General features: G+C 66.2%; 54 protein-coding genes (1 of these 54 cut by a window edge). 27 read left to right on the forward strand and 27 right to left on the reverse strand.

What is annotated here, in order from left to right; genetic code table 11:
- The first annotated feature begins 103 nt into the window (after positions 1-103).
- The gene (locus tag R2676_RS21970) at positions 104-991 is read left to right on the forward strand and encodes an OBAP family protein (protein WP_316857537.1); all 888 of its coding nucleotides are present in this window, start codon (positions 104-106) and stop codon (positions 989-991) included.
- 64 nt (positions 992-1,055) lie between these two features.
- Here the strand turns inward: R2676_RS21970 and R2676_RS21975 are convergent, their stop codons facing one another.
- The gene (locus tag R2676_RS21975; protein WP_206272586.1) at positions 1,056-2,036 is read right to left on the reverse strand and encodes an alpha/beta hydrolase; all 981 of its coding nucleotides are present in this window, start codon (positions 2,034-2,036) and stop codon (positions 1,056-1,058) included.
- Positions 2,037-2,462: 426 nt separating this feature from the next.
- Here R2676_RS21975 and R2676_RS21980 point away from each other — a divergent pair, with 426 nt between their 5' ends.
- The 7 genes from R2676_RS21980 (at position 2,463) to R2676_RS22010 (ending at position 7,885) form a co-directional block, all read left to right on the forward strand.
- A complete protein-coding gene (locus R2676_RS21980; RefSeq protein ID WP_206272585.1) occupies positions 2,463-2,972 on the forward strand; it encodes a hypothetical protein in 510 nt (169 codons plus the stop codon).
- Positions 2,973-3,049: 77 nt separating this feature from the next.
- Positions 3,050-3,577, forward strand: coding sequence for a hypothetical protein (locus R2676_RS21985; RefSeq protein ID WP_316857539.1), 528 nt, complete (start codon positions 3,050-3,052; stop codon positions 3,575-3,577).
- 26 nt (positions 3,578-3,603) lie between these two features.
- The gene (locus R2676_RS21990) at positions 3,604-4,383 is read left to right on the forward strand and encodes a cell surface protein (protein ID WP_206272583.1); all 780 of its coding nucleotides are present in this window, start codon (positions 3,604-3,606) and stop codon (positions 4,381-4,383) included.
- Positions 4,384-4,450: 67 nt separating this feature from the next.
- Complete coding sequence (locus R2676_RS21995) at positions 4,451-5,167, forward strand: C39 family peptidase (RefSeq protein WP_206272582.1); 717 nt, start codon at positions 4,451-4,453, stop codon at positions 5,165-5,167.
- Positions 5,167-5,973 (forward strand): hypothetical protein, encoded by an 807-nt coding sequence (locus tag R2676_RS22000; protein WP_206272581.1) that lies wholly within the window; start codon positions 5,167-5,169, stop codon positions 5,971-5,973. Before R2676_RS21995 ends, R2676_RS22000 begins: the two co-directional genes overlap by 1 nt.
- A 138-nt stretch (positions 5,974-6,111) precedes the next feature.
- A complete protein-coding gene (locus tag R2676_RS22005; RefSeq protein WP_206272580.1) occupies positions 6,112-7,434 on the forward strand; it encodes a transporter in 1,323 nt (440 codons plus the stop codon).
- Between the two features lie 82 nt (positions 7,435-7,516).
- Positions 7,517-7,885 (forward strand): hypothetical protein, encoded by a 369-nt coding sequence (locus R2676_RS22010; RefSeq protein ID WP_316857540.1) that lies wholly within the window; start codon positions 7,517-7,519, stop codon positions 7,883-7,885.
- 154 nt (positions 7,886-8,039) lie between these two features.
- On the opposite strand, the gene R2676_RS22015 is transcribed toward R2676_RS22010, so the two are convergent.
- From R2676_RS22015 to R2676_RS22035, 5 genes are all read right to left on the reverse strand, one after another.
- Entirely contained in the window at positions 8,040-8,537 is a 498-nt protein-coding gene (locus tag R2676_RS22015) for a YciE/YciF ferroxidase family protein (protein ID WP_027680486.1), read from the reverse strand.
- Between the two features lie 35 nt (positions 8,538-8,572).
- Complete coding sequence (locus tag R2676_RS22020) at positions 8,573-9,085, reverse strand: ferritin-like domain-containing protein (protein WP_316857542.1); 513 nt, start codon at positions 9,083-9,085, stop codon at positions 8,573-8,575.
- 109 nt (positions 9,086-9,194) lie between these two features.
- Entirely contained in the window at positions 9,195-9,440 is a 246-nt protein-coding gene (locus R2676_RS22025) for a hypothetical protein (protein ID WP_206272578.1), read from the reverse strand.
- 106 nt (positions 9,441-9,546) lie between these two features.
- A complete protein-coding gene (locus tag R2676_RS22030) occupies positions 9,547-9,966 on the reverse strand; it encodes an Hsp20/alpha crystallin family protein (RefSeq protein ID WP_027680483.1) in 420 nt (139 codons plus the stop codon).
- Positions 9,967-9,999: 33 nt separating this feature from the next.
- On the reverse strand, positions 10,000-10,443 hold the full coding sequence (locus R2676_RS22035) for an Hsp20/alpha crystallin family protein (protein ID WP_206272577.1): 444 nt from the start codon (positions 10,441-10,443) through the stop codon (positions 10,000-10,002).
- A gap of 189 nt (positions 10,444-10,632) precedes the next feature.
- Here R2676_RS22035 and R2676_RS22040 point away from each other — a divergent pair, with 189 nt between their 5' ends.
- The 4 genes from R2676_RS22040 (at position 10,633) to R2676_RS22055 (ending at position 13,861) form a co-directional block, all read left to right on the forward strand.
- Positions 10,633-11,274, forward strand: coding sequence for a diguanylate cyclase (locus R2676_RS22040; RefSeq protein WP_206272576.1), 642 nt, complete (start codon positions 10,633-10,635; stop codon positions 11,272-11,274).
- Between the two features lie 173 nt (positions 11,275-11,447).
- Positions 11,448-11,765 (forward strand): co-chaperone GroES, encoded by a 318-nt coding sequence (locus tag R2676_RS22045; RefSeq protein ID WP_004628765.1) that lies wholly within the window; start codon positions 11,448-11,450, stop codon positions 11,763-11,765.
- A 111-nt stretch (positions 11,766-11,876) separates the two neighbouring features.
- Positions 11,877-13,499 (forward strand): chaperonin GroEL, encoded by a 1,623-nt coding sequence (gene groL / locus R2676_RS22050; protein ID WP_206272575.1) that lies wholly within the window; start codon positions 11,877-11,879, stop codon positions 13,497-13,499.
- 110 nt (positions 13,500-13,609) lie between these two features.
- Positions 13,610-13,861, forward strand: coding sequence for a hypothetical protein (locus R2676_RS22055; RefSeq protein ID WP_206272574.1), 252 nt, complete (start codon positions 13,610-13,612; stop codon positions 13,859-13,861).
- A gap of 551 nt (positions 13,862-14,412) precedes the next feature.
- On the opposite strand, the gene R2676_RS22060 is transcribed toward R2676_RS22055, so the two are convergent.
- Positions 14,413-15,780, reverse strand: coding sequence for a sensor domain-containing diguanylate cyclase (locus R2676_RS22060; protein ID WP_206272573.1), 1,368 nt, complete (start codon positions 15,778-15,780; stop codon positions 14,413-14,415).
- Between the two features lie 250 nt (positions 15,781-16,030).
- Between R2676_RS22060 and R2676_RS22065 the strand changes: the two genes are divergently transcribed.
- Complete coding sequence (locus R2676_RS22065) at positions 16,031-16,630, forward strand: undecaprenyl-diphosphatase (protein WP_206272572.1); 600 nt, start codon at positions 16,031-16,033, stop codon at positions 16,628-16,630.
- A gap of 7 nt (positions 16,631-16,637) precedes the next feature.
- Here R2676_RS22065 and R2676_RS22070 read toward each other — a convergent pair whose 3' ends face one another.
- Positions 16,638-18,104 carry an MFS transporter gene (locus R2676_RS22070; protein ID WP_206272571.1) on the reverse strand — a complete coding sequence of 489 codons (1,467 nt, stop codon included), beginning with the start codon at positions 18,102-18,104 and terminating at the stop codon, positions 16,638-16,640.
- Positions 18,105-18,207: 103 nt separating this feature from the next.
- Here R2676_RS22070 and R2676_RS22075 point away from each other — a divergent pair, with 103 nt between their 5' ends.
- The 4 genes from R2676_RS22075 to R2676_RS22090 all read left to right on the forward strand — a co-directional run bounded on the left by R2676_RS22075 (position 18,208) and on the right by R2676_RS22090 (position 21,281).
- Complete coding sequence (locus R2676_RS22075; protein ID WP_027680474.1) at positions 18,208-18,816, forward strand: TetR/AcrR family transcriptional regulator; 609 nt, start codon at positions 18,208-18,210, stop codon at positions 18,814-18,816.
- Between the two features lie 131 nt (positions 18,817-18,947).
- Complete coding sequence (locus R2676_RS22080; protein ID WP_206272570.1) at positions 18,948-19,535, forward strand: hypothetical protein; 588 nt, start codon at positions 18,948-18,950, stop codon at positions 19,533-19,535.
- 17 nt (positions 19,536-19,552) lie between these two features.
- Positions 19,553-20,479 (forward strand): S1C family serine protease, encoded by a 927-nt coding sequence (locus R2676_RS22085; RefSeq protein WP_206272569.1) that lies wholly within the window; start codon positions 19,553-19,555, stop codon positions 20,477-20,479.
- 103 nt (positions 20,480-20,582) lie between these two features.
- A complete protein-coding gene (locus R2676_RS22090) occupies positions 20,583-21,281 on the forward strand; it encodes a response regulator (protein ID WP_206272568.1) in 699 nt (232 codons plus the stop codon).
- A 91-nt stretch (positions 21,282-21,372) separates the two neighbouring features.
- On the opposite strand, the gene R2676_RS22095 is transcribed toward R2676_RS22090, so the two are convergent.
- On the reverse strand, positions 21,373-21,861 hold the full coding sequence (locus R2676_RS22095) for a MarR family winged helix-turn-helix transcriptional regulator (RefSeq protein WP_206272567.1): 489 nt from the start codon (positions 21,859-21,861) through the stop codon (positions 21,373-21,375).
- Positions 21,862-22,142: 281 nt separating this feature from the next.
- Between R2676_RS22095 and R2676_RS22100 the strand changes: the two genes are divergently transcribed.
- From R2676_RS22100 to R2676_RS22115, 4 genes are all read left to right on the forward strand, one after another.
- Complete coding sequence (locus R2676_RS22100; RefSeq protein WP_206272566.1) at positions 22,143-22,931, forward strand: SDR family NAD(P)-dependent oxidoreductase; 789 nt, start codon at positions 22,143-22,145, stop codon at positions 22,929-22,931.
- A 197-nt stretch (positions 22,932-23,128) separates the two neighbouring features.
- Complete coding sequence (locus R2676_RS22105; RefSeq protein WP_206272565.1) at positions 23,129-23,356, forward strand: hypothetical protein; 228 nt, start codon at positions 23,129-23,131, stop codon at positions 23,354-23,356.
- Positions 23,357-23,482: 126 nt separating this feature from the next.
- Positions 23,483-26,239 (forward strand): polysaccharide deacetylase family protein, encoded by a 2,757-nt coding sequence (locus R2676_RS22110; protein WP_206272564.1) that lies wholly within the window; start codon positions 23,483-23,485, stop codon positions 26,237-26,239.
- A gap of 120 nt (positions 26,240-26,359) precedes the next feature.
- The gene (locus R2676_RS22115) at positions 26,360-28,348 is read left to right on the forward strand and encodes a methyl-accepting chemotaxis protein (RefSeq protein ID WP_316857549.1); all 1,989 of its coding nucleotides are present in this window, start codon (positions 26,360-26,362) and stop codon (positions 28,346-28,348) included.
- Between the two features lie 81 nt (positions 28,349-28,429).
- On the opposite strand, the gene R2676_RS22120 is transcribed toward R2676_RS22115, so the two are convergent.
- From R2676_RS22120 to R2676_RS22130, 3 genes are all read right to left on the reverse strand, one after another.
- Positions 28,430-29,242, reverse strand: coding sequence for a ferritin-like domain-containing protein (locus R2676_RS22120; RefSeq protein ID WP_027680465.1), 813 nt, complete (start codon positions 29,240-29,242; stop codon positions 28,430-28,432).
- Between the two features lie 183 nt (positions 29,243-29,425).
- Entirely contained in the window at positions 29,426-30,667 is a 1,242-nt protein-coding gene (locus R2676_RS22125; protein WP_410482505.1) for an MFS transporter, read from the reverse strand.
- Positions 30,668-30,770: 103 nt separating this feature from the next.
- A complete protein-coding gene (locus R2676_RS22130; protein WP_147218958.1) occupies positions 30,771-31,502 on the reverse strand; it encodes a Crp/Fnr family transcriptional regulator in 732 nt (243 codons plus the stop codon).
- A 128-nt stretch (positions 31,503-31,630) separates the two neighbouring features.
- Here R2676_RS22130 and R2676_RS22135 point away from each other — a divergent pair, with 128 nt between their 5' ends.
- Complete coding sequence (locus R2676_RS22135) at positions 31,631-32,260, forward strand: HD domain-containing protein (protein ID WP_206272561.1); 630 nt, start codon at positions 31,631-31,633, stop codon at positions 32,258-32,260.
- A 9-nt stretch (positions 32,261-32,269) separates the two neighbouring features.
- On the opposite strand, the gene R2676_RS22140 is transcribed toward R2676_RS22135, so the two are convergent.
- Both R2676_RS22140 and adhP read right to left on the reverse strand, forming a co-directional pair.
- Positions 32,270-33,265, reverse strand: coding sequence for a 2-hydroxyacid dehydrogenase (locus R2676_RS22140; RefSeq protein ID WP_206272560.1), 996 nt, complete (start codon positions 33,263-33,265; stop codon positions 32,270-32,272).
- Positions 33,266-33,324: 59 nt separating this feature from the next.
- Positions 33,325-34,347, reverse strand: coding sequence for an alcohol dehydrogenase AdhP (gene adhP, locus R2676_RS22145; RefSeq protein ID WP_206272559.1), 1,023 nt, complete (start codon positions 34,345-34,347; stop codon positions 33,325-33,327).
- Between the two features lie 147 nt (positions 34,348-34,494).
- On the opposite strand from adhP, the gene sbcB reads away from it, so the two are divergent.
- A complete protein-coding gene (gene sbcB / locus R2676_RS22150; RefSeq protein ID WP_206272558.1) occupies positions 34,495-35,934 on the forward strand; it encodes an exodeoxyribonuclease I in 1,440 nt (479 codons plus the stop codon).
- A 75-nt stretch (positions 35,935-36,009) separates the two neighbouring features.
- Here sbcB and R2676_RS22155 read toward each other — a convergent pair whose 3' ends face one another.
- Positions 36,010-39,570 (reverse strand): indolepyruvate ferredoxin oxidoreductase family protein, encoded by a 3,561-nt coding sequence (locus R2676_RS22155; protein WP_206272557.1) that lies wholly within the window; start codon positions 39,568-39,570, stop codon positions 36,010-36,012.
- A 148-nt stretch (positions 39,571-39,718) separates the two neighbouring features.
- Between R2676_RS22155 and R2676_RS22160 the strand changes: the two genes are divergently transcribed.
- The 3 genes from R2676_RS22160 to R2676_RS22170 all read left to right on the forward strand — a co-directional run bounded on the left by R2676_RS22160 (position 39,719) and on the right by R2676_RS22170 (position 41,749).
- Entirely contained in the window at positions 39,719-40,072 is a 354-nt protein-coding gene (locus R2676_RS22160; protein ID WP_316857550.1) for a hypothetical protein, read from the forward strand.
- Positions 40,073-40,226: 154 nt separating this feature from the next.
- Positions 40,227-41,090 carry a hypothetical protein gene (locus tag R2676_RS22165; RefSeq protein WP_206272555.1) on the forward strand — a complete coding sequence of 288 codons (864 nt, stop codon included), beginning with the start codon at positions 40,227-40,229 and terminating at the stop codon, positions 41,088-41,090.
- Positions 41,091-41,128: 38 nt separating this feature from the next.
- Positions 41,129-41,749 carry an N-acetyltransferase gene (locus tag R2676_RS22170; protein WP_206272657.1) on the forward strand — a complete coding sequence of 207 codons (621 nt, stop codon included), beginning with the start codon at positions 41,129-41,131 and terminating at the stop codon, positions 41,747-41,749.
- Between the two features lie 3 nt (positions 41,750-41,752).
- Here the strand turns inward: R2676_RS22170 and pdxR are convergent, their stop codons facing one another.
- Complete coding sequence (gene pdxR, locus R2676_RS22175) at positions 41,753-43,222, reverse strand: MocR-like pyridoxine biosynthesis transcription factor PdxR (protein WP_206272554.1); 1,470 nt, start codon at positions 43,220-43,222, stop codon at positions 41,753-41,755.
- Between the two features lie 107 nt (positions 43,223-43,329).
- On the opposite strand from pdxR, the gene R2676_RS22180 reads away from it, so the two are divergent.
- Complete coding sequence (locus tag R2676_RS22180) at positions 43,330-44,004, forward strand: pyridoxamine 5'-phosphate oxidase family protein (RefSeq protein WP_206272553.1); 675 nt, start codon at positions 43,330-43,332, stop codon at positions 44,002-44,004.
- A gap of 568 nt (positions 44,005-44,572) precedes the next feature.
- Here R2676_RS22180 and gspF read toward each other — a convergent pair.
- From gspF to gspG, 11 genes are all read right to left on the reverse strand, one after another.
- The gene (gene gspF, locus R2676_RS22185; protein WP_027680390.1) at positions 44,573-45,784 is read right to left on the reverse strand and encodes a type II secretion system inner membrane protein GspF; all 1,212 of its coding nucleotides are present in this window, start codon (positions 45,782-45,784) and stop codon (positions 44,573-44,575) included.
- Positions 45,785-45,806: 22 nt separating this feature from the next.
- Complete coding sequence (gene gspE / locus R2676_RS22190; RefSeq protein ID WP_206272552.1) at positions 45,807-47,363, reverse strand: type II secretion system ATPase GspE; 1,557 nt, start codon at positions 47,361-47,363, stop codon at positions 45,807-45,809.
- Positions 47,364-47,379: 16 nt separating this feature from the next.
- Positions 47,380-49,794 (reverse strand): type II secretion system secretin GspD, encoded by a 2,415-nt coding sequence (gene gspD / locus R2676_RS22195; RefSeq protein ID WP_206272551.1) that lies wholly within the window; start codon positions 49,792-49,794, stop codon positions 47,380-47,382.
- A gap of 37 nt (positions 49,795-49,831) precedes the next feature.
- Positions 49,832-50,674 (reverse strand): type II secretion system protein N, encoded by an 843-nt coding sequence (locus R2676_RS22200; protein WP_206272550.1) that lies wholly within the window; start codon positions 50,672-50,674, stop codon positions 49,832-49,834.
- Between the two features lie 17 nt (positions 50,675-50,691).
- On the reverse strand, positions 50,692-51,261 hold the full coding sequence (gene gspM / locus R2676_RS22205) for a type II secretion system protein GspM (protein WP_015855827.1): 570 nt from the start codon (positions 51,259-51,261) through the stop codon (positions 50,692-50,694).
- Positions 51,262-51,271: 10 nt separating this feature from the next.
- Positions 51,272-52,708, reverse strand: a complete 1,437-nt coding sequence (gene gspL, locus R2676_RS22210; protein ID WP_206272549.1) for a type II secretion system protein GspL — start codon at positions 52,706-52,708, stop codon at positions 51,272-51,274.
- Between the two features lie 161 nt (positions 52,709-52,869).
- Positions 52,870-53,952 (reverse strand): type II secretion system minor pseudopilin GspK, encoded by a 1,083-nt coding sequence (gspK, locus tag R2676_RS22215; protein WP_206272548.1) that lies wholly within the window; start codon positions 53,950-53,952, stop codon positions 52,870-52,872.
- A 1-nt stretch (position 53,953) separates the two neighbouring features.
- Positions 53,954-54,697, reverse strand: coding sequence for a PulJ/GspJ family protein (locus tag R2676_RS22220; protein ID WP_206272547.1), 744 nt, complete (start codon positions 54,695-54,697; stop codon positions 53,954-53,956).
- A complete protein-coding gene (gene gspI / locus R2676_RS22225; protein ID WP_206272546.1) occupies positions 54,678-55,088 on the reverse strand; it encodes a type II secretion system minor pseudopilin GspI in 411 nt (136 codons plus the stop codon). Before gspI ends, R2676_RS22220 begins: the two co-directional genes overlap by 20 nt.
- Entirely contained in the window at positions 55,085-55,579 is a 495-nt protein-coding gene (locus tag R2676_RS22230; protein ID WP_206272545.1) for a GspH/FimT family pseudopilin, read from the reverse strand. The genes gspI and R2676_RS22230 overlap by 4 nt, the downstream gene beginning before the upstream one ends.
- Positions 55,580-55,611: 32 nt before the next feature.
- On the reverse strand, positions 55,612-55,700 hold the 3' end of the coding sequence (gene gspG, locus R2676_RS22235; protein ID WP_009239680.1) for a type II secretion system major pseudopilin GspG. 382 nt of this gene lie beyond the right edge of the window; the window shows 89 of its 471 coding nt (coding positions 383-471); the start codon falls outside the window, past its right edge; the stop codon is at positions 55,612-55,614.

The raw sequence follows: 55,700 nt of genomic DNA on the forward strand, positions 1-55,700 counted from the left end.
ACCCTCGCCAGCCTGGCCACCGTATGCGTCATCTGGAGAGGGTCGTCGTCTCCACAGCATCGGACATGCCCGGCAACGGGCGGCGTCGGCTGCGACCGCGAATGTGCGCGGCGCGCGTCTGGGCGCAAGTCTTGCGGTTCGGAGGCATCCAACATGCGGCCCGGGTGAAGCCATGCGATACGTTGTTCTTGTTTGTGCGGTCGCCGCGTTCGGCGTGGGTGGTTGTCATCGCGAGAGCGATACCCGATCCAACGTTCGTGCGCCCGGGCAGGCGGAGTCTTCGAAAACAAAAGTACTGGAAGCGGGTGCGATCGCGCTGCAGGACCGGCCGCCCATCGAAGCCCTCAACGCGTATCTGGATGGCTTCCATTTCTACAACGGCCGGCAGAACGTCCAGATGGAAGCGCATCACTACTGCGCGATCGTCAATGAGGACGTGACGCAGTGCGTCATCTACGACGGCAACGTCAAGAGCGCCAAGCTGATGGGCGTGGAGTACATCGTCAGCGCAAAGCTGTTTGCCACGCTGCCTCCGGCTGAGAAGGCGCTGTGGCACAGCCATGTGTGGGAAGTGAAATCCGGGCAGCTCGTCGCGCCCGGCATTCCCGAACCTGCAGAGAAAGAACTGATGAAGAAGCTGGTCGGCACGTATGGCAAGACATGGCACACGTGGCATACCGACCTCGACAAACAGCTACCGCTCGGGGTGCCGCAGCTGATGATGGGCTTTACGGGCGAAGGGCAAGCCAACGCCGCGATGGTTGCCGACCGGGACAAGCGCATGGGCATCGACAGCGCCGCGAAGATGAAGGACCGTGCGGATATTCCCGCGCCGTCGGTCAACCCCGCAGCAAATGGCTGGCAGCACGGCAACGCGTTCCAGATTGCTGATCCCACGGGCAGTCAGCACGCCCATGAATCCGCTACCGCTGGCGCCGGGTCAAAGGCTTCGGATGTGAATGCCCGGGCGAATCAGACGGAAGTTCGATAGCGGCCCTGCGTTCTGACGCCGAGCGGCCCAGTCGGCCTATCGAACCCGGTCGAGCAGTCCGCGCTTAAAGCGATTTGAGCCAAGCCACGGACTGCGTGAGCGCAACCATTCCCGCCTCGGTGTCCAACCGAAATTGATACTCATGCCCGAGCGGCGGCCGGTAGTCGTTTGGGTAGAAGAGGGGCGTCACGTTGACGCCCTGCGCCTGTAGCGCGCCAGCCAGCGCGACCGACTGGGGGCCAAGCGGGTCAGCATTCCCGGCACTGATAAACGTGCGCGGAAAGCGGCCGTCGACGTAGGGGGTGATCGACATGGTGTGGAACCCCGGCGCCGTGCGCCAATCCCGCTTGCCGCTATACGCCCATGTGGTCGCTTTGACGAACCAGGCACCCAAGCCCCCGCTTTGGCCCATCTGCGTGATGTCGTACACGCCGCAATAGAGCAAGACGCCTGCGATCTGGTTTGCCAACGGTTGTGGCGATATTCCCAGCACTTGCGCGTAACGCTCGTTCGTCACCATGGCAGCCGTCTGCGCCGCAATTTGCGCACCCGCGCTGTCGCCCGCCAAGACCATCTTGTCTGCGTTGATCTTCAGTTGCGACGCCTGCGCCGACAGGAACGCGAGGGCCCTGTTTGCCTGCCGGATGGGGGTGGGATAGGTCGCTTCGGGCGCAATGGTGTAGTCCACATTGACGACCGTAAATCCTTTGCCAGCAAGGATCTTCAGGTAGTTGGCGAGATCGCCCCGCCGGCCGGAAACAAATCCTCCGCCATGAAACCACACGATCACGGGGCCGCCCGCAGGCGCTGCCTTGCCGCGGTAGATGTCCAGTCGTGCGTCTGGGTCGCTCGGGTCGTAAGCGAGATCGGTTTGCACGGCGACATCATTGGGGACCAGCGGCTCCAACGCTTTCGATGCCTGTGCGGCGCCGCGATCGAAGATCACGCGGATGGCCAACACGCTAGGCCATGGAGACGTAACAGCAGCCACCAAGGCGACGGCGGACAGAAGCAGGACCAGCAGCACAAGGCGTCTCTTGGCCATAACGTGAGTCCTCCCGTGTGGGCCCTATGACCGTTTCGTGGCGGGTTTCGATGGCGATGCACGCGCGATTCTAGCGCCCGTTCCCCGCACGAATGCCGAGGCCCATGGCGCACCCATCCTCGCGGCGGTCCATCCCGCCGCACCGCTTTCGAAAGCCGCCGCTGGAGCGGCAGGTTCCGGGTGACGACGACGACCGTGGAAGCTTCAGCGTTGAAACACGCCAATTTGCCTGCCGGGGCCGATGATTCCTTGTCCGGGCAGGCTTGCCCCGCTCCATTCAGTGACCTGCCTGTTTCAGCCTTGACACAAAACCGCGCGCCGAAGCGGCCCATTGTCACGCGCGATGGGTGATTCGCCAGACAAATCAAGCAGTTACTGACCTTGGCATGGATGTCGCTCTCGGCCCCCCCCGGGGAGGAGCGAGCCATGCCGACAATCACCTCGCAGCGCCGTACTTGGCGCAGGGCGACCTTTTGCGCAATGGAGCCGACCGCACTGGCTGCGTGTCTGGCGATGGCGCTTGCTGCGGCGCCGGCGCAGGCCGATGAGGGCGACATCATCGTGCAGCGCGATGTCACCCCGCGCGTCGCCTATCGGGGCGTTCCTACCGACGCGCTGCCCATCCGTACGGCAGTCAGCCCGTTTCCTACAAAGGCGTTCAATCAATCCGTCGGGTCGGTCATGTCCGTGCTGTCTGACGGAGAACTCGGCGCATCGCGCGCTTCGTCCGGCAACGCAACGACAGGGCTGCAGCGCGCTCTGACTTCACCCTCGGGGAGCGGCTTGCAACCCGCTGTTGGCGGGCTTTCCGTCGGCAATGCTGTGAGCGGCGCGGCCGTTGGCGGCGTGGGCGGCCAAGTGGTGCAGGCCACGGCGGGCATTGCCTCCCAGATCAGCGGTGCGCTGGCGCCACTCTCGCGTGGTGGGCAGCCGTGAAATCGCTGACGTGGCACTTCGTTGTGGCGGTGCTGGGCGCTGCGGCGACGGGCGCGGCGTGCGCCCAAAGTGCGCCGGTGTCAGCCGTCATTGACGGCGATGCCGCCGCAAACACAGCCGGGCGCGTCGCTGTCAATCAAGCCTCGGGCGCGGGCAACGTACAGGCAAACGTGGCGGCCGTGTCGACGGGTGAGGCCAGCGTCGTGTCATCACAGTTTGTCGGGCGGGTTCGATCTGGCGTATCGGCATCGAGCCGACTGGGCGGCGCGTCTTTCAATGGTGCGGCGGGTCTGGTGTCGATCAATCAGGCCAGCGGTGCCGGCAACGCACAGGTGAACGCGGCGGTGATCGCCCCCAACGCGTCTGTCGTGCAACAGCAATCCCATCACATTGAGCCACTTGCCGACAGTGCCCTGTCTGGCGTGGCCGCACAGTCTCGTCGTCAGGATGCCGCGCCCGCGGCGGAGGCCAGGCAAGACGCGTCGATTGCATCGACTGCGTTGCGCAATACCTCCGGCGTCGTGCAGGTGAACCAGACGGCAGGAACGGGGAATGTCGTATCCAACGTTTTCGTGCTCCGTCCCCCGGCGGGCACTCTTTTTTAACAGCAACAGAAGGAAGGGAGATCACCATGAAAGCCAAACTGACTGCCATTGCTGTACTCGCCCTGCTGGCCGCAGGTGCAGCCCACGCCCAGGGCCGAGACGAAGGGCCGCGCTCCTCCGGGGCCGTCATCAGCAACGTGACCCAGATCAGCAACGACATCCACGTGCAGGGCTACGGCCTGGCGCTCGGGTTCGTGCCGTTCAGCTCGGAATCGTCGGCGGTTGTCGATTCCACGCAATCCAGCAACAACAACTCGGTCGATCTGCGGCGTGGCAGCAATACGGCGACGGTGGATGCAGACGCGCTCAAGGGTGCGCAGGGCGCGGTCGGGGTGAACGTTACGTCCGGCGCCGGCAATGTGCAGTCCAACGACGTTGCGCTGGCGGCAGTCGATGCCGGCAAGGTCTTCGCTTCGGCCCAGGTGTTCAACAACCAGGCGGACCCGGGCGAGTCGCTGTCCATCGGCAATGCTGTCAACAAGGCATCGCTGGGCGGTAGCGCTCTGAACGGCGCGAAGGGCACCATCGGCGTCAACATCGCTGCGGGCGCGGGCGAGCTGCAAGAAAACGGTATGGCTGCATCGACCAACAGCTCGGGCCGTATCGCCAAAGCCACCGACTACAACAAGCAGTCGGCTGACAACAACTCGCTGCGCCTGAATGGTTGCGATCCGACCAATGTTGCATCGCTGAACGGCAGCGCGCTGATGAACGCCATGGGCAATATCGGCGTCAACATCGCCGCTGGCGCGGGCAACCTGCAGCACAACGGTCTGGCAATCGCCACGGCCAAGGCCGCCAACTAAGGCAGGCGTCCGCACACTCGGCCGCTGCTCGGGCGGCCGGGTGTGTCTGTTCCCCTGGGGGGGAGTTATGCGACTGAACCGGCAATCGATGGGCAGGGTGGTGTTGTGTCTCTTCTGCGCTGGCGGCTTGTGGGCACCGCAGGCAAGCGCCCAGGAAGGGGCGATCGCCTTGCGCGCCGACAGCGAGATGCCGCTGAACAAGCCGGTCAAGAGCCTGGCGGAATTGCGCTATCGCAGTGTGATGCGGCAGCAGCAGGATTTCAGTTGCGGGGCGGCGGCCGTTGGCACGTTGCTGCGATACGGCTATGGCATGGACATCGATGAGCGCCGCGTCATTGCCGACATGATGAAGGTGAGCGACCCGAAGCAGGTCGCCGAGCAAGGGTTCTCCATGCTCGATATGCGCAACTATGTGCAGACGCTCGGCTTTCGGGGCCGCGGTTACCGCGTCGACATGGCGGCTTTGCGTGATCTGGCGATCCCGGTGATCGTCTTGTTGAGCTTGAACGGGTACCAACACTTCGTGGTCGTCAAGCGCGCGGCCCAAGGGCGGGTGTTTATCGCCGACCCCGCACTGGGCAATCGCATCATGCAGGAGTGGGAATTTGCGCCTGCCTGGAACGGCCTCGTCTTTGCAATCGTCGGCGACGTGTCGGTCCAGGCCGATTCCGGATTGCTGCAGACCAATGCTCCGACCCTGCGCGCGCGTGAGAACGCCGCGTTCTCGGGAGGCGCGCTGCCGATCCAGATGGAATTTGGACCTGCCCGGTGGGACCTGTTCTGATGAAAACCAAGACACTTGCATGGATGCTGCCGCTGGCATGTGCCGGCTGGTGCGCGGGGGCCGGCGCCGGGCCGCTGCCTGAGCCTTCCGCGCCGTCCGAAGCGCACGACAGTGCCGTGTTGTTTCATTCCGGCACCGCAGTTGAACTGGCCGACGATGGCGAGCTGGCCCGGCAGCGGGGCAAATACCTGGGCGCCAGCATCGTCAGCGGATTCATGATCGAAATGGCTTCGCAATGGCGCAACGAAGCGGGGCAGGCATCGGCCGAAGCACGGATGCTTGCCACCAACCTGCGCACCGGCGCCGCCAGTGTTGCGGTGAGCACACAGGCATCGGTGCAGATGGGCATGGGTGCCCTGGCGGGCGCCACCCCCGGGGCGACAGCCTCCGGCGGGGCCGGTGTACAGGTCAACGGTGTCGGCCAGGTGACACAGGTGGCTGGTAACAACAATCTGGCCAGTAACACCACATCGATCTCGATGCAGGCCGCTCCATTGCCTACACTGCCTTCGGGCAGCGCGTTGGCCACGGCGGCGCAGAACGGATTTACCGCTCAGGCCCAGGCGGGCGCGGGCGGCGTGCAGGTTGCCATCACCAGCCCGATGGGCGTCGTCTCGCAGTCGGTGACGCCCAATCTGGCCGGGGCGGCGGGGAGCGTGATGCAGGTGGCGCAAATGGCGGGCAACGCGCAGTTGATTGCCAACCAGTTGTCGATCCAACTGCAGATGCAGACGATGTCGCGTCAGCAGCTGGCCCAGATCGGCGTGGCGCAGGCATTGCAGGCGGTGGCGGGTTTACGCCGCTAGACGTGGCGATGCAGAATTTCCTATAACGACGCAATAAAAGAACACACAGGCAGGCAGTGAGAGGCGGCGCACGGCAATTCAGCCGCTGTGCCGAAATGGAGGCTCTTCAGCCTCCGCCTTGCTTTCCGGGGGGGAAACATGGGACACCGACGCACGGCAGTGGCGTGGGCAGTGGCATGTTGGTCGTTGCTTCCTGCAGCGGCCGAAGCGCAATCGGCACAGCCTGCCGAAAACTCGTTCGAAGGGCGGCTGGCGCGCCTGCAGCGCATCATCGAGCGGCAGCAGAAGATCATTGATGCATTGGAAGAGCGCGTCGGCGATCTCGAGCTGGTACGCGTCCGTGGGCGAGGCGTGGGTGGCGGCAACGCACAAGCGCAGGCGCCCGCAGCGGCCTCAGCCACGGCAACACAGTCGCCGTCGTCGGCGCTGGTCGCTCAGTCCGGCAGCACGGCGCCGGCGTCGGAAAGCACCACCGCCGCCCGCCCCGACCCCAACGACAAGCCTCGCATCCAGAGCAAGGACCTTGTCTTTCAATCCGAGCACGCGCCGCTGTTTGAGCGACGTTTCACGCTCGATACCGGCATCAGCTACAGCTACTACGACCGCCGCAACCTCGCGCTGTCGGGCTTTCTGGCGCTGGATGCGATCTTCCTCGGGCAGATCAACCTGGTCCAGACCAAGGCCAATGTCACGACCTTCGACGTCACGGGCCGCTATGGCTTCAGCGGTCGGTTGAGTGCGGATTTCACTGTGCCGGCGGTGTATCGCTCCAGCACGTTCTTCAGCGGCGGCGCAGGCGGGGCATCAAGCACCGTGAGCGAGGCAGACAAGACTTCCGCGGGCCTGGGCGATGTGAGTGCCGGCATCTACTATCAACTCGTCAAAGAGTCTGCGGACTGGCCCGACATTGTCGGCAGTTTCCGCGTGCGCGCGCCCACCGGGCGTTCCCCATTCGGCATCAAGCTGATCCATGCCGACAGCAATAACAACAACCTGATCATCGATCAGCAGCTACCGACCGGCAACGGTGTATGGAGCGGCACGCTGGGCATGTCGTTCCTCAAGACGTATGACCCCGTGGTGTTGTTTGCCAATGCCAGCTACACGTATTACGTGCCGCGCTCGTTTGCTGACATCTCCTCGACCGAAGGCGTGGTGCAGCCGGGCAAGGTCAAGCTGGGCGACACCATCACGTTGGGCGGCGGCCTGGCACTGGCGCTGAACGACCGCACGGCGCTGACGATGGCATACAGCACGGCGTTTTCCGGCAACACGCGCATCACCCCAGACGGAGGCGCCGAACAATCGGTGGTCGGCAGCAAAACCAACGTAGGCACGATGACATTCGGGATCAGCCATGTGCTGACCAAGAACTTGTCGATCAGCGCCACGCTGGCCATGGGTCTGACACCGGACGCGCCCAACTACGTCTTTACCCTGCGCTTCCCGTACACGTGGTAGTGGGTGCCGACGCGCTGCGCGCTGGAGGTCCGCCCGGCTCGGAGCCGCATTGCGATAGATCTCCTCGCATTGCAGGTCCAGAATGAAGGCGATGCACAGCCAAGCGCAATTCCTACACGTCGTCTCAATGCCACGCCATCACCACCACGTCTACGTTGTCGAACTGTCGCGGCAAGTACTGAGCGAAGGGCGCTTCAAAAAAGCGAATCCCGATTACCTCGGTGACAAGCCGTGCGTTTATGTCGGCATGACAGGGCAGTCGCCCGACGTGCGTTTTGACAAACATAAGGCCGGGTTGAAGTCGAACCGGTTTGTGCGCGAGTACGGCTTGCGTCTGATGCCTGAGCTGTACGAATGCTTCAACCCGATGCCTTACGAGGCGGCACGCGAGATGGAAGTGGAACTGGCGATCGGGTTGCGCGAGGAAGGGTATGCGGTGTGGCAGGCGTAGGGCAGGGACCGGCTCCGCTACCCAATCCATGTGCTTTGCTTCAGGCACCGCGGGTGGCGGTTGGTCCAGGCGGAAGGCGAACGTTCTGGAGAATGCGGTGCGCGGAGGTGCGCGGACAAAACAGGGGCGACCGATTGGCCGCCCGCCGTTGCTTTTACGAAGCCGCGCTCGCCTCGCGATTGGCAGAGCTTTCCGCCAAACGCGTCAGCTTCGCATCGGTGGCCTTCTCCTCGTCCAGCGTGCTGACGATCAGCGGCACCGCCTCATGAAAGCCGACCTCCTTGGCAAGCGCGGCCAACGTGCCGTATGAGGCGATCTCGTAGTGCTCGACCTTCTGCGCCGCACCGATCAGCCCGGCATCCAGAACCGGCCCCTTCGGTATCTCTTCGATCAGCTCGTTGGCCTCTTCGATCAAGCCTTCCATGGCAGCGCACTTCATGCGCTTGAGCTTGATGGCGCAGGTCTCGACGATCTGGTCGATCCGCTCGATCTGGCCTTGCGTTTCTTCCAGGTGGCTCTTGAACGCCTCTGAAAGTTCTTCGTTCTCGGCGGTGCGGGCGAGCTTGCCCAGCGCCTTGGCCAGCTGCTTCTCTGCGCTGTAGATGTCCGACAGCGAGTGGATGAACAGGTCTTCAATGGTCTTGCGAGTCATCGGTATCTCCGGATTGGTGGCAGGCGAAAAGAGGATCAGCGCTTGGCTTCCACGCCGGGCGTTTCGGCGCGCGTCAGGAACGTCACCGTGACGCCTCCAAGGTGTTCGGCAAGCCAGGCCGCCATGGCCTGCTCCTGCGGCAGGATGGCGTCGCATACGCGGACGGTTTCGACGTCGCCGCAATGCTCGGCGGCCGCGCGCAGGCTGGTGTAGGCGGCAATCTCCATGTGCTCGAAGACGTAGCCCGCCATGGAGCCTTTGACGACTTCGTCCGACACCGCCATGCCGCTCAGCCCCTGCCCGAATGCCGCGATGCGGGCCGTGAGGTCCTTGATGACAGAGGTACTTCCGCCGAGGCGGCGGATACAGGAATCGACAAGGCGCTGCTGCTCCTGCGTCTCTTCAATATGCTGGTCGATTCGCGCCTTGAGCTGTGGATAGTGTTCGAGGCGGCCGGATTGTGCGCGCAGCATCTGCTCGGCTTGCTGTTCCATCGCGTGGGCGTCGCGCAGCCAGTCGAGCAGGTGCTCCTGGGCAGAGGTAGTCATGTTCGCTCCTGAGTAGGTGGAGCGAACGGCAACGCAACGAACGCGCCTGCGGGCGGAATGTGTTGCCTTTGGTGGGGAGATTCGGGAGGTGCGCCCGCAAAAGCGCGGGCTAGTCGGCCTCGTGGCAAGCCGGTCCCGGTGTCGCGCGTTCATGGCGGTCAACGCGGTTCAACGCTCGCAGCACGGAGCGTCCGGTATCGGTGAGCCGCGCACGGTGGCGGTGTCCCTCGGCAGAGCGTTCGAGCATGACCAACTGCCGCTCGAGCAACGCATCCAACTCGGCGCGGTTCATGTCGACCTGCTCGGGCGACTGACTCACCAACATCAGCGTGGCAAATTCGTGTGCACTCAGCATCTTTGTCTCCTAGTAACAAACAACCGTAACCAGGGGGCACGGTGCCAAATGCAGGCGCGCAAGGAGCGCGCCCGCTTGCAAGGCAAAACAGCGGCCGGTGATGCGCTCAGCCCGCGTGGACTTCGATACGCCGCGGCTTGGCCTCGTCGCGGCGCGGGATGGTCAGTTTGAGAACCCCGTCGCGCAACTGCGCATCGATGCGCGAAGCGTCAAAGTCGGGGCTCAGCACAAACGTGCGCGAGAAATGCGGGTGCCGAACTTCGCCATGCTGCAGACGCAGACCCGACGGCGTGGGCACCATCAGTTCTGCATCGACCGTGAGCGTGCCGTCCTGCACGCGCACATCGAGCTTCTCGCGCGGCACGCCCGGCAGGTCGGCAAACAGGGTGATGCCCTGGCGGTTTTCAAAGATGTCGACAGGCGGTGCCAGATGCGTCTGGCGTGCGGCGGGTTGCTCCGCCGGCTGCTTTGCGACCGTGGCATGGCCCGGCTGCGCTTGGGTCGCCAATTGTGTGGTGTCGTTCATGATGTGCTCCTTCATGCTTGTGCAAGCGGTGGCTCAGCCTTGCACGGTGATCTGACGCGGCTTCGATGCCTCCGACTTGCCGACGCTGATCGTCAGGCAGCCGTTGACGTACCGTGCATTGACCTTGTCCGGGTCCACGTCCTGTGGCAGCTCGATCACGCGCCGGAACGCGCCGGTGAAACGCTCGTCGGCATACACGCGCGTGTCGTCGGTCATCTCGAAATCCGGGCGCTTGCGTTCGCCGCTGATCGTCAGCAGCCCCTTGTCGATCGACACGTCGATCTGCGCGGGGTCGAGCCCGGGCGCGAAGGCGACGATCTCGACCGAGTCGTCGGTGCTGCCAATGTTGACGGGAGGAAAGGTGCCGATGCGCGTTGCGCGCAGGCTGGCGGGCACGCCCGCAAAGAGACTGGCCATCTGCCGGTGCAGGCGGTCGAACTCGCCCAGCAGATCGGTGCCAAAAAACAGATCGCTCATGGCTGGCTCCTGGTGGGGCCCGCTCGGAGACTGAACCGAACTACGCGCTCCAGTTCATCCGTCCGTGGCGGGCCACTGACAAACAAATCGAAACACGCAGCGCGAGAACCGCGACTGCTTGACGACACCTAAAATAGGGAGGCAAGCGGAAATTTCAAGAGGCCATTCGATACGTCATTCGGAGGTTTCATGGACCTTTTCAACGCAGTGCACGAACAGATGGATGCGGTGCGCCTGCCGTTGGTCGCGGTCACCGTCACGGCGGCCCGCCGACCGAATACGCCGCTCGTGGCGATCCTGCATTGGCACGGATTCCGCCGCGCCAGTCCGCTCGTGTTACCGGGAATCGACATTCCGCCGCGCTCCGTGCCGGGCTCGGCCATTCAATTGACGCACGCCTGGCATTGCGTCGAAGCCGTTGACGAGGCGCTGCTCGATGCCGCCTGGCAGCTCGGCGCATGGGACCTGGAGCGCGTGGAGCGGCGCGGTTGCAACGTGGTGGGTGCATCCGCGGGTGAGGCGCTCGCATGCCGTCAGGCATTCGGCGATTACGAAGGCGCTTCGGCGGACGAGGCACTCATCGACGGCGCGCCCGATCGCGCCGAGCTGATGCAGCTTGCCGCCAATGCAGGCTATCTGCGCTGGCTGTTCCGGCCGGTCAAGGGCGGCGTGTGGCGGCAGCTGGATGAGCCCGACGACACGCTCGGCCCCGATGGCGGGCGGCAGCCGCCGTGCCCTGTGCTGCCGATACCGCCGACAGCGCGCCAGCGGCCGGCGCGCAGCCGTACGGTCTACCGCCTGGGAGCCGTCCGGCGCATCCTTTTGCCCTGAAACATTTTGTTACACACTCGCTGTTTTTCCGCCTCTTGAACTCGCGGCGGGGCGCTTCTATTTTGCATTCCGCCAAGTCTTTGGCACGGCTTGCCTGCCCTGCCGGGCGCCCTGCTTGAACGGCGCGCAAGTCGGATTCCCTTTTTTGGTGATCTATCGCTCAGGAGATGGAAATGAAGATTCGTCCCCTCTACGACCGGGTTATCGTCAAGCGAATCGAACAGCAACGGACGACGGCCTCGGGCATTGTGATTCCTGATTCCGCCGCAGAAAAACCCGAGCAGGGTGAAGTCATCGCGGTCGGCACGGGCCGCCTGCTTCAGGACGGCACGCAGCGCGAACTCCAATTGAAAGTCGGTGACCAGGTGCTGTTCGGCAAGTACGCCGGACAGACCGTCAAGGTCGATGGCGAGGAACTGCTCGTCATGCGCGAAGAAGACGTCATGGGCGTCATCGAAACCCACGCCGAGGCGGTTGCCAAGGCCGCCTGAAGCCTCGAGCCGCTCGCGGACACCACCGGATACCGCCGGATATCGCCGGACACCGAAAGAGGCCGGTTGTTCGCGACGTGTTGAGTCAACGACTTATCCGGAGCAACAAACATGAGTGCAAAAGACGTCAAGTTCCACGACAGCGCGCGCGTCCGTATCGTCAAGGGCGTGAATGTTCTTGCCGATGCCGTGAAGGTGACGCTCGGGCCCAAGGGCCGCAACGTGGTCATCGAGCGCAGCTTTGGCGCCCCGACCATCACCAAGGACGGCGTGTCTGTCGCCAAGGAAATCGAGCTGAAGGACCGCTTCGAAAACATGGGCGCGCAGATGGTCAAGCAGGTCGCGTCCAAGACTGCGGACATTGCCGGTGACGGCACCACCACGGCCACCGTGCTGGCCCAGGCCATCGTGCAGGAAGGCATGAAGCATGTGGCCGCCGGCATGAACCCGATGGACCTCAAGCGCGGTATCGACAAGGCCGTGGCCGCCGTGCTGGATGAGCTTCGCAATCTGTCGAAGCCGATTTCGACCAACCGCGAGATCGCCCAGGTGGGCGCCATTTCGGCCAACTCGGACGAGGCCATCGGCAAGATCATCGCCGAGGCCATGGAGAAGGTCGGCAAGGAAGGCGTCATTACCGTCGAGGATGGCAAGTCGCTCGACAACGAGCTGGACGTGGTTGAAGGGATGCAGTTCGACCGCGGCTACGTCAGCCCGTATTTCATCAACGACCCGGAAAAGCAGGCGGCCTATCTGGACGACGCGCTGATCCTGCTGCACGACAAGAAGATCTCGAATATCCGCGACCTCCTGCCGATCCTGGAAGCCGCATCGAAGGCCGGCAAGCCGCTGCTGATCGTGGCGGAGGATGTGGAGAGCGAAGCGCTGGCCACCCTCGTCGTCAATGCGATGCGCGGCATCCTGAAGGTCGCCGCCGTCAAGGCGCCCGGGTTTGGTGACCGCCGCAAGGCCATGCTCGAAGACATTGCCGTGCTCACCGGCGCAACCGTTATCTCTGAAGAAACCGGCAAGCAGCTCCAGAAGGCCACGTTGGAGGACCTCGGCCGGGCCAAGCGTGTGGAGGTTCGCAAGGACGACACCATCATCATCGACGGTGCCGGCGACCAGGCCAGCATCGACGCGCGCGTCAAGTCGATCCGCGTGCAGATCGACGAAGCCACGAGCGACTACGACCGCGAGAAGCTGCAGGAGCGCGTGGCGAAGCTTGCCGGCGGCGTTGCCGTCATCAAGGTCGGCGCGGCGACCGAAGTCGAGATGAAAGAGAAGAAGGACCGTGTCGACGATGCGCTGCACGCCACCCGTGCAGCCGTCGAAGAGGGCATCGTGCCGGGCGGCGGCGTGGCCTTGCTGCGCGCGCGTTCTGCGGTGCTGAACCTCAAGGGCGCGAACAGCGATCAGGATGCCGGCATCCGGATCGTGCAGCACGCGCTGGAGGCCCCGCTGCGCGCCATCGTCGCCAACGCCGGTGAAGAGCCTTCCGTCGTGATCGCGAAGGTTGCCGAAGGCAAGGGCAACTACGGCTACAACGCGGCCACCGGCGAGTACGGCGACCTCGTGGAAGCGGGCGTCGTCGACCCGACCAAGGTCACGCGTACGGCGCTGCAGAATGCTGCGTCGGTCGCCGGGCTGATCCTGACCACGGATGCGACCATCGCGGACGCACCGAAGGAAGACAAGCCCGCGCAAATGCCGGCCCCCGAGCTGGACTACTGAACCACGCAGTTGTGCTGCCATCGACTGGCCGGTTCGCCGGCCAGTGCAACTGCATTTCGGCGCCGCACGCGCGCGTTGCGGTGCCGGCTTTTTCAGGTTCGATCGCCACGATGAAGCTACCACTCACCATTGACGCGAAGCACCTGGACGTTGAGATCGATGACGTCGTTGCCGGCTTGCTGGCTGCACGCCTGGGCCTGCCGGAAGGTGCCGACCACCGCGATGCGATCGCGCGGCATCTCAGCGAGGTCAGCGCTCCGTGGGTGCTCGACGATGAACACATGCGCAAACGCGTGTTGCGCCGTCTGATTCTCGAGATTGCCGACCCGACGCTGTTGATGCGCCATCTGATGACGGATTAGTCCGACGCATGTCGGCGTCCGTGGCCACGCAAAGGCGGAGCCAACACCATCCTGTGCCGACGGATGCGCCAGCCCTGAGCCCTGCTCCAGCAGCGCGCCGAATTGCTGGCTGGCAGGAAGCGATTCGCGGCTACACGCTGGAGAGCGGCGGTTCGTAGGCGCGCGTCCGATGCGGTCGAGAAGGATTGCCTGGCGCGATTGTCACTGTGGACATGTGGACATGTGGATATGTGGATAAGCACGTGAAGAACTTCAGGGACAACTGTGTTGGCTGTCCGGGGTCAGGTTGTCCACAGCACGGGAATAACTTGGGAGGTTGCCGAGAGGGTCGGGCGCGCTCTGCACGAGTCATCCACGCAACGGCACACGCTGTCCGAACGGTTGTGCAGTTCGCAAACCGTTGACGCGAAAGCGTTTTCCGCAGCTATCCACAGAAACGATCCACCGTTATCTACTACTACTATTTTTATATACAGAAGAAATAAAGAAGACAGCACAGACGGGCCGCGCGAACGCCCACGTGCCCGATCGTTCGATGTGCGTGACGTCTGCTACGTGAACGCACCGGGGGCAGGCTGTGCGGTCATCACCAGATTGCGGCCTGCCGCTTTGGCGCGGTACAGCGCGGCATCGGCGGTCTCGACCAGCGTATCGATGGAGAGGGCGCCGCTGCCCGGCACGGACGTGGCGCAGCCGGCGCTGACGGTCACGTAGCGCGACGGCGCAGTTGCCTCGATGCGAAGGCGCAGCACGGCTTCACGCGCGCGTTCCGCGAGCGCCATGGCGTCGTTTGCATCGGTTTCCGGCAGGACGACGACGAATTCCTCACCGCCGTAGCGGGCGATGAAATCTGCGGGGCGGCGCACCACACCGGCCAGTGCATGTGCCACGGCGGCGAGGCAGGCATCGCCCTTGAGGTGGCCGAAGGCGTCGTTGTAGCGCTTGAAGTGGTCGACATCGACCATCACCAGCGACAGCGGCTGTCCGCTGCGTTGGGCGGCGCCGAGCTGGCTGACGATCTGCTCGTTGAAGTAGGCGCGGTTGTACAGGCCCGTCAGCGCATCGCGCACGGACGCCTGCCGCAGTGAGACATGCGCCTCGAACAACCGCCGGTACAGCGCGGTCACTTCCCACACCAGCACGCACACCAGCACCCCGGGCGCGAACATGCTGAACAGGCGCGCCACGTACCAGCCCACGGTAAAGCGGTCGGTGCTCAGCAGGTTGAGCGTGGTGTCGGTCAGGCAGGCCAGCGCCGCAATGGCCAGCCACACGTCGAGCACCGCACGCAGCCGGCCGCTGGCCACCACAGTGAGCACGGCAATGGCGTTGATGGCCCACAGGACGACGGCGATGGGGTTGTCGCGATTGTCGGCATGCAGCGGTGGCGGGAGGTTGGTCAGCACGGCAAAGCTGCACAGCAGCACACCCACCACCACCGGCCCGCCGATCAGCAGCCACGCCCACAGGCTCACGTGGCCGGAGGCAATGGCATCGCTCGAGAACCGATCGCGCATGAGCACCGCCACGATCACGAACAACGGAAAGCCCCCGTGCCAGAACACCCACATCCAGCCTGCGCTGGTCGGGTGGGCGCCAAACAGGCCGGTGGGCGAGAACACGCCGGGGAACGTCAGCAACTGCAGCGCGACCGCCAGGGCGGTAAAGGCATAGGCACCACCCAGCGCACCGAGCATGGGCTGCCGCGTGACGGTGAACTGCGCGCCCAGCAGAAACGCGGCGATGCTGGCGGTGGTGAAGACCGTCAAGGCGCACATCGGCATGAAGGGGCTGATCGCCGGCCATTGCAGGCCCGCACGTGGCGCGGCCACGGCCAGCGTCAGCAGGATCAGCAGCGCGATCGCACCGGCAAACGTCGCCTGCCGGCGTGTGGCCCGCTGAATGAGAAAGCTGTCCATCCACCCCCCGGGGTTCGAGATTGTGCGTATCGGCCTGCTCGCGTGCCGTGCGCCTTTCATCATAGGCAGCGGCACGTGGTGCGGAAAGCCTAGGCAAGGATCGGGGGAAGGGGACATTGCTACGGCTGTCCTAAGTCGCCCGGCCTAGGCTTATCCACAGCCTCGTTCCAAGGAAATTGAAGGGAATCTTCCGTAGTGTGGGCGGGCGTCTCACCGTTGTCGGATCACCGGGCCCCTCGGCCGCTGCTGTATGGAATCACTCAATCACACGCTGTTTCTCTGGATCAACGCGCCGGCCGACGCTTCGGCCGCCACCGTCTGGCTGGCGATGGCCTTTGCCGAATACGCGATCTGGCTGGTGCCGCTCACGCTCGTGGCCGGCTGGCTGTGGGGCGAGCCCACCACGCGACGCCAGGCCTTGCAGACCGGCGTGGCGGCCGCGCTGGCGCTGTCGATCAACGTTGCGTTCGGGCTGGCGTGGTATCACCCCAGACCGTTTGCGATCGGCCTGGGCACCAATCTGCTGCCGCACGCACCGGATTCGTCGTTCCCCAGCGACCACCTGACCGCGCTGTGGACGGTGGCGTTCAGCCTGATGTGGAACGCACGCCTGCGGCCCGTGGGTGTGTTGCTGGCGCTGCTCGGCGTGCCGATGGCGTGGGCGCGCATCTACCTGGGCGTGCACTACCCGTTCGACATGCTGGGCGCGGCGGCCGTGTCGGCCCTGAGCGCCTGGCTGTGCAGCGGGCGCGTGGCGCATACGCTGTCGGAGCCGCTGCACCGGTTCGGGCTGGCCGTGCATGGCGTGCTGCTGGCGCCCTGCGTGCGGCGCGGCTGGGTGCGCAAGTAAGCGAGGCTCAGGCGTGACGGCGCCACGCGCGCCAGAACAGCACGAGCGACAGCACCGTCGCCCCCACGTTGTAGAGCGTGGCCAGCGCAAACGCGTGGCCGTAGTGCGCCGCGTGGGCGGCCGCGTCCGCCGCCACTGCGCCAGCCGCCCCATCGACCTGACCGAGCAGCGAGAACAGCAGCACGCCCACCACCGTCACGCCCACCGCGTTGCCGACGGCCTGCATGGTCGTGACCGTACCGGCGCCCATGCCGGCCTGGGCGGTTTCCACGCCGCTCAGGATGGTGTTGAGCGACAGCGGAATCACCATGCCTTGCCCAAAGCCGTTGAGCATCAGCGGCAGGATCAGCCAGAACGTGCCCGCGCCAAGCTGCGCCATGGTGGCCAGCACGACCATGCCCACGGCGAAGATGGCCACGCCGAGCAGCAACGCGCGCTGCCCGATGCGTTCAGCCAGGCGGGGCGCCGTCAGCGAGCCGGTAAAGAACGCCATGGCGGCCGGCGTGAACACCAGCCCCGCGGCCAACGCCGACAGGCCGCGCCCGAACTGCAGCAGGATCGTCAGCGCAAGGAAGTACGAGCTGATGGCCGTGTAGAACAGGAAGATCGCGAGCACGCCCAGCACAAAGCTGCGGTTGCGGAACAGCGCCATTTCGATGATCGGGACGCGGCCCGCCGCCGAGAGCGCCTGCTCCACCCGCACAAAGTGGCGGAACACCAGCAACGAGGCCAGCGGCACCACCCACGACCACCATGGCCAGCCGGATTCGCGGCCTTGCATGATCGGCACCAGCAGCATTGCCAGCGCCACCGCGCCGGCCACGGCCCCGTGCACGTCCAGCCGCGCAGCCACCGGCGCACGGGATTCGGCCACGAACGCCCGCGCCGCCAGCAGCGCGGCAATGCCGATCGGCACGTTCACCAGGAACACCGCGCGCCAGCCCGACACGTCGGCCGCCAGCGGATGCGCGATCAGCCAGCCGCCGATGATCTGCGAGACCGACGCCGCCACGCCCTGCACAGCGCCCATGGTGCCGAACGCGCGGCGCCGCGCATCGCCGTCAAACAGCACGCGCAGCGAAGCCATCACCTGCGGCATCAGGATGGCCGCGCCCAGGCCTTGGCCGACGCGCATGGCAATCAGCATCCAGGGCGTGGTTGCCAGCCCGCACAGCGCAGAGGCGAGCGTGAACAGCGCCATGCCCGCCAGAAACATGCGCTTGCGCCCGAACAGGTCGCCCAGGCGGGCGCCGTTGAGCAGGAACACCGCGTACGCCGCGCTGTAGCCGACCATCACGAGCTGGATTTCCGCAAAACTGGCGGGCAGGCCTGCGCGGATGTCCGGAATCGCCACATTGACGATGAACAGGTCGAGAATGGTGACGAAGTTGCCGGTCAGCAGCGCTGCCAGCGCCGGCCAGTGCCGTTTGGCGCGCGCGGCAACGCCGCCGGCAGAAAGGGATTCCGTTGACATGGGGGATCTCGGTTATTAATATACGGTCGTACGTATACTAGAGAGCGATGGGCCCACGTCAAGGGCCGATTGTGTTGACCCCACTCATCGATAGGGCATTGCCATGAACGAAACCGACGGCCGGCGCCAGCGTGGCGAACGTGCGCGCGCCCAGGTGCTCGAGCACGCCACCGCCATCGCTTCCACCGACGGGCTGGAGGGCCTCACCATCGGCCGCGTGGCCACGGATGCCGGCGTGGGCAAGGGCAATATCCAGGTGCTCTTCGGCGACAAGGAAACGCTGCAGCTCGCCACGCTCGACGCGGGCGTGGTGCATTACCGCGCGAAGGTGGTGGAGCCCGCGCTGGCGCTGGAAAGCCCGCTTGCCCGCCTGCGTGCGCTGACGGACGGCTGGTTCGACTACGTCGCCAGCGGGGCATCGCCGGGCGGCTGCTTTGTCTGTGCGGCCAGCTACGAATACCGCGCCCGGCCGGGCGCGATCCAGGACCGCGTGCGCGGGCATCGCGAATCGGTGCGCGCGCGGTTTCGCGAGACGATTACCGCGGCACAGGCCGCCGGAGAATTGCGCGCCGATGTCGACGTCGATCAGCTCGTCTTCGAGATCGAATCGTTTCGCTCCAACGCCAACGTGGCGTTTCTGATGGGCGACATGGCGGTGTTCGAGCGCGCGCGCCGCAGCACGCAGGCGCGCATCGACGCGGCGCTGGCCTGAGCGGACTCCCCAAGACGACGCGCGCGTGCAACGCCCGCACGTCGCGCCGGCGCTCCCCTCGCGCCACCTTTGGTTACACTTGTGCGCAAACGCACAAACACACCAAACACAAGAATCCCGGGGGAAAGGGTATGACGAGCCGAACGATCGCTGCGGCCATCGGAATCGGGGGCGCGCTGTGGCTGACCGGCTGCGCAGCGCCTTACACGGAGCCGCCTGCCGGCGCCAACACCGCCACGGTGGATTTCGTCCGCCCGCTGGCCAGCACCACCGCCACCATCCTCACGTTTGACGACGCAAAGCACTGCGGCAACCCGCGCACGGCGCTCAAGCCTGCTGACGCCACCCGGCCGATCCGCGTGTTGGCCGGTGTGCCGACCGCGCTGGGCGCAAGCTTCATCCGTACCTCGGGCACGCTCATCTACCGCTGCGGTGTGTCGGTGACGTTCGTGCCCCAGCCAGGCAAGCGGTACAAGATGACGGCCAGCTACCCGACCAACGCGCACGAGTGCCGCGCCGGCGTGGCGGAGTCCGACGACGGCCGGTCGTGGCACGCCATCAACGCCCGGTATCGCGCCTACCGCATCAACCCGTCTTGGGGCACCGGCAGCTGCCCCGACCTGACCGATGCAGACGTGGCCTTCATGCGTGACAAGACGCGCTCCGAAGACGGCTCCACCACGCTGAGCGACCTTTCCGATTTGCTGACACCGCAATGATCTGTCGCCCTGCTTTCATGATCCGCACGTTCGCGGCCGCTGCCGCGGTACTGGCCGCGTTGCCGGCGGCCGCGCTGGAGCCGGCCGAAGTGTTCGCCAAGGTCGCGCCCAGCATCTGGGAGGTGCGCGTGTCCAACGCCGACGGGCAGCCCACGGCTCTGGGCAGCGCCGTTGTGATCGGCGACGGACTGGCCGTGACCAACTGCCACGTGCTGCGCGGCGGCAAGCAGGTCACGCTCAAGCGCGGCAACGCCAGCTTTGGCGCCCGGCTGCTGTATCCCGATGTGCAGCGCGACCTCTGCCAGCTGCGCGTTGCCGATTTCCACTATCCCGCTGTCAGCATCGTCCCAAGCAGCATGCTGGTGACGGGGCAGAAGGTCTACGCGATCGGCAATCCGCTCGGGTTTGACCTGACGATCAGCGAGGGGTTGATCTCGTCGCTGCGGCATGACGACAACGGTGTGTTGACCGCGATCCAGACGTCGGCGGCGATCTCGCAAGGCTCCAGCGGCGGAGGCCTGTTCGACAGCAATGCGCGGTTGGTCGGTATCACGTCGCGCATGGTGTCCGCGGTCTACGGGCAGAACCTGAACTTTGCCGCGCCGGCCGAGTGGATCAACGATGTGCCGGCCCGTGCGCAGAAGGCGCTGGCCGAGCGCGCTGCTGCAGCGTCGGCGGTGTCGGTGAACACGGCTTCTGCCACGGCGGCGGCTGCCGCTGCGCCGCAGCCGCGCAAACGCGGTGAACTTGGGCCCAAATCCCAGGCCGGATTTGCAGAGTATTTGCAGAAGCCCTGGCCGAAGGTGTTCGTCGCGGCCGACGGCGACGTGTTCCGCTACGCGTGGGGGCAGAACGCCGAGTTCCGCGCGATGTCGTGGTGCCAGGAGCAGTATCGGAACTGTTCCGTCTACGCCCGAGACGACACCATCGTCGAGGCCAGGTGAGCACCGTCGCTGCGCGGGAATGCCATTAAGATGTCGGCCCCTGCGGCACCTTGGAGGCGCTTATGTGCTGCGAGCAAAACCCGTCGAATAGGAGCCTGCCCACATGAACTGGACCGCGACCCGGCCGATCCGCGTGATCGTGCTCGATGACCATGCGGTTGTCCGCCATGGTCTGGCTGCGCGCCTGAAACAGGAAGCCGACATCGAGGTTGCCGGCATGTTTGCCTCGGGCCGCGACATCGTGCGGGCGCTCAAGGACGCCACCGTCGAGGTGGACGTCCTGCTGATGGACTACTCGCTCGGACCGACCGAGATCGATGGGCTGAACCTGATCCGCCTGATTCGCGTGCGCTACCCGGACCTGAAGATTCTGGTGGCCTCGGCGCATCACAACAAGGCGACGGTGGGCATGGTCATGCATGCCGGCGCGCGGGGGTTTGTCGGCAAGGAAGAAGAACTGTCGGAACTGGTGCGCGCCATTCGCACCGTGGCCGCGGGCGGCAAGCGCCTGAATGCCACCCTGGCGGCCGAGATGGAGCACGATGCGCTTTCCGCCGATGCGCCTGCGCCCGCCGCCAACAGCACCAAGCTGTCGGCGCTGCTCGACCGCTCCGAACTCAGCCCGCGCGAGCGCGAAGTGCTGCGCTGCTGCCTGGACGGCATGTCGGTCACGGACATTGCCGAGAAATTTGCGCGCAGCATCAAGACGATCAGCTCGCAAAAGCAATCGGCCTATCGCAAGCTCGGCATCCGCACCGATACCGAGCTGTTCAAGATCAAGCACGAGCTGGAAGGGCAGTGAGCGCTGAACCGCGCCCGCGCCACGCCGTGCGCGTCCGCAACGCCGTCGGCCAGGACGGCACCGCCTGCCGAGCCGCGAACGCCTGAACCGCTCAGGCGTTATGCAGCACGCGCAGCAGCAGGTTCTCCAGCTGCTTGACCTCGGTCTGCGAAAACCCGCGCAGCAGGTGGTTCAGCACGTCGATGATCAGCGGCCGGATCTCCGGATACAGCGCACGACCCTGCTCGGTCAGCGAGACCACCACCGAGCGGCGATCCGCATCGCTGGGCGCGCGCTTGACGATGTTCTTCTTCTCGAGCCGATCGATCAGCCGCGTCATCGCGCCCGGATCGTAATGCAGCAGGCGCGAGAGTTCGGCCGGCGTGGTGGCCAGGTCTTCGGCCAGGTAGATGACGACCGTCCACTGCGCGGCAGTCAGGTCCAGCGAGGCCAGGGCGCTGTCGATGTGCGTCACCAACGCGTGTCGGACTCGATGCACGAGCCGACCGATATTGGTATCGCGGTCCATGGTGTCAAGCTGGTAGGCGCCTTCCGTGGTGCTCGGGTGGGCGGCCTCAGGTGTCTGTACGTCGATGCTCATGGTGGTGCTCCCCGTTCTGCCGGTCATCCGGCTTGTAAGGCACACCGCGTTCCCGTAACGCTGGCGTGCTTCATTGCACACTAATCGTCGCTTGCCCAGGCCGTCAAGCCGGGATCGACACCAACGCCGACCGTCAAATCTCGTTGGATACCGCTGCAAAACGATTGCGGCTGCCAAGGGGCGGGGTGGTTCGTATCATGGTTGAAACGTCGACGCCGTAAGCCACGCGCACCATGTGGCGTGGCGTGCTCGTCCTCCCCCATATTCCTTTTTTGAATGCCATGAACCTCCACCTTCAGAACAAGCTTGCTCTCGTGACCGGCTCAACCAAGGGCATCGGTCATGCCATCGCTGTAGCACTGGCCGCCGAAGGCGCCCGCGTGATCGTCAACGGCCGTACCCAAGCGTCCGTGGACGACGCGATTGCGCGCCTGCGCACCGAAGTGCCCGACGCCCAGGTCGAGGGCTTTGCCGGTGATCTGTCCAATGCGGGCCAGGTCGACGTGCTGCTCGGGCGCTTTCCCAAAGTCGATATCCTGATCAACAACCTGGGCATCTTCGACCCCAAGCCGTTCGAGGAGATCGACGATGCCGAGTGGCAGCACTTCTTCAACGTGAACGTGCTGAGCGGCGCGCGCCTGTCCCGCGCCTACCTGCCCGGCATGCGTGCGCAGAACTGGGGCCGCATCGTGTTCATCAGCAGCGAGAGCGGCGTGCAGATTCCGGTGGAAATGATCCACTACGGCGTCACGAAGACCGCGCTGCTAGGCCTCTCGCGTGGCCTGGCCGAACTGACCGCGGGCACGGCCATCACCGTGAATGCCGTGCTGCCGGGGCCGACGCGTTCCGAGGGCGTGGACGAGTTTGTCGAAAAGCTCTCCGGCGGCCAAAGCTTCGAAGTCTTCGAAAAGACCTTCTTCGAGACGGCGCGGCCGACTTCGCTCATCAAGCGTTTTGCCAGCACGCAGGAGGTGGCCAACCTGGTCGCCTATGTCGCGAGCCCGCTGTCTTCGGCCACCACGGGCGCCGCGCTGCGCGTGGACGGCGGCGTGGTGAAGTCGGCGTTCTAGAACGCCAGCCCTGACGAACGCACCATTCCGGCGCACGGCCCCGGCTTTTACGCTGGCCGTGCCGCTGGTGCATGCCGGCGGGACCAGCCGGCAGCGTGTCTGTTCACCCGTATCGTCAAGAACGCAGACCAGCCAGACCGAGCGTGTCCTCGCCCGTGCGTTGGCGGCATTCCTTCCACATCTTCGGAGTGATTGCCATGTCCAACTGCAAAGTCTACGGAACCAAACCGGATAACGGCCCGGGCCTGCTCGCGGCGCAAGCCGCACGCGATCGCGTCAACACGGCGCATGCCGCGTGGGCCGTCACGCTGGCCTACGACAGCGGCACGACAACTGCTGTCTACACCTCCGCAGCCGCCACTGCGGACAACCTGGAGAAGGCGTTCGAAGCGGAATTCCCGCAGTACACGGTGGTCGGCTACTGAGCCGTTGTCGTTTCCGTTAACCATTGCAAGGCGCAAGGCGTCGTGGGAGGCACGCCGGCTTCACACGCCTTGCAATCGGACGGCAGCCCGACACAATAGAGGCCGTACAGACTTTCGAGGACCGGGATGCAGGGCAGCTATAGGGCGGGCAACAGGTGGGCGCGGCGGTGTTCGGCGTGGCTGGGTGTCGTTGCGTTGACGTTGGGTGTGGCGACGAGTCGGGCACAGCAGCCGACGATGCAGGCCCCCCTTGATCCGCAGATCGCCTTCTACTACGGCCGCGATGTACCCGTCCCGGAACTGCAAGCCTTCGACTGGGTCGTGCTGGACCCGGCCACGGCGGCTGGTTTTGATCCGAAGCAGCCATCGCCCACGCTGTGGCTCGCCCGTGTAGACCTGACGCAGCAGGCCGATGCAATGCGCTCCAGTGCGTGGCCTGCCAATGTGATCGACCAGGTTTTTGCGCCGCTGCTCGCGCAAGGCTATGCAGGCTTCCTGCTGGATGGGCTGGACGCGCTTCAGCACAGTGCGCCCGATGCAGGCAACGGCATCGCGGCGCTGGCTCAGGCCTTGCATGCGCACGCGCCGCAGACCAAATTGCTGGCTGGCGGCACGGCGTGGCTCGAAACGCTCGCACCGCAATTGGCCGGCGTGGTGACGGCGGGGCTGGTGCGTGAGCGCTCCGGCAGCGAGGGTTTGCGGGATGTGCCCGATGCCGATCGCACTGCGCGGATCGCCACGCTGCGCAACATCGGCGCCCAGTACCACCTGCCTGCGGTGGCGCTCGATTACTGCGCCAACTACAACCGGGCCTGTCTGCGCGAGACCGCCAACGTGGCGCGCACTGCGGGCGTCAGCAGCTACGCGACCACACCGGGCGCCGACTTCATCGGCATCGGCCGCCTGGAGGTGATGCCGCGCCGCGTCCTGCTCGTCGAGCCGCAGGAGCCCGGCACGAGTACCAACACCGCTCCCTCGGTGCTCTATCTGGCCATGCCGATCAACTATCTCGGCTATCGCGTCGAATTTGCCGACGCCAACAAGCCGTTGCCGGCCGTCACGCCCGACCGCTATGCCGGCGTCGTTACCTGGTTCGACAGCATCGCTCCCCGGCCGGGCGCCTGGGCGTCGTGGCTTCGGCGGACGATGGGCGCCGGCGTGCGGGTGGCAATGTTCAACCAGTTCGGGCTGAACATGGATGCGCCCACGGCGCAGATGTTCGATCTGCAAGCCGTGCCGGGCACGCCGGCGGGGCCGCTTGCCGTGGTCTCGCGCGATCCGATCATGGGCTTCGAGTTGCAGCCCCATCCTGACCGGCGCATGGCCGTGGGGGTGAAGGTCGATTCCAGCGTGGCGGGGGCGCAGTCGCTGCTGCGGCTGTCGGCCGGCAGTTACGCCTACGACGCGGCGGCCATCATGCCGTGGGGCGGCTATGTGCTGCAGCCGTTTGGCGTGTTCCGCATGCCCGAGGTCGACCAGGCGCGCTGGGTGATTCAGCCGCTCGATTTTTTGCGCCGCGCGCTGCAGCTGCCGGCCATGCCCGTGCCCGACACCACGACGGAAAACGGCCGCAGGTTGATGACGGTGCATATCGACGGCGACGGATTTGCCTCCCGCACCGAATTCCCGCCGAGCGAGTTTTCCGGCCAGGCGCTGCTGCGCGAGATCCTGGACCGCTACAAGGTGCCGACCACCGTGTCGATCATCGAGGGTGAAGTGGCGGCCGATGGCGTGTACCCGAAGCTCACGCCGCAACTCGAGCCGATCGCGCGGACCCTCTTTGCGCAGCCCTACGTCGAACTGGCCAGCCACACCTTCTCGCACCCGTTCAACTGGCTGCGCACCACCAATCCGCCCGATCCGGCTTCCGCAATGGTCGAAGGCAGCGACACCGCCTTCTCGCTGCGGATTCCCAACTACCGTTTCAGTTTCGACCGCGAGATCGCAGGCTCCATCGAGTACATCAACACGAAGCTGGCGCCGCCAGGCAAGCGCGTGAAGGTGCTGCTGTGGAGCGGCAACGGCCAGGTGCCGCCGATTGCCGTGCAGAAGACGGTCGAAGCCGGTGTGCTGAACATGAACGGCGGCGACACCTACATCACGCGCTCCAACCCGAGCTGGACGGCCGTGGCGCCGCTTGGCGTGGACAAAGGCGATGGCCTGTTCCAGGTCTTTGCGCCCGACCAGAACGAGAACATCTACACCAACCTCTGGCATGGCCCGTATTACGGTTTCTCGCGGGCCATCGAAACGTTCGAACTGACCGACAAGCCTTATCGCTTCAAGCCGATCGGCATTTACTACCACATGTATTCGGGCACGAAGCTGGCTTCGCTTACCGCCTTGCGGCAGGTATACGATTGGGCAATCGCGCAGCCCGTCATGCCGATCTACGCGTCGGACTACATCCGCAAGGTGCTCGACTTCCGCGCCATCGCGGTTGCGCGTGACGGCGATGCCTGGGTTGTGCGCGGCAATGGCGACCTGCGCACCGTGCGCTGGTCCGGCCCCGGCGTGCCGCGTCTTGCGGATGCGCGCGATGTGGCGGGCTACGCCGCGGGTTCGGGCGGCACGTATATCCATCTGACCAGCGGCTCGGCGCGCTTTGCGCTCGACAACAGCGCCCCAACGCTGCCGTACGTGCGCGAGGCCAGCGGCCGCCTGTCGAACTGGCGGCGCAGCGCCGACGGCCGTTCCTTGTCAGTCGAAGTTGCCGGCTATACGCGGCCGTTCATCCGCTTCGCCAACGCCGCCCGCTGCCGCGCCACCGTGGACGGCCGCGATGTGGGCGCCGCGCGCGGGGCTGACTGGCGCATCGAACTCGGCGCCGGCAACCCCGCCAAGCTCACGCCTCAGCATGTCGAACTGACCTGCGACCGGTGACATCCCGCATTGAAGTCGCATGTCTTAATTAGCAGACAAAGCCTCTTGTAAAACGTTTGCGCTCAAGCTTTTGCGGGTCGATCCGTTGTTAACTCGACTGACGACCCCCAGGAAAAAAGTATGAGAGCGTCTGCGCCCCTGTCTGAAGTTTCACAATCGCCCACGAGCCTCGGTACCCGGCTGGCCGTGATTGGCTTGATCGCCCTGGTGGCGGTGTTCGGCATGTTTGCCCTGGCCAACTCGCAATCGAGCCTGCGCATGCTGGAAGCCAATACGCAGTCCGCCATGCACAACCAGGAGGCGGCCATGCGCGACATGATCAGCCCGTTCGACGGCACCATGCGCACCGAGGCCGACCGCTTCCTCACCGCCTTTGCCGACGCCGCGCCCGGCCCCTACAGCGTCGATCCGGCGCAGACCGTGGACGTGGCCGGCAAGCCGACGCCCACCTTCAAGAGCGGCGACACGGTGCTGAACCTCAACTTCACCGTGCCGGACAAGTTCTTCGCGCGCACCGGCGGCACGATCGCCACCGTGTTTGCCCGTACCGGCGACGATTTCGTACGCGTGACCACCTCGCTCAAGAAGGAAAACGGCGAACGCGCGATCGGCACGCTGCTCGACCGTGCCCACCCGAGCTACAAGGCGCTGATGGCCGGCGAGCCGTTCCGCGGCCTGGCGTGGCTGTTTGGCGTGCCCTACATGAGCAAGTACGAGCCCGTGCGCGACGCGTCGGGCAAGGTCATCGGCGCGCTGTACGTGGGTGTGGACGTGCGCTCGGAACTGGCGCTGCTCAAGGACAAGATCCGCTCGCACGGTATCGGCAAGACGGGCGGCTATTTCGTCATCGACGGCAAGCCCGGCGCAGACCAGGGCAAGGTGCTGATCGACCATGCGCAAGACCGCGAAGGCAAGAACCTGCTCGACGCCAAGGACGCCGGCGGCCAGGCTTGGGTGCGCGAGATGATCGCGCGCAAGGACGGCACGCTGCGTCATGCGCTGGCCGACACCGAAGGCGGCACCGCGCGCGAGCGTCTGACCGTCTTCACGCAATACCCGGATTGGCAGTTGCTGATTGCCGGTACGGCCTACGTGGACGAACTCAACGCCGATCTGGTGGCGGCCCGCAACCGCTTCCTGCTGCTGGGGCTGGCGCTCGGCGCGCTGCTGGCGGGCGGCTTGTACTGGATGCTGCGCCGCGCCGTGAGCACGCCGCTGGCCGAGGTGGTGAACGTCGCGCAGCGTGTGGCTGCCGGTGACCTCACGCACCGCCTGCCCACCACGCGCCGCGATGAGATCGGCCAGGTCATGCGTGCCGTCAACGGCGTCGGCGACGGCCTTTCGGGCATCGTCGACAAGGTGCGCGCCAGCGCCTCCACCATCGCCTCGAGCACCGGCCAGATCGCCGCCGGCAATGCCGATCTTTCCGCCCGCACCGAAGCGCAGGCCGGCAACCTGGAACGGACCGCATCGAGCATCGAGCAACTGGCCGCCACCGTGCGCCAGAACGCCGAGAGCGCCCACCATGCGCACGACATGGTGCAGTCCGCCAGCGAGGCGGCCAATGCCGGCGGCCAGACCGTCGAGCGGCTCGTCGGCACCATGTCGGGCATCCACGCCACCGCGCAGAAGATTGCCGACATCACCGGCATCATCGACGGCATCGCGTTCCAGACCAACATCCTCGCGCTGAACGCCGCCGTGGAAGCCGCCCGCGCCGGCGAACAGGGCCGGGGCTTTGCCGTCGTGGCCGGCGAGGTGCGCAGCCTCGCCCAGCGCAGTGCAGCTGCCGCCAAGGAGATCAAGGAATTGATCAGTCGCTCGGTCGAAGAAGTGCAGGCCGGTAACGAGGCCGCCCGCGGCGCCGGCGATGCCATGCAGGACATCGTGACGCGCGTGGAGCGCATCGCCGGCCTGATGGGCGAGATCAGCCACGCGTCGCGCGAGCAGTCGCAAGGCATCGAAGAGGTCAACCGCGCGGTCACGTCGATGGACGAGGTGACGCAGCAGAACGCCGCGCTGGTCGAGGAAGCGGCTGCTGCGGCCGAAAGCCTGCGCCAGCAAGCCCAGGAACTGCGCGGCGCGGTGGACGTGTTCCGGCTCGCCTGAAGCGGTTTGTGGTCGGCTGAATAAGAAAAACCCGGGCCGAAACCCGGGTTTTTTGTTGACGCCTGCGCCGGGCGCTGCGGCCTAGTGCAGGATCACGCGCCGCACCACGGCCACCAGAGGCGGCCGGATCGAGCGCTCGAACCCAGGACGCAGGCGCAGCGGCTTGAGCAGCATCTTGGCGGCCATGTCGAGCGGCAGGTACGAGCGCACCAGGGCGCTCACGCGCGAGTTCAGGGCGCGGACATCGGCTTCGGGCACATCTTCCTGGCCACGCTCGATGCGCAGCACATTGCGCAGGGCGATCATCGAATCTTCATTCTTGATTTCACGCAGGCGCGAGGCAAGCGCCTTGAGCACGCGCGCGCGGCCCACGCCCTCGCTTGCGTTGCACTCGTTGAAGAAACGCAGGAAGTGTTTGTAATGCCGGACTTCATCGGCCGAGATGCGGCTGGCGAGGTCACGCAGCACGGGTTCGTCGGCGTCGGCCGCGGCTTGGGCGATGGCGCGATAGAAGGTGGCCGTGCCCATTTCGACGACGCAGCGCGCGACCATTTCCAACGCCTGCGTGGGTTCGAACTGGTCGACCGAACACGTGACCGAGTATTCCTCGAAGAAGCGGGCGTAGCCGCGCTCCCAGTCGAACTCGGGCCAGACGGCTTCAACGTAGCGGCGCAACGCGCGGCCGTGCTGCAGCTCTTCGCGTTCCCAGTGGTGGGTCAGCCAGTGCGCGGTTTCCGGCCGATCGGCGTAGTACTGAGCGAGGTTGCCGGCGTAGAGGTCGGAGCCGCTCTCGACAAACGAGGCACTCGCAACCAGGTAGAACAGCGTGCGGTTTTCGCGCACGCGCGCAACGTCGATGCTGCCGTAGCTGATCTCTTGGATCGACCACGGCATGCGCTCGCTCGCAGATGACGTTTCCAGATGAACCTGTGACAAGGCGTTTCCTCCGTCGGCAATCTCGCAAAAAGCGGGCCGGTCATCCTATGAGAATGAAACATCACGTCCCATGTTTCAAGACAGATGTGCGCTTGCAAAGGTTCCGAAAAGCAATCTTGTGCCCACAAAGTGGCGAATGCGTCATGGCAATTGCGTCACGTCGGCACGCGACGCAGCCGCCGGGACGTGGCGTTTTTGCGCCTGGCGCAAGCCATAAGCGAAGGCCGCCAATGCGACAAGGGCGGCCCCAACCATTGCCCACTCGACGGCTGCATAACCACCGCTGGCCCGCCAGAGCAGGGCGCCCAGCCATGGCGCGCTGGCCTGCGCAAGCAGCACGGGCGTCATCATCAGGCCGTTGAGGGTGGCGTACTGATTGCGTGAAACCAGCTCCGGCATCGCAATCGCGCGGACCATCGTGTTGATGCCGTTCGCTGCACCATAGACCAGCGCAAACACGATCAGCAGCGGCCCGCTGGAGACTGCCAGCAAGACGAGCGCAACGGCCATAGCACCGTACGTCCAGGGTGCGATGCGCACGGGGTGTGCCGGGCGCGACCGCATCATGGCAAGCCGCCCGAGTACCTGGGCCGGGCCGATGAGCGCGGCGATCAGCAACTGGCGACTGGTCGGCACGCCTTTCTCCGTCAGCAGCGGAATCAGGTGCGCGCCAAGCACGGTGGCGATCAGGCTGGTGGCCACAAAGGCCAGCACCACCGCCCAGAACACCGGCAAGCGCAACACGATGCGCCACGCCGAGGCATGCACCGCTGCGGTCGGGGCGAGCGCTTCGGCAGGCGCGTGCATGGGCGGGCGTACACGCAGTCGCGCATGGATCGGTAGGCAGATCAGCACATGCGCCAACGCAAAGAACTGCAGCGTATGCCGCCAGCCGAGGTGTTCCACACCCCATTGCGCGAGCGGAATGCACAGCGTGCTGGAGAACCCCGCGATCAGCGTGAGGCCGATGATGGGACGCTGATACGCGTCGCCAAACGCTTGGCGAAGCACAACAAAGGCCGGGTCGTAGAGCGTGGTGGCCATCGCCAGGCCCATCGGCAGCCAGAGCAGCAGGAACGCCGTCTCGTTCGACACGAAGGACCACGCCAGTAGGCCGCTTGCTGCAAGCAAGGTGCCTCCGCCCATCACGCGGCGTGCGGGCCAGCGGTCGAGCGCGCGCCCGACCCAGAACGAGCAGAGCGCCCACACCAGCAGCCCGAGCGAAAACCCGCCCGCCAGAAACGGCCGCGCCCAGCCGAGCGCGTCGTGCATCGGCCCCAGAAATACGGTGAAGGTGAAGTACAGCGTGCCCCACGAAACCACTTGTGCCAGGCCCAGCAACAACACAAGGCGCCGGCCTTCGGGCGAGCCGGGCGGGAACATGGGGTTCATGGAGAGGGCAGCGGTGGGAGGGAGAGATCTGCGCGGCAAAAATCCATTCTATCGGCGCAGAGTGCGGGGCGCGTGCCCCTTGCGCGGGGCACACTCAGGCAGCGTGCCCGTCCATCAGCCTCCGCAAAGCCGCCGCATCGACGATCTCGACGGTTCGGTAGTGGCAGCGGATCCAGCCCGCGCGCTGCCATGCCTGCAGGTACTTCGAGATCGTCTGCCGCGAGCGCGCCAGCATGCGGCCCAGTTCTTCGTTGCTGGCGGCCACGGAGCGGCCATCGCCGGCGCGCGCGAGCTGCAGCAGTCGCTGGGCGAGGCGGGCATCGGCGGGCATTTCGCTGGCGTGCTCGAACTCGTCGAAGATCAGGCGGATGCGTTGGCAGAGCTGCTGCATCAGCGCCCACATGCCGGCCGGGTAGGCCGACACCACGCGCGCAAACGCCGCGCTGCCCAGCAGGACGAGCGTGGTCGGCCCCTGCGCATGGGCGCTGTGCGTGCGGCCGCCGCCGTCGATGAGCGCGATCTCGCCAAACCATTCGCCCGCCCGCAGCACCCCGTAGACGAGCTCGCTGCCGCCGTCGGTCGTTCGGCTGATGCGCACGCGGCCGCGCACGATCAGGAACATGCCCTGTGCGGGACCCCCGTGCGGGTGGATGCATTCGCCGTCGGGGTAGGTGATCAGGCGTGCGGTGGGCGCAATCTCGGCCAGCAGCTCGGCGGGGGCGTCGCGCAGCCAGCCCTGCGCAAGCTGTGCTGGCGTGGGCGCGGCGGCGGTGTGAGTGGCGTCTGCGGGCATGGCGGCAGGATGCGGCGAGGGCGGTCCGATCATTGTCAAACGCTTGACAGTCTGCATGCAAGCGCCGGGCAGAGAATGGCCCGCTAGCCGCGCAGCCAGCCACTCAAGAAATACGACGCGGCACCGACGCGACCATTCCGGCGACGAAGGAGACACCCCCAATGACCGATTCCCAACACACCGCTCCGCGCGCAACGTTTTCCCATATGGAGAACGGCACGCGCGAGGACTGGGCCGCCATCTCGGCCGAATTCATGCCCTATGCCCGCGCGCTGCCCGACCGGGTGCTCGCGCACCTGAAGCTGCTCGACGGCGATTGCGGCGGCTTCCCGATCGACCGTCTCGCGCATTCCCTGCAAACCGCCACGCTCGCCCACCGCGACGGGCGGGACGAGGAATACGTCGTGTGCGCGCTGTTGCACGACATTGGCGACACGCTGGGCAGCTTCAACCATCCGGACATCGCCGCGGCCATCCTCGAGCCGTTCGTGAGCCCGGAAAACCTGTGGATGGTCGAGAAGCACGGCATCTTCCAGGGCTACTACTTCTTCCACCATCTCGGACTCGACCGCAACCTGCGCGAGCAGTACCGCAACCAGCCGGAATTGTTCGAGCGCACCGCCGAGTTCTGCGCCAAATACGACGCCGCCGCCTTCATGCCCGACTACGACAACCTGCCGCTGTCGTTCTTCGAGCCGATGGTGCGGCGCGTGCTGGCCAAGCCACGCAACTCCATCTACGTGAAGGAAGGCGAGAGCGAACTGTCGCAGCCGAAAGCCGCGGCAGCGTGATGTGCCGGCCTAGGCCTTCACCACATTGACGGGCGCGCCGGCCGCCCACGCCGCCACGTTGGCGAGTGTGGTGTCGGCAATGCCCGCCAGCGCTTCGCGCGTGAAGAACGCCTGATGCGCGGTGACGATGACGTTGGGAAAGCTCAGCAGCCGCGCCAGCACGTCGTCCTGCAGCACGTCGGCGGAGCGGTCTTCGAAGAACAGATCGGCCTCTTCTTCGTAGACGTCGAGCCCAAGGTGGCCGAGCTGGCCGCTCTTGAGCGCGTCGATCAGGGCGGGGCTGTCGACCAGCCCGCCGCGGCTCGTGTTGATGAGCATGGCGCCCGGCTTCATGCTGGCGAGCGCGCTGGCGTCGATGAGGTGGTGTGTGCCGGCGTTGAGCGGGCAGTGCAGGCTGACGATATCGGCCTGCGCCAGCAATTCGGGCAGCGGCACGTAGCGCACGCCCAGCGCTGCCAGCGCCGCCTGCGGAAACGGATCGAATGCCAGCACGTGGCAGCCGAAACCCGCCATGATGCGCGCGAACACCTGGCCGATCTGCCCCGTGCCGACCACGCCGACGGTCTTGCCGGCCAGGTCGAAGCCCAGCAATCCGTCCAGCGAGAAATCGCCTTCGCGCGTGCGATTGCAGGCGCGGTGCAGCCGCCGGTTCAGCGTGAGGATCATGCCCACCGCGTGTTCGGCCACCGCGTGCGGCGAATACGCTGGCACGCGCACCACCGTCAAGGCCAGGCGCTGCGCGGCCGCCAGGTCGACATGGTTGAACCCAGCCGAGCGCAGCGCGATCAGCCGCGTGCCACCTGCAGCCAGCGCCTCCAGCACTTCCGCATCGAGGCAATCATTCACGAACGGGCATACCACTTCAAAGCCGGCTGCGAGGGATGCCGTCTGCGCGTCGAGGTGCGCGCGCTGGAAAACGAGGTCGAAGCCGTGGCCGCCACGCGCGAGTGAGGCGCGGAAGCTGTCTTCGTCGTAACGGTGGCTGCTGAAAAAGAGAATGCGCATGGCGGTGGGGCAAGCGGACGTGATGCCTGCAGCTTACTCGCACCGCCGGGTGCCGGCGCTCAGAGCGTCAGGACGATGCGGCCATCCACCTTGCCGGCCTTCAGATCGGCGAACACCTGGTTGATGTTGTCGAGCTTGTCGCGGTGAATGTGGGCGCGTACCAACCCCTCGGCGGCAAACTGCAGTGACTCCTGCAGATCACGCCGCGTGCCCACAATCGAGCCCCGCACGGTGATGCCGTTGAGCACCGTGGAAAAGATCGGCAGCGGAAAATCGCCCGGCGGCAGCCCGTTGAGCGAGATCGTCCCGCCGCGCCGCACCATGCCCAACGCTTGAGCAAAGGCGCTGCGGGACACCGCCGTCACCAGCACGCCGTGCACACCGCCGATCTCTTTCTGGATCACGGCCGCCGGGTCTTGCTGCGAGGCATCGACGGCGAGCTTGGCCCCCAGCTCGCGTGCCAGCGCCAGCTTGTCGGGCGCGACGTCGACGGCCACCACGTGCAGGCCCATCGCGATCGCGTATTGCACCGCCACGTGTCCCAGCCCGCCAATGCCGGAAATGGCAATCCACTGGCCGGGCCGCGTATCCGTCATGCGGATGCCCTTGTAGACCGTCACGCCCGCGCAGAGGATCGGTGCGATCTCTTCGAAGCTGACCTGCGCGGGCAGGTGGCCGACGTAGTTCGGGTCGGCCAGTACGTATTCGGCATAGCCGCCGTTGACGGAGTAGCCAGTGTTCTGCTGCTCGTGGCAGAGGGTTTCCCAGCCACTCAGGCAGTGCTCGCAGTGGCCGCAGGCGGTGTAGAGCCAGGGCACACCCACGCGGTCGCCTTCCTTGACGGCGGTTACGCCTTCGCCCAAGGCTGCCACATAACCCACCCCTTTGTGCCCGGGGATGAACGGCAGGCTGGGCTTGACGGGCCAGTCGCCCTCGGCGGCGTGCAAGTCTGTATGGCAGACGCCCGAGGCCGCGATCTTGACAAGAATCTGCCCGCGCCCAGGTGTGGGAACCGGCACTTCCTCAATGCGCAAGGGTTCGCCAAACGCATGGACTACCGCGGCTTTCATCGACTGGGCCATGAGACATCTCCGGGTTGGGGGAGATACCAGTCTGGTCGACGCCTGCCCGATGCGGGTTGATGTGAGTCAACCGCCAAGGAGGGCGAGCGGGATGGGCAACACTGTTAACATGCCGGCATCTTCAGTGTTTTCCAGCGAGCCGCTGCCTTGCCCGTCACTCCCACCTTTCTCTGGCACGACTACGAAACGTTCGGCGCCGTGCCGCGCCGTGATCGCCCCGCGCAGTTTGCCGGCATCCGCACCGATGCCGAGCTGAACGAGATCGGCGAGCCGGTCGAACTGTTCTGCCAGCCGTCCAACGACTGGCTGCCCGATCCGGTGTCGTGCCTCATCACCGGCATCACGCCGCAGCAATGCGCCCGGCAAGGCATTCCGGAATACCGTTTCGCCCAGGCGATCGAGCGCGAACTCGGCACGCCCGGCACCATCGGCGTCGGCTACAACACCATCCGTTTCGACGATGAGGTGACGCGTCACCTGTTCTGGCGCAACCTGATCGACCCGTACGCGCGCGAGTGGCAGAACGAGTGCGGACGCTGGGATCTGCTCGATGTGGTCCGCACGACGTGGGCCCTGCGCCCGGAAGGCATTCAATGGCCGACCCACGAAGACGGCCGGCCGAGTTTCAAGCTGGAGCATCTGTCCAAGGCCAACGGCCTGGTGCACGAGGCGGCGCACGATGCGGTGTCCGACGTGCGCGCGACGATTGCGCTGGCGCGCCTGATTCGCAATGCGCAGCCGCGCCTGTTCGATTTCTGCTTGGCGCTGCGCAAGAAAGACCGCGTGGTGGCCGAGATTGGCGATGCGCCGCGGCCGTTGCTGCACATCTCCGGCATGTACGGCGTGGAGCGCGGCTGCATGGCCGTGGTGTGGCCGCTGGGTGGGCATCCGACCAACAAGAACGAACTGATCGTCTGGGATCTGGCGTTCGACCCGTCCGAGCTGTTCCATATGGATGTGGCGACGATCCGCGAGCGCATGTTCACGCGCACGGCCGATCTGGCCGAAGGCACCACGCGGCTGCCGATCAAGTCGATTCACATCAACAAGTCGCCCATCGTCATCAGCAACATGAAGACGCTGCAGCCCGCGCAGGCAGAACGCTGGGGCATCGACTTCGCCACGATCGAACGCCACGCCGCCATCGCGCAAGCCGCGCCCGACATGCGCGAAACCTGGCGTCAGGTGTACGCCCGCGAACTGGAGCCGATCGAAGACGTCGACCAGAACCTCTACGGCGGATTCGTCGGCAACGACGACCGCCGCCTGCTCAACGAGCTGCGCACGCTCAGCGGCGAACAGCTCGCGCGCCTGCATGCGGAGTTTGCCGACGCGCGCCTGCCCGAACTGCTGTTCCATTACCGCGCACGCAACTTCCCCGACACGCTCAACGAAGAGGAATACGAGCAGTGGGAGCAGTTGCGCGCCGAGCGGCTGTTCGAAGGCCGTGACGGCTACATGACCTTCGAAATGTTCGGCGAGCGGCTTCAACAGCTGGGCGCGGAAGCGGCAGAGAACGGCGACACGCGTGCGCAGGGCATCCTGCAGGATCTGTACGACTACGCGCAGCAGATCGTGCCGGGCTGACGAAGCCGACGCATCAAGAAAAACGGAGGCCGAAGCCTCCGTTTTTTGTTGGCGTTGCCGAACGCTTGGCGCCAATCAGGCCGCCTGCTGTGCCGCCGCCGGATCGCGCCACTCGGCCAGCAGCTTGTTCCAGCGAATGCGCGCCGCAGCCAGGTTGGCCTCCTTCACATGGCCGAAGCCGCGGATGTCCTCCGGCAGGCGAGCCAGTTCCAAGGCTTGGGCCAGCTTTTGCGCCGTCAGGCCCTTCACCAGTTCATCGACCAGCGCGCGGTATTCGCCGATCAGCGCGCGCTCCGTGCGGCGTTCTTCGGTCTTGCCGAAGATGTCGAGCGCCGTGCCGCGCAGGCCCTTGAGCTTGGCGAGCACCTTGAAGATGCGCATCGTGTTCGCACCAAAGCGTTGCTTGACCAGGTGGCCCTTCTCGTCACGCTTGGCCGTCATGGGCGGCGCGAGCCAGAAGTTGAGCTGGTAGTCGCGGCCGGGTTCGCCTTCGAACTGCGCGCGCAGCTTGTCGAGGAAGGCCGGATCGGTGTACAGACGGGCGACTTCGTATTCGTCCTTGTACGCCATCAGCTTCGACAGGTTGCGCACCACCGCTTCCGTGAGCGCCAGCGGCTGGCCTGTACCCACCACCGCAGCCTCGGCTGCACGCACGCGCTCGACCACCGCGCGGAATTCAGCGGCATACGCGGCGTTCTGGTATGCGGTCAGCAGATCGACGCGGCGGGCGATCAGCGTGTCGAGCGAGGGCAGGGCGATGACGTCGGCCTTGGCACGCGGTGCGTCGCCTGCCAGCTTGAGCACCGCCTCGCGGTCTTGCGCGAGGTGGCGGCCCCATTCGAACGCTGTCTTGTTCTTCTCGACGGCGACGCCGTTGAGCTCGATCGCGCGGATGAGCGCGTCGTGCGTCAGCGGAACCCAGCCCTTCTGCCATGCAAAGCCCAGCACCAGCGGGTTGGTGAAGATGGCGTCGCCCAGCAGGCGCACGGCCAGCGTGTTGGCGTCTTCAAACGCGCAGGCCTCGCCGACCGCCGCGCGGATGTCCGCCTCGGCCGAGCTGCCCGGGAAGCGCCAGTTCGGGTTCTTGATGAAGTCGGCCGTGGGCGATGCCGTGCTGTTGATGATGGCGCGCGTCTGGCCGTGCTGCACCTTCGACAGCACTTCGTCCGACGCCGAGACAATCGCGTCGCAGCCGATCACGAGGTCCGCTTCGCCCATGGCGATGCGGGTGGCGTGGATCGAATCGGGGCGCTCGCCGATCTGCACGTGCGAGAGCACCGCGCCGCCTTTCTGCGCCAAGCCCGCCATGTCGAGCACGGTCACACCCTTGCCTTCGATGTGCGCAGCCATGCCGAGCAGGCCGCCGATGGTGACCACGCCCGTACCGCCCACGCCGGTCACCAGCACGCCATAGGCGCGGTGGATGGCCGGCAGCTCAGGATGCGGCAGCAGCGGCAGGCCTTCCATCGACACGCCGTGCGATTCAGGCTTGCGCACCTGCGCACCTTCTGCAGTCACGAAGCTCGGGCAGAAGCCGTTCACGCACGAAAAGTCCTTGTTGCACGACGACTGGTTGATCTTGCGCTTCGTGCCCAGCTCCGTTTCCAGTGGCTCGACCGACAGGCAGTTCGACTTGACCGAGCAATCGCCGCAGCCTTCGCACACCGCGTCGTTGATGAACGCGCGGCGGGCCGGATCGGCCATCGTGCCGCGCTTGCGGCGACGGCGCTTTTCCGTCGCGCAGGTCTGGTCGTAGATCAGCACGCTGGTGCCTTTCACCTCGCGCAGCTCGCGCTGGATGGCATCCAGACGATCGCGGTGATGCACCGTTACGCCTTCCGGGAGCTTGATGGCGGCGTTGTACTTCTCGGGCTCGTCCGTAACGATGACGATGCGCGACGTGCCTTCGGCGTAGACCTGCGCGGCAATCTGCGGGACGGAAAGCGGGCCGTCGACCGGCTGGCCGCCCGTCATGGCCACGGCGTCGTTGTAGAGGATCTTGTAGGTGATGTTCACCTTGGCCGCAATCGACGCGCGGATCGCCAGCAGGCCTGAGTGGTAATACGTGCCGTCGCCGAGGTTGGCGAACACGTGCTGGTCGCCCGAGAACGGCATCTGGCCGATCCACGCCACGCCTTCGCCGCCCATCTGGCTGAAGGTGTCGGTGCGGCGGTCCATCCACACGGTCATGTAGTGGCAGCCAATGCCAGCCAGCGCGCGCGAGCCTTCCGGCACGTTGGTCGACGTGTTGTGCGGGCAGCCCGAGCAGAACCACGGCTTGCGCTCGGCGGTGATGCGCGGTTTGGCGAGCGCTTTTTCTTTGGCGTCGATGATGGCGATGCGCGAGGCAATGCGCGCGCGCACGTCCGACGGCAGTTCGAACTTCTCCAGGCGCGTGGCGATGGCGCGCGCGATGAGCGCAGGCGACAGTTCGTAATGCGCCGGCAGCAGCCAGTTCGCCATCGGCACCGACCATTCGCCGCCGGCGTTGTCGCGCTCGTCAAACTTGCCGTACACGCGCGGACGCACGTCGTCGCGGTAGTTGTACAGCTCTTCCTTGAGTTGGTATTCCAGGATCTGGCGCTTTTCTTCCACCACCAGGATCTCTTGCAGCCCTTCGGCAAAGGCACGTGCGCCGTGCGCTTCCAGCGGCCACACGCAGCCAACCTTGTACAGGCGGATGCCGATGCGGCGGCAGGTGTCCTCATCGAGGCCGAGATCGACCAGCGCCTGGCGCACGTCCAGGTACGCCTTGCCGGCGGTCATGATGCCGAAGCGCGCCTGCGGCGAATCGAGCATCACGCGGTCGAGCTTGTTGGCACGCACGTACGACAGGCCGGCGTACCACTTGTAGTCGAGCAGCCGCGCTTCCTGAACCAGCGGCGGATCGGGCCAGCGGATGTTCAGTCCGCCCTGCGGCATGACGAAATCTTCGGGCAGGATGATCTGCGCGCGGTGCGGATCGACGTCCACCGAGGCGGACGATTCCACCACGTCCGTCACGCACTTCATCGACACCCACAGGCCGGAGTAGCGGCTCATTGCCCAGCCGTGCAGGCCGTAGTCGAGATATTCCTGCACGTTCGACGGATACAGCACAGGAATGCCGGCCGCCTTGAAGACGTGCTCGGACTGGTGCGCCAGCGTGGACGACTTGGCGGCGTGGTCGTCGCCTGCCAACACCAGCACGCCGCCATGCGCGGACGAGCCGGCCGAGTTGGCATGCTTGAACACGTCGATCGTGCGGTCGACGCCCGGCCCCTTGCCGTACCACATGCCGAACACGCCGCTGAACTTGGCATTCGGATACAGATTGACCTGCTGCGAGCCCCAGACCGCCGTGGCGGCCAGGTCTTCGTTGAGCCCCGCCTGGAAGACGATGTTGTGGCCGGCCAGATGCTTCTTGGCCTTCCACAAGGCCTGGTCCAGCGCACCCAGCGGCGAGCCGCGGTAGCCGGAGATGAAGCCCGCCGTGTTCAGCCCAGCGGCGCGGTCGCGCGCCTGCTGCAGCATCGGCAGACGCACCAGTGCCTGCGTGCCGCTGATGTAGATGCGGCCACGCTCGAGCGTGTACTTGTCGTCCAGGGAAACGGTTTCGAGCGCGCGGCGTAGCGCGTCGTTCAGAGGGGCATTCATGCGTGCTCCGTGTGGGTGTGCCGGGATCACCGACAGCAGGTCTCTTTTGGTGCCGCCTGCGCCGCTTCTTGTGGAAACTGGCAGACGGCCGTGGGTCGAGGCATCGTAGCATCGCGTGACATTCGGAACACCGTGCAACGCAGCAAGAATGGGGGTGGGTTTTCCCTTGGTTGTGGTGTCCGATGCACGCATGCAGCGGGACGGAAGCGGTCGTTGCGGCGGTTGTGCGGTGCATGCAACGTTTGCGGCGAAATCGGCAAACTTCGGTAAAGAAGCTGCGACCAAGTCACGCAATCCCTGGACTTTCCCAAGCCGCGCCGCCATCCTGCGCAGTTCCGCCCGCATTCCTCAAACCATGATCGTGATCGCCACCGCTTTCGCCACCGCCCAACCCCGGCACACGCTGTCGGCAGACGGCGCGCGCCTGCGTGGCGGCAACTTGCACGATCGGTTCAGCACGCACGTCGCCCTCCGGCACTTCCTGCTCGCCCGGCTTTCGTAAGCCGTGCGGGGTGTCGCCACAAGCTGGCGCACCTGCCCCGTACGGCACGCTCCGCTCCCGTCCCCCTTTCATTCCGGCTTGGCGCTCACACGCGCCGGCGCCGGTACGCCTGCCATCGCCGGATGCAACCCGGCGCGGCGGCGCAGGAACCGTCATGGAACTCACGCAGAACTTCGTCAAGGCCAAGCGGCCTTGCGCGGATGGCTACCGCTGGTACATCCGCAACCGCCACAGCGGCACCGATTACCAACACCTGCTCGACAGCCTCGTACGCGAAGGCCGCATCGGCGATGCGATCTGGCTGCTCGACAACTTCGGCCCGACCGACGCCGTGCTCGACGCCGACGACATCGAAGCCGATGCCCTCGTCTTTGCCGGCACCATCGTCGTGCGCGGCGGCATTCACGTCGACGGCGTGTTGCGCGCCGGCCAGGCCATTCGCGCCGGCGGCGGCGTGCGCGCAGGCGAGTCGATCACCACCGGCGGGGATCTGGAAGCCAAGGCCGGTCTTTACTGCGACGGCGCCGTGCATGTCGGCGGCGACCTGCGCGTCGGCTGGGGCCTGACCGCCACCGGCGCATTGCATTGCGGCGGGCTGGTGCGCGTGCATCGCGACTTGCATTGCGATGCCGGCATCGACGCCGCTGCGGATTTGCTGGTTGGAGAGGCACTGGCGGCGCGCGGCAACGTGCGCTGCGGCAAGGGCCTGCGCGCTGGCGGCGAGGTGATCAGCGAGGCCGGCATCGTCAGCGCGAACGGCATCTTCGCCGGTGGCGACCTGTGCGCCGACACGCATCTCGAAGCAGGCTGGGGCATCCGGGCCGGCGGCGACATTGAAGCGGGTGGCGCCATCCGTGCGGGCGAAGGCGTGGAGGCCGGAGGCACGATCGTGGCCGGGCCCGGCTACGGCGTGTATGCCGGGCTGGCGGTGCGCATGGCCGACTGGCCCGTCAGCGCGCGCGTGCATGCGCTTGCACGTCCTGACGGTCTGGTCAGTGGACACTGGGGCGCGCCATGAGCTGCGCGCTGCCCATCCCGCCGCCCCTCGATTGGCCGATGCTGCCTTCCGTCTTGCGGCCGCTGCAGCGCTGGCTTGCGCCGCTCGGTCTGCGCATCGACGTCGAGCACGGCAGTGACGACATCGAGCGCGAACTCGACACGCTGTACGAGCGCATGCAGACGCCCGGCACGCCGCTGCACGGCATGGCCTGCGACGATGCCACCTTGCCCGGCTTTCGCCTGCACACACGCGAGGCCGACGGCGAGACTTACGTCTACGTCGAGGATGTGGCCGCGCGGCGCTTTGCTGGCGTCACGGTGTTCAACCGCCTGATTGAACTCGACAAGCGTGCCGACCGCATCCTGCGCGCACCGCATTCGAAATATGCGGCGGGGTATCAGCGGCGCGGGCTGGCATCAGCGGTGTACCGGCGCGCGCTCGATGGCGGCATGTGCCTGATGAGCGGGGCGCGGCAGTCGACGGGCGCGCACGCGCTGTGGCAGTCGCTGGCGGCGCAGTATGCGTCGGGCTACGTGGAGGTGCGCGACAAGCGCTTGCGCTATCTCGGCGATGCGGTGCGCGGCGACGTGCTCGACGCCTTGCACACGCGCCGCGTGTTGTTGGGCGCCGGCTGGACCATCGCGGCGTTGGCTGCCGCCACGAAGATGACCGCGTGAAAATCAGCCGGCGACGCTCTCGATCACGTCGCGCATGCGCTGGGCCAATCCGTCCATCGCGTCGGCCGGCACGTTGCCGTAGCCGAGCACGAGGCCGTTGTATTGCGCGGTCAGCGTGCCGGGCAGGCAAAAGCGTGACAGCGGCCGCAGCACCATCCCGCGTTCCCGGGCGACGCGGCTGACGTCGGTGTCGGCCACCGGCGCGTCGAGCCGCGTGGAAAGATGCATGCCGCCTGCACCGCCCGATACGGTGACGATGCCATCCAGGTGTCGCTCGATTGCAGCCTGCAGCGCATCGCGGCGCTCGCCATAGAGGCGACGCATGCGGCGCAGGTGACGCGTGAAATGTCCGGCCTCGATGAACTCGGCCAGCGCGAGCTGCTCGGCCACGCGCCCGCGCAGCATTAGCGCACCCGCCGCCTTTTTCAGCACGGGCGCCAGGGCCGGCGGTACCACCATGTAGCCGAGGCGCAGCGCCGGGAACAGCATCTTGCTGAACGTGCCGAGATAGATGACCGGCGCATCTTCGGTCAGGCCCTGCACGGCCGACAGCGGCGCGCCCGTGTGGCGGAATTCGCTGTCGTAGTCGTCTTCGATGATCCATGCGCCGGCTGCGCGTGCGTGCTGGATCAGGGCAAGACGGCGCTCCAGGCTCATCACTGCGCCCAGCGGATATTGGTGCGACGGCGTGATGTAGATAAGCCGGGGCGGCGTGTCGCGCCAGTCCGCCTCGCGCGGGGCGAGGCCATCGGCATCGACGCTGATCGGTACCAGGCGCATGTCGGCGGCCTGCAAGGCGGCGCGCGCTCCGTAGTAGCCGGGGTTCTCGATCCATGCGGTGTCGCCCGCATCGGCCAGCGTGCGGGCGCACATGTCGAGGCTGTTCTGCGTGCCATCGGTGATGAACACCTGCGTCGCATCGCAGCGCACCCCGCGCGAAACGCGCAGGTATTCCGCCACGGCTTGCCGCAGCGCCACGTTGCCTTCGACGGGGCCGTAGCCCATCTGCCCCGGACCGATGCGGCGCCACCCGCGCTCCATGCAGCGGCGCCATTGCGCCAGCGGGAATTCATCCAGCGCAGGCGTGCCGGGCAGGAAGGGCAGCAGGTCGTCCATGCCGCCGCGCGGGCGTTCCAGGTCTTTCACGCGGTGCGACAGCTCGGGCGCGGCTTCGGGCGCCTGCGCGGGCGTCTGCTGCAGGCCGACGCGCGCCACCACCGTGCCTTGCCGTCGGCTGAGCACAAAGCCCTCCGTGGCAAGTTGCTCGTACGCGTAGAGCACCGAGTTGCGCGCGATGCCCAGCTCTTCGGCCAGCGTGCGCGATGGCGCGAGGCGCGTGCCTTCCTCGATCTGTCCGCTCAGGATGGCCGCACGCAGGCAGGCATACAGGCGATGCTGCTGCGAGGTGCGGGCTCCGCCTTCGCCGTGCATCGCCGTGCGTTCGTAGTTCGACAGCAGGACGCCGTAGTCCATCGTGGCTCCAGGATTTTGGATTTTTGTGGGTCTATGCATGGTGCCACGGTTTTTTTATCGTCGGCATCTCCATTGACGATTCACGATTCACGATTCGGAGCCGCCGCATGTCCACCACAGAACCCACATCGCCCAGCGATCGCACCCGCGTGCGCCGCGTCGCGCACCGCGGCCACTATGACCGCACCACGCTGCATGCCATCCTCGACGAGGCGTACGTCTGCCACATCGCCTTCGCCGACGAGCACGGCGTGCATTGCATCCCGACCGCGTGCTGGCGCGAGGGCGATCATCTGTACATCCACGGTTCCAACGGCAGCCGCATGCTCAAGCTGGCAGGCAGCGGGGCGCAGGTCTGCGTGACCGTCACGCACATCGATGGTCTGGTGCTGGCGCGCTCGGCGTTCAACCATTCGATGAACTACCGGTCGGCTGTCATCTACGGCGCGTTCGAAGTCGTGCCGGATGCGCAGAAGCCTGCGGTGCTCGATACGTTCATGGAAGTGCTCGCGCCTGGTCGTTCACGACAGGCTCGGCCCGGGAATGCCAAGGAACTTGCTGCCACGACCGTGTTGCGCATTCCGCTGGATGAGGCGGCGTGCAAAGTGCGCACGGGCGGGCCGAAGGATGATGCTGAAGACCTTGACCTGCCTGTGTGGGCAGGGGTGCTGCCGATGGCGCTGTTGCCGTTGCCGCCGGTGGTGGAGGCTGCGCCGGCGGGTACGCCGGATTATGTGCAGGAGTGGAGGGACAGTGCGCGTGCGCTGGTGGTGGTGTCGTGATGGTTGCGGGGGTGGTTGATTGGTTTTGTTTTGGCCTTGGTGGTCATCTCCCTTTCGTTCCCTGCCGGGACCGACTTACTTTTCTTTGTCTTGCCAAAGAAAAGTAAGCAAAAGAAAGGCGCGCCCGAGATGGCGACCCATCCCTTGAATTTGTGTGACCGTGCGGGGAAGGAGGCAAACTCGCTGCGCTCAGACAGCCTCCTTCCTTGATCCGCCCGCTCACAAAAATTCAAGGCGCCATCAAGGGCTCAACGTCAAAAGAAAAAGGCCAACCCATCGCGCGGTTGGCCTTTTCGTTTGGGCGGGCGCCCAGATGGTGTGGCTTTTGTCCTTTGACTTTCCCTGCCCTAGATGGCGCCTTGAATTTCTGTTGCAGGGAGGAAAAAGGAAGGGAAACTGTCTGAGCGAAGCGAGTTTTTCCCTTCCCCTCCCTGCGACATAAATTCAAGGAATCTTTCGCCATCTCGGGCGCGCATTTCTTTGCTTACTTTCTTTGGGCAAGACCAAAGAAAGTGAGTCAGCCCCGGCAGGGGATGAAACAAGGGATGCACCAAAGCCCCAAAAAAACTCAGTGCACCAACTGATTAATCTCAATAATCGGCATCAACACCGCCAACACAATCAACAACACCACCACACCCATCGTCAAAATCAGCGCCGGCTCAAGCAAGCCAGTAAGGAACAGCGTCCGACGCTCAAGCTCTTGAGCCTCGCCTTGCGCAGCCCGCTCCAACATCGCAGGCAGGTTCCCCGTCGCCTCGCCCGATCGAATCAAGTGCACCAGCACAGGCGGAAACTGGTTCTGCGCTGCCAACGCCCGCGCCAGCGAAGTCCCTTCCCGCACGCGTGTGGAGGCATCCTCGACGTTGGTCTTGAGCGCAACGTTGTTCAGCGTTTCCCCCGCTGCCTGCAACCCACGCAAGATCGGCACGCCGGCACTCGTCAGGATCGCCAGCGTGCTCGCAAACCGCGCGGTGTTGTAACCGCGGACGAGCTTGCCGAACAGCGGCGCCGTCAGCAGCCATTTGTGCCATGACAACCGCAGCGCCGGCTGCTTGAGCAGATTGCGGATCAGCACGCCAATGGCCGCCAGCACGATCGCTGCCAGCCAGCCCCAGTTCCGCACAAAGTCCGACAGCCACAGCATGATGATCGTGAGCGTCGGCAGCTTTTGCTTGGTGTTGGCAAACACGCTGACCACCTGCGGCACCACGTACGACAGCAGGAAGATCACGATCGCAAACGCCACCACCGTGACGATGGCGGGGTACGTGAAGGCCAGCTTGATCTTCGAGGTGAGCGCGTTGCGGCTCTCGATGTAGTCGGCCAGGCGCGAGAGGACGAGGCCGAGGTTGCCGGAGTGCTCGCCCGCTGAAACGAGGGCGCGGTAGATGTCGGGAAAATCCTTCGGATGCTGCGCCAGCGCCACCGACAGCGAGCTGCCGCCCACCACTTCCGCGCGGATGGCGGCGAGCAATTCGCCGACGTAGGCGCGTTCGGCCTGATCGGCCAGCGCGGCCAGCGCTTCATCGAGCGGCAGGCCCGCCACCAGCAGGCTGGCGAGCTGGCGCGTGACGAGCGCGTTTTCCTGCGCCGAGAGCCGCTTGCCGAAGCTCGACCCGCCGCGCTTGGTGGCCTGTGCGCCCAGCGCGTCCACCAGCAGCGGCGTCAGCCCGCGTGCACGCAGCAGTGTGCGCGCCTGGCGCGCGCTGTCGGCTTCGATGACGCCCTTGTCGGTCTTGCCGGTGGCGTCGGCGGCTTCGTAGCGGAAGGCTGGCATGCGCTATTCGTTGATTCGCGTCTTAGTCGCGCGTGACACGCAGCACTTCTTCCAGCGACGTGGCGCCGGTGTCGATCCAGCGCTGTGCGTCCATGCGCATCGTCTGCATGCCCTGGCCGATGGCGAACGCCTTGATCTCGGATTCGGCGGCCTGGCGGTGGATCATCGTCTGGATTTCGGGCGTGACGGTCAGCAGTTCGTACACGCCGGTCCGGCCCTGGTAGCCGGAGTTGCTGCAACGCTCGCAACCGACGTGATGCCACACCGATTTGCGTGCCGGCGTGGCCGGTGCCACACCGTCGGCCACGGGCGTGCCGGCCACGGCTTCCACTTCTGCGGGCGTGAGTTCGAGCACTTCTTCGCGGCGGCAGTGCACGCACAGGCGACGTACCAGACGCTGCGCCAGCACACCCAGCAGCGACGACGACAGCAGGAACGGTTCGATCCCCATGTCGATCAGGCGCGTCACGGCCGATGCGGAATCGTTCGTGTGCAGCGTCGCCAGCACCAGGTGGCCCGTCAGCGAGGCCTGCACGGCAATCTGCGCGGTTTCCAGGTCGCGGATTTCCCCGATCATCACCACGTCCGGATCCTGGCGCAGGATCGCGCGCAGGGCCTTGGCGAAGGTCATGTCGATCTTCGGGTTGACCTGCGTCTGGCCAATGCCGTCGAGGTCATATTCGATCGGGTCTTCCACCGTCATGATGTTGGTGGACGATGCATCGAGCCGCGACAGCGCCGCATACAGCGTCGTCGTCTTGCCCGAACCCGTCGGGCCGGTGACGAGCACGATGCCGTGCGGCTGGTTGATCAGGTGGTCGAAGCGCGCCAGCGTGCCGCTGCCCATGCCGAGCTTGCCCAGGTCGAGCCGGCCGGCTTCCTTGTCGAGCAGACGCAGCACCGCGCGCTCGCCGTGGCCGGTGGGCAGCGTGCTCACGCGCACGTCCACCGGGCGGCCGCCCACGCGCAGGGTGATGCGCCCGTCCTGCGGCAGGCGTTTCTCGGCAATGTCGAGCTGCGCCATGATCTTGATGCGCGAAATGAGCGCGCCGTGCAGCGCCTTCTTCGGGCGCACGACGTCGCGCAGCGTGCCGTCGACGCGAAAACGCACGACGGATGCATTCTCGAACGGCTCGATGTGAATGTCCGATGCGCCTTCGCGCGCGGCCTGCGTAAGCAGCGCGTTGATCATGCGGATGATCGGCGCGTCGTCTTCGGATTCGAGCAGGTCTTCCACGGCCGGAATGTCCTGCATCAGGCGCGAGAGGTCGACTTCGCCTTCCACTTCGCCCACCACCTGGGCCGCGCTGCCGTCTTGCGCGTTGTAGGCGGTCTGCGTGGCGGTGGACAGCGCCGCCGTGTCGAGCGTGACCAGATGCAGCGCGCCGAACACGCGGCCGAGTTCAGCCAGCGCGGTGCGCGAGGTTTCGGGGCAGACCCACACTTCCAGCGTGTCGACGTCCTGGCGGGCGACCAGCAACCTGGCGTCGCGCGCAAACGCATACGGCACGAGCCGCACGGCCGACTGCGAGGGCGGCTCGAGCGTGCTGACGTCGGTGGTGGAAGCGTGCGTGGCCATGGTTCGTTGTCCGTTGTCAGCCGCCATTGCGCGGCGCGTTGCCGTCGTAGCCGCCCGAGGTGGGCGCCGCGAAATTCTGCAGGCGCGGCTGGCTGCGCGTGGTGCCCTGCGGCATCGGCATCGGGGCGCCCGGGGGCACCTGCGTACCGGCCGGGCCCTTCGGCACGATCGACACATCGCCGTAGTTGTCAGCCGGGCGCATGGCCTCGGGCGTGGGCAGCACCGGCGTGTCCTTGTCCGACGTGGTCGGCAGCATGTTCGGCGAGACAAAGCCCTGCTGCGTGTCGCGCATGTAGTTGTAGCGGTTGTCCGACAGCGCGCCGGTCGCGTCGGCCGTACGCAGGATGATCGGGCGCAGGAACACCAGCAGGTTCGTCTTCACACGCGTCTTGTTCTCCGAGCGGAACAGCGCGCCCAGGATGGGGATGTCGCCCAGGCCCGGCACCTTTTGCTCGCCGTCCTGGTAGTTGTCTTCCAGCAGGCCGCCCAGCACGACGACCTGGCCGTCGTTGGCCAGCACGTTGGTCTCGATCGAGCGCACGTTGGTGGTCGGGCCCTGCGTCGCATTCTGCGTGCCCGGCACCACGGCCGACGACTCCTGGAAGATCTGCATCTTCACCAGCCCGCCGTCGGTGATCTGCGGCTTGACGCGCAGCGTGATGCCGACGTCCTTGCGGTCGAACGTCTGGAACGGCTGAGACAACGTGCCGGCGCTCTGCGTGTACGAGCCCGTGGTGATCGGCACGTTCTGGCCAATCAGGATCTTGGCTTCTTCGTTGTCGAGCGTGATCAGGTTCGGGGTGGAGAGCACGTTGACGGAGCCGTCCGTGCCCAGCGCCGAGAGCAGCACGCCCAAGCCGCTACCCCTGTTGAACACGCCCAAGTTGCCGCCGTTGAGCTGACCAACGTTGAGGCTGCCCAGTGCCGTCTGTGCGGCCGTGCTGCCGATGCCGCCCGAGCCGATGGCGGCGATCGTACCGGCCAGACTGATCAGGTTGCTCGAACCGGTCCCGTAGTTGGTGCCGCCGCCAATGAACGTGCCGGGGCCGCCGCCGCCCACCAGCCATTGGATGCCGAGTTGCGACGCCTTGGTGGCCGTCACTTCCACGATCATCGATTCGATGTAGACCTGCGCGCGGCGCGCGTCGAGGTCGTCGATCACGGCGCGCAGGTTGCGATAGACCGGCTCGCTGGCGGTGATGATCAGCGCGTTGGTGGCCGGATCGGCCTGGATGATGCCGCCGGTGGTCGGCGTGTTGTTCTGCCCGAACGAGGCACGGAACGAAGAGCTGCCGCCGCCCGAGCCGCTGCCCGAACCCGAGCCGCTGCCGTAGTTGGTGTTCTGCGTGTTCTGGTTCTGCAGGTTGCTCACGCCGCCGGCCGGCTGCGAAGTTGCGCCTTGCGCGGCGCTCTGGCCGCCGGGCCCGGTCGATGCGGAGGCCGACAGCGTGGCATCGGCCGCCACGATCGCGCGCAGCGTCGTCGCCAGCTGCACCGCGTTGGCGTTCTTGAGCGGCACCACCCAGATGTTGCCCGGGCGCGCGTTCGGCACGTCGAGCTTGGCGATCAGTTGCTTGGCCTGGGCAAGACGGGCCGCACTGGACGCACGCACCATCACGCTATTCGAACGCGGCTCTGCCACGACCGACGTACGCAGGCTTGGGTCCGACAGCGCAGCGCCGGCACCGGCCGCGCCGCCTGCACCACCGGCCGACGGATCGAGCAGCTTCTGCAGCGTGGCCGCCACGTCGATGGCCACGGCGTTCTTCAGCGGAATCAGTTCGGTCTCGCCGGCCACGGGCGTGTCGATCGACGCGATGATGCGGCCGATGCGGCGCAGGTTGTCGGCGTAGTCGGTAATGACGAGCGTGTTGTTGGCCGGGTAAGCGGTGATCGTGTTGTTGGGCGCGATCATCGGGCGCAGCACCGGCACCAGGTTGTTGGCCGATTCGTGCTGCAGGCGGAAGACCTGCGTGACGACCTGCTCGCCGCCGCGCGCGCCTGCCGCGCCCACGCTGGTGGGCGAGCCCTGCAGCTTGGCGTCGGCTTCCGGCACGACTTTGGTGAAGCCGTTGCCCTCGACAATCGCGTAGCCCTGCATGCGCAGGATCGAGCCCAGCGATTCGAGCGCTTGCGAGCGCGTCACCGGTTTTTCGGTGACGAGGTTGACGGTGCCCTTCACGCGCGGGTCGACGATGAAGTTCTTGCCGGTGGCCTGGCCGACGGCCTTGACCACGGAGTCCAGATCGGCGTTGACGAAATTCAGCGAGACCTCATCCCCTGGATTGCCGGCGGCGCCGTTCTGGGAGGATGCCGCGCTGGGCGGGGCGGCGAAGACTGGCATCGAGCCGGCCACCATTGTTGCGCAGCATGCCAGGACGATGGCGCGAACGGTGAGTCGGGAAGAGGCGTTGTACATGGTCTCGTTCATGGTTGTCGGCACGCTGGCTCGCGCGCCGGCTTGAGGATCAAAAGCGGAGTCGATGGAGGGACCCGTCGCGCGGGCCCAGCAGACTCAACAGGCCAATCAATTGCGGTTCCGACTCCGGCGTGGCACTGGCCACCCCGTCAAAATGCGCGCCGTGGCCAAGGGTGCCCTGGCCCTGCAGGGTAAGCGGCCCGGCCAGTGTCGACAGCGACAACTGCATCGGCGCACCGCTCACGCCGCCAAACGACACCACCGCCTGGTAACTGCCCAGCGGCCGTACCCGGCTGAGGCTGGATGATACCTGCTCGAGCGTGACAGTCAGCGCCCCCTGGGCGGTGTTTGGCTGGCCCTTTCCGCTGCCGAATTGGCCCGAGAGCGGCGTCCACTGCGCCCGCAACCGGCCATCCAGCTTGAGCGTGTTGAATGGCGCGCCAACGCCTTCCAGCAACGATGCCGGCAGCGCGACCGCGCCGGCCTCTGCCTCCCAATGCCCCGGCGTGACCGTCAGCGTGACGGGCTTCTCCAGCGCGCGATCGTGCGCCAGGTGCGCGCGCAGCGTGCCGGTCAGCAGCGGCAGCATGTCGATCGACCAGGACAGCCGGCCGGGCAGCACGGTCGCATCGGCGCCGCCGTTTCCGGCGGTCAGCGCAAGCGTTGCACTGCCGTGCCAGAGACTGCCCTGGCTGTCGGCCAGCAAAACACGGTGCCCCGTGGCTGCGGCGATGCGCTCTGCCGCCCAGGCGGCCGGATACTGAGCCACCACGGTCGCGCCCACGGCCAGCAGCGCCACGCCACACCACAGCACACGCCAGCCGATGCCCGTGCGCTCGTCCGACCCGGCGCGGCGGCGCAAGCGCAGCGGCGGCAGCGATTCAATCCCCATCGGCACGATCGGACCCGTCAGCGGCCAGCGGCGGCGGGGCCTTGCAGCGTCGCCGTCACGTTGACCAGGGCCGTCGCGCCCACGTATTTGATGTTCGTGTCGATCACCTTCATGCGCTGCGCCTGGCGTACCTCCTGCAGCCATTCGGCGACGGCGCCAAAGGGCACCTTGTCCAGTTGCACCTGCACGCTCTCGCCCGACATCGCCATCCGCGTGGCCTTCAGGCCGTGGTTGGTCAGGCTCGTGTTGAGCGCCTGCTGCAGTTCCGCACCGCGCGGCACGGGCGCGGCGGCAATGGCCGACAGGCCGCGCGCTTCCTGGCCCAGCGTTTCCATCTCGGCGAGCTGCGTACGCATCTGCGGCAGGGCTTTCTCGATGCGGCGCTGGCCTTCGAAGGCCGGCTCCCACAGCACGAGGTAGACGATCACAAGCAGCAGCACCACGCCGCCACCGGCGAGGATGCGGCGTTCGCGCGGCTCGCGCTGCATCCAGAACGTCGTGGCCGCGTCGCGCACCGAGTCCGGCACGCCGATGCGCGGCAGGCGGCGGGATGACGATCGGGAAGAGGAGGGGGAGGAAGTCGCCATGGAGGAAGCGTTATTGGGCGATGGAGACCGTCCAGCGCGAGCCCGGTACGGTCGCCTCGGCACCGCGCGGGGCCTCGGCGGTGTCCATGTTCAGGCCGACATTGCGGGCGGCGGTGCGCAGGCTGGCGGTGTCGGTGCCGTCCTTGAGCGTGACCGTGAGCGCGCGGCCGTGGTAATCGAGCGCGAGCAGCGCATCGGGCGCGAGGCCGGTGGCAGCCTGGGCAAAGCGATCGGCCAGCGGCAGGAAGTCTTCGGGCGCCGATTTGCCGGCGGCCAGCCGCAGCTGCTCGACCTGGCGGCGCATCTGCGCGGGCGGGTCGAGAATCACGGGCGTATTCGGGAATGCCGTCTGCAGCTGCGCGCGCATGGCTGTATCGAGCCGCTTCTGCTCGGCGCGCAGCGTGAGCCAGCGCGCGTTCATGCCGATGAGCTGCACGACCACGATCAGCACGGCCAGCGCGATGGGCACGCGCCAGAGGCTCCAGTCCATGCCGGCCACGCCGCCGCGTGCAAAGTCGAACTGGCAGAGATCGGCTTCGCCTGAGGCGAGGGCGTCGCGGGCGCCCGCCGCCCAGGTGGACCAGTCCAGCGTGGCGGTGGCGGGGTCGGTCGACAGGCCGGGCGCCAGCTCGCGCAGTGCCGGCGACACCATCAGCGTGGCCGGCGTTGGCGCAATGCCCAGCCAGTTGCTGACGTTGGCCGGCAGCACACGCAGGCCGTAGCCCTCGGCGCGGCCCGTGCGTACGGTGATGTCGACGGCCACGGGCGCGTCCGGGTCGGACGATGGCGCCGCGTCGAGCGCGATGGTGGCCGGTGTGACCACAGCCACGGCTTCAGCCGCGGGCAATTCGACTGCGGGCTCGGCGGCAGCGGAAGCATCGAGCGACGGCTCCGCGCGTTCGACGGCGTTTGCCGATTCTGCAACCGGCGCTGCCGCTGCGGCAGGCGTTTCAAACGGCACGCAAAGCTGCGCAGGCAGCAGATGACAGGTGCGGTGCTTGTGGCCGGCAAAGGTATCGAGGATAAAGCGGACCCAAGCGCGGTCGGCAATCATCAGTGCGCGCGATTGCGGCTCGCGGGGGGCCCGCCAGCCACGCGCGGGGGCATCCCCCAAGCGCGGCCCAAGGGCGATATGGCATTGCTGCGCGTCCTGCACGAGGCGGTCTTCCACCAGGTTGGGCAGGGCCAGACGCAGTTTGGGCAGCGCGAGCGGCGGCACGTTGGCCGGCACCAGCAGCACATCGGCGGCGGGCAGCAGGAGGACGAGACGATCGGCGGCGGGCAGCTCGTCGGTGCGCGACGTGCCTTCGCGCTGAACGCGTTGGGCCCCAAGCGCGCCTTCTTCACGCACCAGCGCGAACGGCACGGAGGCAAGCGCGCCCGCCGACCAGCGTTCGGGCGATTGAATGGGCCGGTGCGGCAGGCGCACGTACAGGGAGGTCGTCAAACCGCTCCTCTATTGATCTTGAGAGTGTGAATGCGAACTGCCAACGGAAGCGCCGGATTGCGCAAGACCCGCGATGCTGAACGATGCGGATGACAATACGGCGAAGGCCAGGGTCTGTCTACAAGGGGCACGTACGCACGTGGAGGGGTGTTGCGCCGCTGTCATGACGGAATCTCGTCGATGCGGCGGATCCAGACGATGCGGGTCGCGTTATTGTTGATCGGATCACCACGTGAAACAAGCGCCACTTCTCCGATCCGGGCGCGCTCGTGGCGGGCCATGCCGTAGACCAGAAAATAGTGCGTCTGCACGTCCAGCAGGTTGGCCGCGGCAGTGGTGTCGACCCCGGGCGCGATGCCGCGCAACTGGTTGGTGACGTCGCCGATATTGCGGAAGTACGCGCGGTCGCGCGCCTGCACCAGTGCGCGGGCGCGGTCCAGGCTCAGGTTCGGGATGACGGCGGCCAACACTTCGGCGCTCGCCGTGTTGGCGTTGATCTGCGTGCGGGTAGGCAGCACGACCACGTAGGGGCGCAGCTTGGCGATCATGTCGGCTGTGTAGCCGGGAATCGTCAGCAGGCTGGCCACGTCGTCGAGCGGTCTTGGGCCGTTGCTGTTGCTGCCGCCGCTTCCGCCGCTGTCTTCACCGCCTTGCTGGCCGCCCTGCATGCCTTCGATCGACTGGAAGCCGCCCAGCATCTGCGCCAGGTACGTCGCCGTGACATTGGCCAGGCTCGGGTCGATGCTCAGCGACTGCAGCAGCAGGCCGTAGGCCTTGATGGCGTCTTTGTCGCGGCCGGTGATGAGCGTGCGGGCGCCCAGCGTCTGCGCTGTCAGCAGGTTCATCAGGTTGAAGCGCGCCTGGGCATCGAAGATGCGGCCCGAGAGGTACGACTCCTCGCCGGCGGTGTCCGTGCGCAGCGAGCTGCCCAGAAAGTCCGACAGCTTGGTTTCCTGGATCGGTACGGCCCAGATTTCGCCCAGGTGGTCGACGGCGCCGGTGCGGCGCTGGTCGTCGCGCAGGATGAGGCGCGCCCAGTCGATGCCCGCCCGCGCGATCCACGTGGCCTGCGCTTTCAGGCGCTGGTTTTCTACGGCGCGAATTTCTACTTGCTGGCGCCACAGCATGCCCGACACGATGACCACGGCCAGCGTCACCACCAGCAGCGCCGTGATGATGGCCGCGCCGCGCTGGCGCTTCGCGCGCAGGTCAGGATGAGCACATCGACGGGAGCATCGCGCCATGTCAGAGCCCCGTCATGCAGATGCGCGTGAAGCGCTGCGGCGCGCCCTGCGGCGTCATGCGCACGAGCAATGCCAGTTCCACCGCGCGCACCGACGCAGCCGGCACCACCACGCCCGGGCTGTTGGCCGACGGCGCCGACGCGCTGGGCGTGGAAGCCGACGGCAAGCCGGTGAGGGTGGTGGTGTTGCTGCCGGCCGGGAACAGCGCCGCCGACAGCGCGCCCGTGTTGTCCATCCAGCCGCCGGGTTCGATCCAGGCGCGCGCGCTGATGCTGTCAACGTTGGCGGCGAGCAGGTAGCGCGCGGCGCCCACGCCGCCCTGGCGCAGGTTGTCCATCGCATTGCGCAAGTCGCCGCGGTTGGTGATCGGTTGGGTCTGGAGGCGCTCGAGCCGGCCGTCGACGATGCGGTAGAGCACCACCTGCCACGCAGGCGGCTGGCTGTCGTCGCGGCGGTCGCGCACCATCAGGACGCGGTTGGCGTCCACCTCCACCGGTGAGCGCGACAGCGTGTTCGGATCGGCCAGTTGGGTGCAATCGGCATCGAACTGGGCGTAGGCGGTCTTGAGTGCCTCGATGCGTTCGTCGCGCTGGGCCAGCGCCTCGTGCGTGCGGGTCATGCTGTCCAGCCCGCGCCAGGCGATCACGGCCAGGATGGCCAGCAGCGTGATCGCCACCAGCAGCTCGAGCAGGGTGAAGCCGCGCGCGCCGATGTTCGCGGGGCGATTAGAAGACATTGCGCGCATCGTTCGGCAACAGGGTCACGAGCCAGGCCAGCCGCACCGATTTGGAGGCATCCGGATAGACGGACACTTCCACGCGGCGGAACACCGGATTGGGCGTGCTGGCGATGGTCTCTTCGCACCACAGTTGCGTATCGCCTTGCGGGCAGGCAAAGCCGCGCGCGCCGGGATCGGGGAAGACGCGTGCCAGGCGCAAATTGGCGAGGTGGTTTTCGGCGCTCCAGGTGGCGATCATGCGCGTCTGCAGGGAGTCGCTGGCGGTGGTCATGCTGCCCATGGCGCGCATGGTGGCGGTGAGCGCCACGGCCACGATGGTCAACGCCACCAGCACTTCGAGCAGGGTGAAGCCGCGCGTGCGCACACCGGATGCAGGTCGGAGCAGGCGGCGCGTCATTGCGTTTGCGCCTCCGTCAGCACGCGCGGGCCGCCGTCGGACACCACGTCGACGCGCGCACCCTGCGAGGTCAGTGCCACGCGCCACGGCAGGCCGATGGCCTCACGACCGAACACGAGGCGCTGCGGGGCGCCGGGCACCGCAGCGGCACCTGCAACGATCTGTACGTTGTCCATGCCTTGGCGCCAATGGCCGGGTGCGAGCACGTCGCGGTTGAGCACGCGCCAGCCGGTGGGCGTCGATTCGTAGAAGCGCCAGCCTTGCGCATCGCCCTCCCACGCCACGGGGCGCGAGGTGAGCTGTGCCTCTTCCTGTGCGAGTTCGATCAGGCGAGCCAGCTTCTGCGCGTCATCGGCAAGTTGCGAGCGCGGATTGGGCGTGGCGTTCACGGCCACCACGGCCAGCACGATGCCGATGATGACCACCACCACCAGCAACTCCAGCAGCGTAAAGCCGCGAGTGTGCCGGCGGCGGCGTGGTGGGCCGAACATGGCGCGCGGGTGGCCGGGGCGACTGCGGCGGCTTAGTTGTCCCAGTTGCCGATGTCGGCGTCGTTGCCCGTGCCGCCGGCCTGGCCGTCGGCGCCGAAGCTGAAGACGTCCACTTCACCGC

It is taken from the genome of Ralstonia flatus (genome assembly GCF_958439105.1).
In the GTDB taxonomy this organism is placed as follows: Bacteria; Pseudomonadota; Gammaproteobacteria; order Burkholderiales; family Burkholderiaceae; genus Ralstonia; species Ralstonia flatus.

Bases quoted from the DNA above. Each gene is read 5' to 3' on its own strand.
- R2676_RS22200 (WP_206272550.1), bottom strand. From the start codon at position 50,674: ATGGGGATTGAATCGCTGCCGCCGCTGCGCTTGCGCCGCCGCGCCGGG.
- R2676_RS22165 (WP_206272555.1), top strand. From the start codon at position 40,227: ATGGAACTCACGCAGAACTTCGTCAAGGCCAAGCGGCCTTGCGCGGAT.
- R2676_RS22055 (WP_206272574.1), top strand. From the start codon at position 13,610: ATGAAGCTACCACTCACCATTGACGCGAAGCACCTGGACGTTGAGATC.
- R2676_RS22180 (WP_206272553.1), top strand. From the start codon at position 43,330: ATGTCCACCACAGAACCCACATCGCCCAGCGATCGCACCCGCGTGCGC.
- R2676_RS22010 (WP_316857540.1), top strand. From the start codon at position 7,517: ATGAAGGCGATGCACAGCCAAGCGCAATTCCTACACGTCGTCTCAATG.
- R2676_RS22005 (WP_206272580.1), top strand. From the start codon at position 6,112: ATGGGACACCGACGCACGGCAGTGGCGTGGGCAGTGGCATGTTGGTCG.
- R2676_RS22060 (WP_206272573.1), bottom strand. From the start codon at position 15,780: ATGGACAGCTTTCTCATTCAGCGGGCCACACGCCGGCAGGCGACGTTT.
- R2676_RS22105 (WP_206272565.1), top strand. From the start codon at position 23,129: ATGTCCAACTGCAAAGTCTACGGAACCAAACCGGATAACGGCCCGGGC.
- R2676_RS22100 (WP_206272566.1), top strand. From the start codon at position 22,143: ATGAACCTCCACCTTCAGAACAAGCTTGCTCTCGTGACCGGCTCAACC.
- R2676_RS21975 (WP_206272586.1), bottom strand. From the start codon at position 2,036: ATGGCCAAGAGACGCCTTGTGCTGCTGGTCCTGCTTCTGTCCGCCGTC.
- gspI (WP_206272546.1), bottom strand. From the start codon at position 55,088: ATGACGCGCCGCCTGCTCCGACCTGCATCCGGTGTGCGCACGCGCGGC.
- R2676_RS22070 (WP_206272571.1), bottom strand. From the start codon at position 18,104: ATGTCAACGGAATCCCTTTCTGCCGGCGGCGTTGCCGCGCGCGCCAAA.
- R2676_RS22230 (WP_206272545.1), bottom strand. From the start codon at position 55,579: ATGTTCGGCCCACCACGCCGCCGCCGGCACACTCGCGGCTTTACGCTG.
- R2676_RS22080 (WP_206272570.1), top strand. From the start codon at position 18,948: ATGACGAGCCGAACGATCGCTGCGGCCATCGGAATCGGGGGCGCGCTG.
- R2676_RS22065 (WP_206272572.1), top strand. From the start codon at position 16,031: ATGGAATCACTCAATCACACGCTGTTTCTCTGGATCAACGCGCCGGCC.
- R2676_RS22220 (WP_206272547.1), bottom strand. From the start codon at position 54,697: ATGCGCGCAATGTCTTCTAATCGCCCCGCGAACATCGGCGCGCGCGGC.
- R2676_RS22120 (WP_027680465.1), bottom strand. From the start codon at position 29,242: ATGCCGTGGTCGATCCAAGAGATCAGCTACGGCAGCATCGACGTTGCG.
- R2676_RS22040 (WP_206272576.1), top strand. From the start codon at position 10,633: ATGGACCTTTTCAACGCAGTGCACGAACAGATGGATGCGGTGCGCCTG.
- R2676_RS22085 (WP_206272569.1), top strand. From the start codon at position 19,553: ATGATCCGCACGTTCGCGGCCGCTGCCGCGGTACTGGCCGCGTTGCCG.
- R2676_RS21980 (WP_206272585.1), top strand. From the start codon at position 2,463: ATGCCGACAATCACCTCGCAGCGCCGTACTTGGCGCAGGGCGACCTTT.
- adhP (WP_206272559.1), bottom strand. From the start codon at position 34,347: ATGGCCCAGTCGATGAAAGCCGCGGTAGTCCATGCGTTTGGCGAACCC.
- R2676_RS22020 (WP_316857542.1), bottom strand. From the start codon at position 9,085: ATGACTACCTCTGCCCAGGAGCACCTGCTCGACTGGCTGCGCGACGCC.
- R2676_RS22170 (WP_206272657.1), top strand. From the start codon at position 41,129: ATGCTGCCTTCCGTCTTGCGGCCGCTGCAGCGCTGGCTTGCGCCGCTC.
- R2676_RS22095 (WP_206272567.1), bottom strand. From the start codon at position 21,861: ATGAGCATCGACGTACAGACACCTGAGGCCGCCCACCCGAGCACCACG.
- gspD (WP_206272551.1), bottom strand. From the start codon at position 49,794: ATGAACGAGACCATGTACAACGCCTCTTCCCGACTCACCGTTCGCGCC.
- R2676_RS22135 (WP_206272561.1), top strand. From the start codon at position 31,631: ATGACCGATTCCCAACACACCGCTCCGCGCGCAACGTTTTCCCATATG.
- gspF (WP_027680390.1), bottom strand. From the start codon at position 45,784: ATGCCAGCCTTCCGCTACGAAGCCGCCGACGCCACCGGCAAGACCGAC.
- R2676_RS21995 (WP_206272582.1), top strand. From the start codon at position 4,451: ATGCGACTGAACCGGCAATCGATGGGCAGGGTGGTGTTGTGTCTCTTC.
- R2676_RS22025 (WP_206272578.1), bottom strand. From the start codon at position 9,440: ATGCTGAGTGCACACGAATTTGCCACGCTGATGTTGGTGAGTCAGTCG.
- R2676_RS22130 (WP_147218958.1), bottom strand. From the start codon at position 31,502: ATGATCGGACCGCCCTCGCCGCATCCTGCCGCCATGCCCGCAGACGCC.
- R2676_RS22125 (WP_410482505.1), bottom strand. From the start codon at position 30,667: ATGTTCCCGCCCGGCTCGCCCGAAGGCCGGCGCCTTGTGTTGTTGCTG.
- R2676_RS22000 (WP_206272581.1), top strand. From the start codon at position 5,167: ATGAAAACCAAGACACTTGCATGGATGCTGCCGCTGGCATGTGCCGGC.
- pdxR (WP_206272554.1), bottom strand. From the start codon at position 43,222: ATGGACTACGGCGTCCTGCTGTCGAACTACGAACGCACGGCGATGCAC.
- gspE (WP_206272552.1), bottom strand. From the start codon at position 47,363: ATGGCCACGCACGCTTCCACCACCGACGTCAGCACGCTCGAGCCGCCC.
- R2676_RS22015 (WP_027680486.1), bottom strand. From the start codon at position 8,537: ATGACTCGCAAGACCATTGAAGACCTGTTCATCCACTCGCTGTCGGAC.
- gspK (WP_206272548.1), bottom strand. From the start codon at position 53,952: ATGGCGCGATGCTCCCGTCGATGTGCTCATCCTGACCTGCGCGCGAAG.
- R2676_RS22160 (WP_316857550.1), top strand. From the start codon at position 39,719: ATGGGGGTGGGTTTTCCCTTGGTTGTGGTGTCCGATGCACGCATGCAG.
- groL (WP_206272575.1), top strand. From the start codon at position 11,877: ATGAGTGCAAAAGACGTCAAGTTCCACGACAGCGCGCGCGTCCGTATC.
- R2676_RS22035 (WP_206272577.1), bottom strand. From the start codon at position 10,443: ATGAGCGATCTGTTTTTTGGCACCGATCTGCTGGGCGAGTTCGACCGC.
- R2676_RS22110 (WP_206272564.1), top strand. From the start codon at position 23,483: ATGCAGGGCAGCTATAGGGCGGGCAACAGGTGGGCGCGGCGGTGTTCG.
- R2676_RS22045 (WP_004628765.1), top strand. From the start codon at position 11,448: ATGAAGATTCGTCCCCTCTACGACCGGGTTATCGTCAAGCGAATCGAA.
- R2676_RS22030 (WP_027680483.1), bottom strand. From the start codon at position 9,966: ATGAACGACACCACACAATTGGCGACCCAAGCGCAGCCGGGCCATGCC.
- R2676_RS22075 (WP_027680474.1), top strand. From the start codon at position 18,208: ATGAACGAAACCGACGGCCGGCGCCAGCGTGGCGAACGTGCGCGCGCC.
- R2676_RS22155 (WP_206272557.1), bottom strand. From the start codon at position 39,570: ATGAATGCCCCTCTGAACGACGCGCTACGCCGCGCGCTCGAAACCGTT.
- R2676_RS22090 (WP_206272568.1), top strand. From the start codon at position 20,583: ATGAACTGGACCGCGACCCGGCCGATCCGCGTGATCGTGCTCGATGAC.
- gspM (WP_015855827.1), bottom strand. From the start codon at position 51,261: ATGGCGACTTCCTCCCCCTCCTCTTCCCGATCGTCATCCCGCCGCCTG.
- R2676_RS22115 (WP_316857549.1), top strand. From the start codon at position 26,360: ATGAGAGCGTCTGCGCCCCTGTCTGAAGTTTCACAATCGCCCACGAGC.
- R2676_RS22140 (WP_206272560.1), bottom strand. From the start codon at position 33,265: ATGCGCATTCTCTTTTTCAGCAGCCACCGTTACGACGAAGACAGCTTC.
- R2676_RS21990 (WP_206272583.1), top strand. From the start codon at position 3,604: ATGAAAGCCAAACTGACTGCCATTGCTGTACTCGCCCTGCTGGCCGCA.